Raw genomic sequence first — 57671 nt, forward strand, 5'->3', positions numbered from 1 at the left:
GGTCCGCATCGCGACGTGGGTGGCCCGGCAGGTCATGCCCCACGAAGCGGACGTGCGCGCCTGGCTCCTGCGGTCGCGGGCGACGCCCGACGATGTCGATGAGTTGATCCAGGAGGCCTATTGCCGGCTCGCGATGCTCGACAGCGTCGAGCATATCGGCCGTCCGGACGCCTATTTCTTCTCGATCGTGCGCAACCTCTATGTGCGCCGCCTCAAACGCGCCCGGGTGGTCCCGTTCGAGACGATCGCTGCGATCGAGAGCCATCCGGCGGACGAGGCGCCGTCGCCCGAGCGTGAAGCCGGTGGCCGGCTCGAGGTGGAGCGCGTCCTCGCGCTGATCGCGCGGCTGCCTGAACGGTGCCGGCAGATCGTGCAGATGCGGCGGATCGAGGGGCTGTCGCAAAAGGAGATCGCGTCGCGCCTCGGCGTGACCGAGAAGGTGGTGGAAAAGCAGGTCTGGCAGGGCATCCGGGCGGTGCAGGCATTATGGCAGGCGGCCGATGCGGAGGCGGAAGCCCGTATCGACGCGGCCGAGAAGACGAGGGTTTCGAAGTGGCGCAAATGACGCGCGACATGGCCGATGAAGCGGCGCGCTGGACGGCGCGCATGGACGCGGGCGGCTGGTCGGAAAGCGACGAGGCCGAGCTTCAGCTATGGCTCGCTGCGCATCCGATGCACAGCGGCGCGCTGTTGCGGGCGCAGGCCGCGTGGATCTCGACCGATCCTGCGATCGCGGAGGGGGGCGAGGAGCGCGTACCCGCGAACCGTTTCTCGCGCCGCCGGGCCATTGCAGGGGGCGCGGGCCTGCTCGCCGCGTCGCTTGTCGGCGGGCTGATCTGGTCGACCCGCTCGATGCACTATGCGACGGGGGTGGGGGAGATCCGCCGCGTGCCGCTGGCCGATGGATCGGTCGCCGCGATCAACACCGCGAGCAGGATCGCGGTACGCGTCGGAGACAAGCGCCGGAGCGTCGACCTCGACGCTGGCGAGGCGTGGTTCCAGGTCGCGAAGGACGCGCAGCGGCCGTTCGTGGTGAATGCCGGGCGCGTGCGGGTGCAGGCGGTGGGAACCGCCTTTGCGGTCCGGCTGCGCGGCGACGGCGCGCAGGTGTTCGTGACCGAAGGCGTGGTCGAAGCCTGGGTCGAGGGTGCGGAGGGCCATCGCGTCCGCATCTCCGCGGGCGGAAGCGCCTTCGTCTCCAACGATGCCGCGATCGATGTCGCCGCCGCCGAACCCTCGGCGGTCGACCGCTCGCTCGCCTGGCGTGCGGGGAAGATCGATCTCGACGGCAGTCGCCTCGATGCCGCCGTCGGCGAGTTCAACCGCTACAATCAGCGCAAGCTGATCATCGTGGATCCGGCGCTCGCGGGGGAGGAGTTTGACGGCATCTTCCGCGTCGACGACCCGGCGGGTTTTGCGCTCGCAGTGCGCGACAGTCTCGATGTCCCGGTCGATACCGGGCAACCGGATGGTATCCATATCGGCAGACGGCCGAACTAAAAAATCAGGAAATGAAGCACTGGCGAAGGATTCTTCCCGGCCGGGTCTCTTGGGAGAGGTGAGCGGGTAAGAGCCCGACGCCAGGGGGAGAAAGACAGATGGGGGGAATTGCGCGCAACGCCTTTATGGCGGGAACCGCAGTCATTTGCGCGATGGCGACGCCCGCGCAGGCACAGGAAAAGCGTTTCGACGTTCCCGCGCAGGCGGCACGTTCGGCGATCGTGGCGCTTGCCCGCCAGGCCGATGTCCAGATCATCGCGTCGCGCGGCGATACCCGCGGCAAGCAGGCGAATGCCGTCAAGGGCAGCATGTCCGTCGAACAGGCGCTGGCGCGCATGCTTCAGGGAACCGGCCTCGTCGCACGCCGGTCGAGCGGGCAGACCTTCGTGGTCACCCGCGAACGCGCCCAGCCGGCGCCGGCTTCCACGCCGGCGGCTGCTCCGCGCACGGCTCCCGAGCCGGTTTCGCAGGCCACGCCCGAAGCCGCGCCGGCGGTTGAATCGGGCGAAGTGATCGTGACCGGCTCGCGCATCCGCCGCGAGTCCTTCGATACCGCCTCGCCCGTCACTGCACTTGGCGGCGACGAGATCGCCGAATCCGGCCGGACCGAACTCAGCGAAGTCATCGCCGAACTGCCTTCGGTCAGTTCGACGCTGAACGATCGCCGGAACAGCGGCGACGTCCAGAATGACGGCGTGAGCTCGGTCCAGCTGCGCAGCCTCAGCGACAATCGCACGCTGGTGCTCGTCGACGGCCGCCGCACCGTTTCGAACAGCGCCAACGCAAACCGGGTCAGCCTGAGCTCGATTCCGAGCGGGTTTGTGAGCCGCGTCGACATCATCACCGGCGGCACCTCGTCGGTCTACGGATCGGACGCCATCGCCGGCGTGGTCAACATCATCACTGAATCGAAGAAGACCGGTCTTCGCCTTGGCGCGCGCACCGAGTTCACCGATGCAGGCGGCGGCCGCGAACATGAGTTCGATGCCAGCTTCGGCACCAGATTCGCCGATGACCGCGGCTATTTCCTGATCAGTGGTTCCTACGACCGGCAGGACCCGATCCGCGCAAACCAGCGCGCGTTCGCGCTCACCCAATGGGAGTATGACTGGGATCCTGCGCTCGGCGGGATCAACGAATATGAGACGCTGTACACCGATGCGGCGGGTATCCCGACCAGCGGCGACCAGCCGATCGGCACTTTTCCGCCCAACAAGCCGGCCGATCTCTCCAGCTCGATCCCCGGCGGCGTCTTCTACGGATCGAGCAGCGCGCGCGACCGCTTCTACCGCGGCGGTACGCTGGTCCCGCTCGGCCCCGACGTTCAGACCGGCGCGGTCGTCAATGTCGGCACCAGCGATGCCGGCAACACCGGCTATTTCCTCCCCAACCGCGACGGGTTCAGTACCCGAAATGTGCGCTGGATCAGCGGCGAGCGCGAACGCTATCTCGGCGCCGCCAAGTTCGATTTTGAGGTGTCGGACAAGACCAGCATCTTCGCTCAGGTCCAGTATTCGAAGGTCAAGACGCTCAACTTTCGCGAGCCGAGCGCGATCACGGCGGACGACACCTTCCCGGTGATCGATCGCGTCACGGGCGTGGGCAGCGAAGTGACGCTCGGCCGCATCCCATGCCAGCGTGCGACGGGAACCGGCTCGGGTCCGTGCAATCCCTTCGTTCCTGCCGAAATCCGGGCCGACGTCACCACCGGATCGACCAACCGGGGTGTCTATTTCACCCGCCGTCTGGTCGAGCTCGGGCCGCAGGCGACCTATAACGACCGTGAAACCGTGCGCAGCTGGTTCGGCGCGCGCGGCGACGCCTGGGGCAATTGGAAATGGGAAGCGAGCTTCGCCTATGGCCAGTTCGTCCAGGATCAGGTGCGCGCGGGCGAGATCAACGGCCTGCGGCTCAAACAGGCGCTCGATGCGACAACGGTGAACGGCCAGATCGTCTGCCGCGACACGTCCAACGGCTGCGTCCCGATCAATATCTTCGGCGAAGGTTCGATCACGCCCGAAGCGGCTGCCTTCATCAAGGCCGATCTGCATCAGCGCGCGACGCTCAAACAGCACAGCTTCAGCGGCTTTCTGACCGGCGACCTGTTCGCCCTGCCGGCCGGCCCGGTGGGCGCCGCGTTCGGCATCGAATACCGCAAGGACAGCCAGAAGATCGAGGGCGACGATTATTCGCGCTTCGGCGGCACATCCGGCCCGCCGGTGCCCAATTTCGGCGGATCGATCTCGGTGTTCGAAGGCTATGCCGAGGTCAACGCGCCGCTGGTGAAGGACAAGCCCGGCATCGAACTGCTCAGCGTCGACGCGTCGGCGCGTGTCGGCACCTATGACATCAAGAATGTCGGGACGGTGTTCAGTTTCCGCGGCGGCATCCAGTACGCACCGGTCAAGGATATCCGGTTCCGCGCAAGCTTTGCGCGGGCGCAGCGTGCGCCCGACCTCACCGAGCTCTTCTCGCCGCCGCGCGGCGACTTCGACGACGTCAGCGACATCTGCGACGGCGTGACCCCGGCGACGGCGGGACGGATCGCGACGAACTGCCGGGCCAATCCCGGTATCCAGGCGCTGTTCGCGTCGCAGCTTGCGAACGGACAGCCGCAGCTGTTCGATCAGTCGGGCACGTCGATTTACAGCCCCAATGCCGGCAATCTGACGCTCAAGGAGGAAACCGCCGACACCTTCACTCTTGGCGGGGTGTTCACGCCCAGCTTCCTGAAGCGGTTCACGCTGTCGGTGGATTACTATGATATCCGGATCAAGGACGCGATCACCGCTTATGGCAATCAGGACATCCTGTCTCAATGCTATGACAGCGATCTGGCGACTTCGGCCAACCCGTTCTGCGGCGATGTCACCCGCAATCCGAACAACGGGCAGCTTTCCGGGATCATCCAGCGCGAGTTCAACCTTGCCGGGTTCAACACCTCCGGCATCGACGTGGCGGCCGAGTACCGGTTCGATTTCGACGGCATCGGCATCCCGGGAAAGTGGAGCGTGCGCTATGACGCGACCCACCTGCTGAAGTATGAGACCAAGTTCCAGGGGCTCACCGGTCTCGTCACGACCGACGAGCGGGGCGAGCTGGTCTCGGGGACGTTCAAATATCGTGCGCGCGGATCGCTGTCCTGGCGGCACGAGGGGCTGAGCCTGCGCTGGACTGCGATCTATTACGGCAAGATCTATGACAGCCTGACGCGTCTCAAGGAATATCAGACCTTCAAGGCGAGCAACCCCAATGCCGAATATCCGCTGTTCCTGAACATACCGGCGGTGTGGCAGCACAACGTCTATGCGAGCTATAATTTCAAGGTCCGTGATGCGAAATTCCGGCTCTACGGGGGTGTCACGAACCTGTTCGACAAGACCAGTCCGCTGTTGCCGGCGGGCGATGTGCTGAGCGGGAGCACGAACAACTACAACCCGACCTATGATGTTGCCGGACGCCGCTTCTATCTGGGCGTTTCGATGGACTTCTAGGACAGGGAGGGGGCCGCCGCCCCAGCCCCCGCGGCGGCCCCAAGAAGACGGGAAGACAGGTTGATGACCGCAAAAACTCTTTGGCTGACCTTCTGCGCCATGCTCGCGGCGGCGCCCGCAGCCGGCCAGACCCGGCCGGTGGCGCCGCAGCCGATGACCGCGACCGATCTGGTTGCGCTGGCGCGTGCGGCCAGCCCGCTCCCGTCCCCCGACGGCAGCGAGATCATCTACAAGGTTCGCGGTGCGAACTGGGCGCGAAACGCATCCACGACGCGCACCTGGCGGATCACCGCCTCCGGCATCCCCGAGCGCCTGCTCGAGCTGAAGGGAGAGATTGTCTGGTCCCCGGACGGGAAGTCGCTGGCCTTCGCGACCAAGCCCAAGGGGGGCAGATACGCCCAGATTCATCTCTACGTGCCGGGCAAGAAGGTGCGTCAGCTCACCCAGCTGCGCAGTTCGGCCTCCGATCTTGCCTGGTCGGGGGACGGGGCGCGGATCTATTTCCTGGCGGACAGGCCGGACGATCCCGCGACGGCCGCGCGGATCAAGGCGAAGGACGACATGTTCGTGTTCGAGGCGCCGCGCAGGCGCGCGACGCTGAACTATCTCGACCTCGCTTCGGGTCAGGTCGTTACCGTCGTGAGCGGCGATCTGGATGTACGCGGCTTCAGCATCGCGCGCGACGCCGGCACTATCCTGCTGAGGCTGGCGCCCTCGCGCCTGCTCGACGATCAGCCGCGATCGGAGCTCTGGCTCCTCGATCCCGCGACCGGAGTCCGGCGCCGGATCACGACCAACGACTATCGCGAAGACGATGCCCGGCTCGCGCCCGACGGCAAGTCCGCGCTGTTCATCGCCAATGCTGCCGGCGGCAAGTACGCCACGGTCAATGCACGGCTCTTCGTCATCGACATGGACAAGGGCGCGATCCGCCAGTTTGGCGAAGGGCGGCCCTGGGCGGTCAGGGATGCCTTGTGGTCGGCCGACGGGACGGAAATCTACTTCACCGCACAGGATGGCGTCCGCACCAATCTGCACGCCGTGGCCGTCGCAACCGGGGCAATCCGGCCGCTGGAGCAATGCGATTGCGTGATTTCGTCGCCCGCCTTGTCGCGCGACGGACGGAGCCTGGCCTATCTGCGCGCATCGGCCACCCAGCCGGCAGAGGTCGTACGCATCGACCCGGCGGGCTCGAATGCGCCGGTGCAGGTCACGGCGGTCAACAACGACATCGGCAGGCGCTTCCAGCTTCCGCGGCAGGAGGCGATCCGCTGGGCCGGACCGGAAGGGCAGGCGCTCGAGGGGCTGATCACCTATCCGCTCGGCTACACGCCCGGCCAGCGCTACCCGCTGATCGTCCAGAGCCATGGCGGCCCGCGCTCGGCCGATCAGTTCAACATCTTTTCCTATGGCCGCTTCCTGCCGCTGCTGGCCTCGCACGGCTTCGTCACGCTGAGCGTCAACTATCGCGGCGGCACCGGCTATGGCGACGCCTTTCTCCAGGGCATGAACGGCGACTATTTCCGGGTCGCTGATCGCGACGTCCTGTCCGGAGTCGATGAGCTGGTGAAGCGGGGGATCGCCGATCCCGCGAAGACCGGCGCGATGGGTTGGAGCGCGGGCGGGCACATGACCGCGCGCCTCATCACCGTGACCGATCGCTTCAAGGCCGCGATCGTCGGCGCGGGCGCGGTCGACTGGACGTCGATGTATCTCGGCTCCGACACGCGCTGGCAGCGCAAGGAATGGTTCCTCACCCCGCCTTATGGCAGCCAGGCGCGCCGCGACCTCTATCTGCGCAACTCGCCGCTGGCTTCGATCGACGCGGCAAAGACGCCGACGCTGATCCTGGCAGGCGCCGAGGACCGCCGCGTTCCCCCCGCGCAGTCGGTCATGCTGTTCCGTGCGCTCAAGGATCTCGGGGTTCCGACCGAACTCTATCTCGCGCCGCGCGAGCCGCACAATTTCAAGGAGCTGCGCCACCAGCTCTTCCAGGTGAACACCAGCATGCGCTGGCTCACAACCTATGTGACCGGGAGCAGCTATGTGCCGGCAATCGCTCCCGATACTGCCGCGGATCCGGCGGATGACGATGACGGCGCGGAGGATCCCGCAGAGCCCGAAGACGCACTGGAATTCGGGCCGGAGCAGGGGTGAACGGCAGAAGAGATCGAGCCGGTCCGGCGGACTAGCGCATCAACCTCAGCTCGACCAGCAAGCCGCCTTCAGGATGATTGCGCAGGGTAAGGTAGCCGCCGGTTGCGCGTGCCTGCGCCTGCGCGATCGTCAGGCCAATCCCGGTACCGGGCGTGGTATCGTGGCTTCCGCCCCGAACGAATGGCTCGAACGCGCGCGCGATCAGCTCTTCGGGCATGCCGGGACCATGATCGCGAACGCTGACGATCACGGCGCCGGCGTCGCGGCGGCAGGTCACCTCTGCGCCGCCGGCATAGCGGATCGCATTGTCGACGACATTGCCGAGGCATCGGGACAGTGCATCGGGCTTGACCCGCACGCGCGCGCCGCAGCCTCCGGTGAACCGGACCGCATGACCGAACTCGGCGGCATCCTCGACCATCGCGGCGAGCATCGAATCAAGGTCGATCACCGACCATTGCTCCGCGCTTTCGCTGCTCCGCGCGAGGTCCAGCCCGCGCCGGACCATCGCCAGCGTCGCCGACAGGTCGGTGACCAGCCGCTCGCGCAGCGCGGCATCCTCGACCTGCTCGAGCCGCAGCCGGAGCCGGGTGAGCGGCGTCTGCAGGTCATGGCTGATCGCCGCAAGCAGGCGGGTGCGCTCGCGCAGCCCCTCGCGCACCCGCTCCTGCATCGCGTTGAAGGTCGCCAGCGCCTGCCGGACGTCCTCCGGCCCGCGCTCGGGCACGGGTTCGGCGTCGATAGACCGGGCAAAGGCGCGCGACGCGGCGGCGAGGCGGCGGATCGGCGCGGTGGCGATACTGGCGACCAGGATCGACAACAGGGTACTCGCAGCGATGATCAGGACCAGGAAGAGCGGCTGGGTGATCGGGCTCGGCGGCGAGGCCAGGCGCGGCATGTCGACGCTGATGCGCACCGTCTCGCCGCCCGAGGTCACGGTCAGCAGCCAGCATTCGGGCGAGATCGGGAATTTGAACCCGGCCACGCGCGGCTGCTTCCAGAAGGGCTCGTTCGAGATGCAGACCGACGGCGCGACCTTGAACAGGGCGAGCGCCATGCCCGCCGGCGCGCGCCCCCGCGCCATGTCGGTATGGGCCTGATCCAGCGTCCCGGGAAAGTCGACCTGGGGCGGGATCAGCCTGACGCCGATAAGCCCGCGATTGCGCAGCTGATCGAGCGTGCCCTGGCGATTACGCTCCAGACGGCCGGCCACGTCGATCGCGCTCAGCACGACCTGTTCGCCGCGCCAGCGCTGATAGTCGGCCTGCCGCACCTGATCGGCGACGAACAGCGCGGCGATCGCAGCGCACGAGATGCCGACCGCCAGGATCAGCGCGATCCGTCCGGCCAGCGACAGGACGAAATGCCGCAGCCCGCGCCAGGCCGCGATCATTCGAACGCCACGTTTGCGGCGAGCAGATAGCCCTGGTTGCGCACGGTCAGGATCAGCTCGTCGCTGCCGCCCACCCGCGCGAGCTTGTGGCGCAACCGGCTGATCTGGTTGTCGATCGTGCGGTCGAACTCGGCGGTGGCGCCGCGGCTGGGGAACAGCGCGGAGCGGGACAGCGGCTGGTGCGGCGCTTCGATCAACCGGTTCAGAATGGCGAATTCGGTCGAGGACAGCATCACCAGGCTGTCGTCAGGCGCGATCAGCCGCCGCTTGACCAGATCGAGCCGCCAGGGGCCGAACCGCGCAACCTGCGCGCCGCCGGGCCTAGCCTCGACCCGGGGCCGCCGCCGCAACAGGTTGCGCACGCGGGCGCTCAGCTCGCGCGGCTCGAACGGTTTGGTAAGATAGTCGTCGGCACCGAGCTCAAGCCCCAGCACCCGGTCGATCGCACTGTCGCGCGCGGTGACCATGATGATCGCGCCTTCATGCCCTTCGGCACGAAGCTGACGGCACAGGGTCAGGCCGTCGCCATCGGGCAAATTGAGGTCGAGGACGATCAGATCGACCGGCTCGCGCGCGAGCGTGGCGCGGACCTGGGCAACGTCCCCGGCAGCGTGCAGCGCATAACCCTCGCGGGCGAGTTGCTGGATCACCAGCTCGCGGATGTCCGGATCGTCATCGACGACCAGCAGCCGCGGCACATGCCCGAAATCGTCAGCCAACCCATCCTCCAGCATCGGCTATAGCGCCTCCGCCGATGCTGCCAAAGGGTGCGTCACAGGCTGTCGTCCGAACCGATCGCCTGGTACAGCGTGATGCGGTTGGCGATGTCGGTGAGCGTCAGGCTGATCTCGCTCTGCTGCGCCGCATAGAGCGTGCGTTGCGCGACCAGCGCGGTGAGGAAGCTGTCGATGCCCTGCCGGTAGCGCGCGTCGGCGACCGTCCAGCTCTTGTTCGCCGCGGCGACGAGATCGGCCTGAGCCTCGCGCTGCCGCACGATCGTGCCGCGCCGGGCTAGCCCGTCGGAAACTTCCTTGTACGCCGTCTGCGCCGCCTTGCGGTAGGTGGCGAGCGAATATTCCGCCTGCGCCTTGGCGTAATCGAGGTTGCCGCGATTGGCGCCGCCGAAGATCGGCAGGCTGACCGACGGGTTGGCCGACCAAATGCTGGTCGGTCCGGAGAAGAGGCTGGTCAGCGCATTGCTGGCCACCCCGATCACGCTGGTGAGCGAGATGGTCGGGAAGAACGCCGCCCGCGCCGCGCCGATATTGGCGTTGGCGCCCTTCAGCTGATGCTCCGCCTCGACCACGTCGGGCCGATCGAGCAGCACGGTCGAGGACAGCCCCGCAGGGACGTTGGCAACGCCGGTATCGAGCGCGGCGAGGCCGGCGGGCAGCAGCGCATCGTCGATCTTTCCGCCCGCCAGCAACTCCAGCGCGTTGCGGTCCTGCGCGACGCGGGTGGTGTAGGCTTCGACGTCCGCCTTGCCCTGGGCGAGGATCGTCTGGGCATTGGCGACGTCGCTGCCGCTGACCAGCCCGACGTCGTGGAGCTTGCGGGTGAGCCGCACGGTCTCCTCGCCGCTCTTCACCTGCTGCTGTGCCACCGCGAGCAGATCCTGATCGGCGGCAAGCGTCGCATAGGCGGCCGCCGTCTCGGCGACGATGGCGAAGCGGGTCGATCGCGCGCCCGATTCACTCGCCAGATACTGCTCGAACGCTTGGCGCGAGAGATTCTTGAGGCGGCCGAACAGGTCGATCTCGAACCCGCTGATCCCGACATTGCCGGAGAATTGCGTCGTATCCCCGCCGCCTGCAGGCTCCGGTCCGCCGAGCGTGCGCTGGACCGACGCACTCGCGCCTGCCGCCACCGTCGGCGCCTCGCGCGAACGCTGGGAACGATATTGCGCGCGCGCCATCTGGACGTTGGCGACCGCGGCGGCGAGATCCTGGTTCCGCGACAGCGCCTGCTCGATCACCTGGCGCAGCTTCTCGTCGCCGGCCAGCGTGCGCCATGGCATCCCCGCGGCGCCTTCCTGGTTCGGAGCGTAGGCGGCGCCCTGCGGCCATTCGGGCGGCACATAGTCCGAGACTGCGCGGACATAGTTGGGCGCCATGTTGCAGGCGGTCAGCGAAGCGGCACCGGCGAGCAGCACCAGAGTACGGAGGGCATTCACGACTGGGTCTCCTGCGCCTTGGGCGCGCGGCTGTGGAACAGCTTGGCGATGACCACGAAGAACATCGGCACATAGAAGATCGCGAGCACGGTCGCGGTCAGCATGCCGCCGATCACCGCCGTGCCGATCGCGATCCGGCTGTTGGCGCCTGCACCCGTGGCGATCGCCAGCGGCAGCACGCCGAAGATGAAGGCAAGGCTGGTCATCAGGATCGGGCGCAGGCGCAGCCGGGCCGCCTCCAGCGCCGCCTCGACCAGATCCTTGCCGCGTCTGCGCGCATCCTCGGCGAACTCGACGATCAGGATCGCGTTCTTCGCCGCCAGGCCGATCGTGGTGATCAGGCCGACCTGGAAATAGATGTCGTTGTTGAGCCCGCGCATCGTCACCGCCAGCACCGCGCCGATGATCCCGAGCGGCAGCACCAGCAGCACCGCGATCGGCACCGACCAGCTTTCATAGAGCGCAGCAAGGCAGAGGAAGACGATCAGGATCGACGCGCCGTAGAGGAGAGGGGCCTGCCCGCTCGACTGGCTCTCCTGGAAGGAGAGGCCGGCCCAGGCATAGCTGGTGCCCGGCGCCAGCTCCTGCTGGAGCTCGACCATCCGCTGCATCGCCTCGCCCGAGCTGGTACCGGCTGCGGCCGAACCCTGGATCTCGTAGGAGGGGAGGCCGTTGAAGCGTGCGACGCTGTTCGGACCCTTTTCCCAGGACAGGGTGGCGAAGGCCGAGAAGGGCACCATCTCGCCCGTGGCCGGATTGCGCACCTGCCACTGGTTGATGTCCTCGGGCAGCATGCGGAACGGCGCATCACCCTGCATGTAGACGCGCTTGACCCGGCCGCGATCGACGAAGTCGTTGATATAGGTGCCGCCCCAGGCGGAGCTCAGCGCGCTGGTCACATCGTCGACGCTGAGGCCCAGCACGGCGAGCTTCGCCTCGTCGAGCTTGATGTCGAGCTGCGGCGTGTCGGGCAGAGCGGAGGCGCGTACGGCCATGAGGGCGGGATCCTTCGCCGCAGCCGCGATCAGCTTGTCGCGCAAGGCGACGAACTGCGCCTGCGACATGCCGCTCGAATTGAGCAGCTCGAAGGTGAAGCCGTTCGACTGGCCAAGGCCCGAGATCGGCGGCGGCGTCATCGCGAAGACCTGCGCGTCGCGGATCTTCGAGAAGGCGGCCATGGCCTTGCCATTGACCGCGCCCGCCGAATGCGCGGCGCCCGGCCGTTCGTCGAACGGCTTCAGGCTGGCAAAGCCCATGCCGGCATTCTGGCCCGACCCGCCGAAGCTGAAGCCGGAGACGGTGAAGGCGTTCGCGATGTCCTTCTCATTGCCGTAGAAATGCTGGATCTCGGCGCGGACCTGCTCGGTCCGCTCGGCGGTGGCGCCGGCGGGCAGCGTGTACATCACCATCGCCGTTCCCTGATCCTCTTCGGGCAGGAAGCTGGTCGGGAGGCGGGCGAACAACAGGCCGAGCACGACCGTGATCGCGAGGAACACGCCGAGGTGCATCAGCCGCCGGCGGATCACCGAATGCGCGCCATCCTGGTAGCGGCCGGTGATCCGGGCGAACCAGCGGTTGAACCGGCCGGCGAGCCCCTTGCGCTCGAGCGGGTCATGATGTCCCGGCTTGAGCAGGGTGGCGGTGAGCGCCGGGCTCAGCACCAGTGCGACGACGACCGACAGCACCATCGCCGAGACGATCGTCACCGAGAATTGCCGGTAGATCACGCCCGCCGATCCACCGAAGAACGCCATCGGCAGGAACACCGCGGACAGCACCAGCGCGATGCCGACCAGCGCCGATCCGATCTCGCTCATCGACTTGATCGTCGCGTCGCGCGGGCTGAGTCCTTCCTCCGCCATCACGCGCTCGACATTCTCGACCACGACGATCGCGTCGTCGACGAGCAGGCCGATCGCCAGCACCATGGCGAACAGGGTGAGCGTGTTGACCGAATAGCCTGCGACGGCGAGCACCCCGAAGGTACCGAGCAGCACGACCGGCACGGCGATCGCCGGGATCAGCGTGGCGCGCCAGCTCTGCAGGAAGACGAACATCACGACGACGACCAGCACGATGGCCTCGATCAGCGTCTTGATCACTTCCTTGATCGACAGCTTCACGAAGTCGGTCGTGTCGCGCGGATAGGTGATCGCGTAGCCGGCCGGCAGTTCCTTCGAAAGCTCGGTGACCCGTTCCTTGACCGCCGCCGCCGTCTTGAGTGCGTCCGCGCCCGTCGCCAGCTGGATGGCGATGCCCGATGCCGGGTGGCCGTTGAGCTTCGCCGAGGTGCCGTAGCTTTCCTGGCCGAGTTCGACCCGTGCGACATCGGCGAGGCGGACGACCGAACCGTCGCTCTCGGTCTTGACCACGATGTCGTTGAACTGGTCGACCGAGGTCAGGCGCGACTTGCCGCGCACCACGGCGTTGAGCATCTGGCCCTTCACCGCCGGCAGACCGCCGATCTGGCCTGCTGAGACATCCGCGTTCTGCGCCCGCACCGCCGCGGAGACGTCCGACGGCATCAGCTTGCGCGCGGCGAGCTTGTTCGGGTCGAGCCAGATGCGCATCGCATATTGCGCGCCGAACACCTGGGTCTGGCCGACGCCTTCGACGCGGCCGAGCGAATCCTGGAAATTGGTGACGAGATAGTCGGCGACGTCGCTCGCGGTGCTCTTGTCGCTCGCGTCGTAGAGCGCGACGATCATCAGAAAGTCGTTATTCGCCTTGGTGACGGTAACCCCCTGCGAGGTAACCGCCGACGGCAAGCGCGAAGTCGCCTGCTGAACCTTGTTCTGCACCTGCACCTGCGCGGTATCGGGATCAGTGCCCTTGGCGAAGGTCGCGGTGATCGAGGCGCTGCCGGAACTGTCCGACGACGACTGGAAATAGAGCAGCCCGTCGATGCCGGTCAGCTGCTGCTCGATGACCTGGGTGACGCTGGTTTCGAGCGTCTGTGCCGAGGCGCCGGGATAGCTGGCGCTGACCCGGATCGTCGGCGGAGCCACGTCCGGATATTGCGCGACCGGCAGGCTGGCCAGCCCGACCAGCCCTGCCAGCATGATGACGATCGAGATCACCCAGGCAAAGATCGGGCGATCGATGAAGAAGCGGCTGATACCCATGTTACTTGCTTCCCGCCGCGACAGCCTTGACCTGCGCGCCCGGGCGCGCCTTGTCGGTACCCTCGACGATCAGGCGTTCACCCGCCTTGAGGCCGCCGGTGACCAGCCATTTGTCGCCGATCGCCTGCGCGACGTTCACCGCGCGCTGCTCGACCTTGCCGTCCTTGCCGACCACCAAAGCGGTGGCATTGCCCTTGGCGTCTCGGGTAATGCCCTGCTGCGGCGCGAGGATGCCGTTCTGCACAACCGCCTGCGGCGCCTTCACGCGCACGAACATGCCGGGCAACAGCACGTTGTTAGGATTGGGGAAGCGCGCGCGCAGCGTCACCATGCCGCTGTTTGGATCGACCGTGACTTCGCCGAACTCGACCGTGCCCGTCTGGGGATAGATGCGGCCATTGCCGAGCACGAGCTGAACGGTCGTGCTCGCCGGCAGCACGTCGCCCTTTGCCAGACTCTCGCGCAGCGCGAGCAGCGCGTCGCTCGACTGCTGGATATCGACATAGATCGGGTCGAGCTGCTGGATCGTCGCCAGCGCCGTCGCCTGACCGGTCCCGACCAGCGCGCCCTGAGTCACGTTCGAGCGGCCGATTCGGCCCGAGATCGGTGCATAGACGCGGGTGAAGCCGAGATTGACCTTCGCGCTGTCCAGTGTCGCGGCATATTGGCGCACGCTCGCCTCGCCGGCGCGCGCCGTGGCAACGGCATCGTCGATTTCCTGCTTGCTGACCGCGTCCGCGCTGCCGAGCTGGCGGTAGCGCGCGACCTTGGCATTGGCGGTGATCACCGACGCCTGCGCGCTCGCCAGCTGTGCCGCCGCCTGATTGCGCGAGGCGACATAGAGTCGCGGGTCGATCTGGTAGAGCGGCTGGCCGGCGCGGACATAGGAGCCTTCCGTGAACAGCCGCGCCTTGATGATCCCGTCGACCTGAGGCCGGATTTCCGCGATCGCCGTCGCCGTGGTTCGCCCGGTGAGTTCGGACGTCATCGTCACGGGTTCGGTGCGTAACGTAACGACCCCGACTTCGGCCGGTCCTTGCGGCGGCATCTGCTTCGCACCGCCGCATCCGGCGAGGAGCAAGGCCGCGGTGACGGCGATCGGGGTTCGTAACGGCATGATCGGGACCCTTTGTCGAGGAAGCGTCCCGCCTAGCGATGCTGCACCGCGCAAAATACCGGCGCTTGGTAAGCAATTGTAACGGTACGTAACCGTCTGCGGGCGGCCGGAGGCGGCCCGCGCAGACCGTCCCGGCCTTGACCGCGGGGCCTTGGCCCGCCGCCGCTATAGCCGCCGCAGCGCCTGCGCGGGCCGTGCCGAGAGCACGGGCAGGGATCCGAGCAGTCCGATGCCGAGCGTCAACAGCGCGCCGATACCAAGTGTCGCCAGTACGACGCCCCAGTCCGGAGCCCAGCGAAACTCGAACACGCCGGTGATCACGTACCAGGCTGCAGCGCCGCCCAGGCCTAGCGCCAGCGTCGCCAGAATCAGGGCCAGCAGCGCATATTCAAGCCCCTGCGCGGTCAGGATCTGCCACCGGGTTGCACCCAGCGTCTTCAGAATGACGCTGTCATAGGTGCGCGCCTGTCGTGATGCGGCGATCGCGCCGATCAGCACCGCGATCCCGGCCAGGATCGCGACGGACGCCGACAACAGGATCGCGGTCGCCATCTGATCGAGGATCGTGCGCACCTGACCCAGCACTTCGCTCACGGCGATGATCGAGGCGGAGGGGAAGGCGGCGAGCAGTGCCTGCGACACCGCGCCCTCATGCTTCGCATCCATGTCGATCGTCGACGTCAGGCTGTGGGGCGCGCCCGCCAGCGTATTGGGCGAGAAGACCAGCACATAGTTGAACCCCATCGTGTCCCAGTTGACCTGACGGAGCGAGGCGATTCGGGCCTCGATTTCGCGGCCGAGGACGCTCACCGTCAGCGTATCGCCGACACGCAGGTTCAGGATGCGCGCGGCTTCGCGGTCGAGCGAGACGAGGGGCGGACCGGCATAGTTGCGCGGCCACCATTGGCCGGCGACCAGCTCACTGCCCTGCGGCAGCGTCTCGGCATAGGTGACGCCGCGCTCGCCGCGCAGGAACCACGCGCCCTCGGGCAAGGTCTTGAGATCGGCGACGCGCTGCTTGCCGTAGGCGGTGATCGTTCCGCGCAGCGACGGGACGATGTTGAGCTTCGCCTCCGGCGCTTGCTGCCTGACCAGCGCGGCGAAGCGGTCGCGCGATTCCGACGGGATATCGAGCACGAACTGGCTCGGTGCACGTGCGGGCACGGCGCGGTCGATCTCCGCGTCGAGGCTGGTCTGGATCGCGGCAAGGGTGACGAACAAGGTCAGCGCTAGCCCGAGCGCGATCACCAGCGCCACCGTCTGCGCGCCGGGACGGTGGAGATTGGCGAATGCGAGCCGCAGCAGCGGGCGGCGCGGGCGCGGCATGCGGGCGGACAGGCGGCGGATCGCCTCGCCGATGCCGAGCAGTACGAGCAGCACTGCCGCCACCGCACCCAGCACCGCAGCGGCGAAGAGCGGTTCGCGCGCCGTGGCGAGCGCCAGCGCGACGACCAGCGATCCTGCCACGGCGACCAGTACGACGCTGCGCCAGTTGATCCGGCGCGATTGCTCGACTCCGCTGCGCAGCTGCGCGGCGGCGGGGTGGGTGCGTGCCCGCGCAAGCGGGGGCAGCGCAAAGGCGAAGGCGATCAGCAAGCCGTAGGCGGCGCTGGTCGCGAGCGGGAGCGGATACACGCCGAAGCCGGGCGCCACGGGCAGCAGATCGCCGGCCAGCGCGACGAAAACCAGCGGCAGCAACGCGCCGACCACCAGCCCTGCACCCACTGCCAGCGCGGCGGCAGCACCGATCTGAAGCAGATAGATGCGGCTGATATCGGCGGATGTGGCACCGAGGATCTTGAATGTCGCGATGCCGCCGCGCTTCTGCGCGAGATAGGAAGCGACGCCGTTGCTGACGCCGATCCCGGCGATCACCAGCGCGGCCAGCCCGATCAGCGACAGGAATTGCCCCATCCGCTCGAAGAAGCGCACAGCGCCGGGTGCCGCGCGGTCTCGATCCTTATACTCCCAGCCCGCCGTTGGAAACTGCGCCTTGAGGCGATCGATCGCTTCGTTCGGGGCGATGCCGGGGGACAGGCGGATGCGGTATTTGGTCTCGTAGAGCGCGCCCGGCTGGAGCAGCCCGGTCCGTGCCATCCCATCAAGCGAGACGATCGCCACCGGTCCGAGCGTGAAGCCCTCTCCGACACGATCGGGCTCGTCGGCGATGATCCCCGCCACGCGGAACTCCGCTTCGCCATAGCGGACGCGATCGCCGGACTTGAGCAGCAGCCGCTCGGCGAGCGGCCGGCCGATCAGCACCGCGCCGGGCTCGAGCGGCTTGTAGCCGCCGGTAACCAGCGTGAGGCCGCCGTAGAGCGGATAGCGCGGATCGACGCCCTTGAGTTCGGTCAGCACCGCATCGGGCGCGCCCGATGCGGGTACTCCGCGCTGCGCCATCGCGCGGGTGCGGATGGTGTCGCTCACGGTTCCAAGGCTGGCCAGTGCCGCGCGTTCGGGCGCGGAGGCCTGACGCTGGGTCATCGCCACCTCGACATCGCCGCCCAGCAGGACGCGTCCGCGCGCCGACAATTCGCCCGTGATCGATGCGGTCAGGCTGCCGATCGTCGCGAGTGTGGCGACACCGAGGAACAGGCAGACCAACAACAGCCGCAGCCCGCGGAACCCCGCATGGAGGTCGCGCCGCGCGATCCGCCAGCTCGCGCGCCAGTCAAGGGCGCGCGCCGCGCCGCCGTCCGCGCTCAAGCGGCACTGTCCGCGATAATCAGACCGTCGCGCATCGTCAGCACGCGGTCGCACCGCTCGGCGAGCGCAGGGTCGTGCGTGATGATGAGCAGGGTCGCGCCCGCGGCACGCTGACGCTCGAACAGCAGATCGATGATCACGCCGCTGGTGGCGCCATCCAGATTACCGGTCGGCTCGTCGGCGAAGATGATCTCAGGCCGCCCCGCGACCGCACGCGCAATTGCGACGCGCTGCTGCTCGCCGCCCGAAAGCTGCACAGGATAGTGGGCGAGGCGGTGACCGAGCCCGACCGCCTCGAGCTCGGCGGCGGCGCGCGCGAAGGCGTCGGCTGCTCCGGCAAGCTCAAGCGGCACGGCGACATTCTCGTGCGCGGTCATCGTCGGGAGAAGATGGAATGCCTGAAGCACGATGCCGACGCGCCCGCGGCGCGCGCGTGCCAGCCCGTCTTCGTCGAGGTCGCCATAGGGGACCCCCGCGACGGTCACCTCACCGCCGCTGGCGCGTTCCAGCCCGGACAGGATGGCCATCAGCGACGACTTGCCCGAGCCCGACGGGCCGAGGATTGCCACGCTGCTGCCGCTGACGATGCCAAGGTCGATGCCCTTGAGAATTTCTGTCGGCGCTTCGCGCGTGCCGAGGGTGAGGGTGACATTGCGTGCGCGGATTGCGATATCCGCCGCCGGATCGATCGACATGCTTGGAGATGAAACCCTTGCCCAACAGACTTGCCCCATATGCGGGCGCACTGCTGCTGCTCCAAGGGCTGGCGGCATGTTCGAGCGAGAATAATTCCGCAAACCAAACGATCGCAGAGACGCCGGCGGCGCACGCGAACGCCGCGGCCTCGGCGGAAGCCGCGGACGCGCGGCTGGTCGTGGCGTTCGGCGACAGCCTCTATGCGGGCTATGGCGTGCTGCCGCAGGAGAGTTTCCCGGCCCAGCTTCAGAAGGCGCTGGCCGCACGTGGCGTCGCAGCGACGGTGCGCAATGCGGGCGTCTCGGGCGACACCAGCTCGGCCGGGTTGCGGCGACTGGCGTTCACGCTCGACGGGCTCGATCGCAAGCCGGACCTTGTGATGGTCAATCTGGGCGGCAACGACATGCTGCGCGGAATCGATCCCAAAGAGACCCGCGCGAACCTGACCGCGATCTGCGAGGAACTGAAGCGTCGCGGCATCCCGATCCTGCTCACCGGGATGGTCGCTGCGCCGAACATGGGCCGCGATTATGCGGATCGTTTCAACCCGATCTACGCCGATCTGGCGAAGCGCTACGACGCGATCCTCTATCCCTTCTTCCTCGACGGCGTGGTGACCGACCAGCGGCTGATGCTGCCCGATCGCATTCACCCCAATCCGGCGGGCCTCGAATCGATCGTGACGAAGGTCGCGCCGCTGGTAGCAGGCGCAATCGGACAAAAGTGAGGTCGGCATCGCCAGCGCCCTCAATGGTCGAGAGGGCGGTGGTGCCGGTTGCAGGAATCGAACCCGCGACCTTCGGTTTACAAAACCGCTGCTCTACCAGCTGAGCTAAACCGGCAATGGCACGAAACCCGCAGAAATCTACGGGCTAAGCGCCCTTGGCCCGATCGATTGATCCGGTCAAGGGCGTTTTGGGACGTATCGCCGGGCGCATGGTGGCGACCGGCGCTCAAGCTTGCTCGAGTGCGATCCCCTGGCCATCGACCGGCAGCAGTAGTGTGAGGACGGTTCCGCCCGGCCCCGAGCTGAGTTCGATCCTTCCGCCGATCACTTCGGCTCTGCGCGCCTGATTGCCGAGCCCGCGCCCCTTGGCAGCGATCGCGACGTCGAAGCCCCGGCCATTGTCGATGACGCCCACCCGTACGAAGCCGTTGCGGGTTTCGGTGGTGACGCGGATCTCGCTTGCGCCGGCGTGCTTGATGACGTTGGTGAAGGCTTCCTGCAGGATGCGCAGGATATGCAGCGAGTGGCGCTGGTCGAGCCAGGCAAGCGGCGGCACATCGCCGACCTCCCAGCGCAACTTGATGCCCGTCGCCTCCAGCCGCGGCTGGAGACGGAAGCGCAATGTGCCGAGCAGCAGCAGCAGGTCGGTCTCGACGGGCTCCATCGAATCGATCGTGAGCTTGAGATCGTCGATGCAGCCCTTGAGCAGATCGGCGATCTCCGACTCGTCGATGCGGCCATGCTCGACCACGCGCAATGCACTGACCAGCGACGAACCCAGGCCGTCATGCATGTCTTGCATCAGCCGCTGGCGCTCCTGAAGCAGCACCTCGCGCCGCTCGATCTCGCGGAGCTTCTCGTGGCTGGCGTTGAGCTCCGCCTCGCGTTCCGCCAGCCGTTCGGCGAGGACGGTGTTGGCGCGCTCGACCTCGCTCATTGCGCGCGTGTAGCGGCTCAGCATGATCTGGCAGAAGGCGACGATCAGGCCGATTGCAGCGTAGATGTTGAGGAACAGGCCTTCGATATCGACCAGATTGTTCTGGAGCAGGATGTCGTAGCCGCCGAGCAGAACGCTGAGCAGACCCCATCCGGCGAGGACCACGCCTTCGCGCGATTGTGCTTGCCAGCTGCGGTACAGGCCCAAGCTGAAGACGATGATGCCGAGGCTCGCCACGGCGATATAGATGACCGGAGCGATCACCGTGGCATCGAAGGTGCCGGCAAAGACGGGTAGCGTGACCAGGCTGCTCACCAGCGATAGCATCGCGAGCGCGGCGGTGAGCACCGGCTGGCGGTGATGGTGCAGCCGGAGCAGGAACAACTGAACGATCAGGATCATCCACGCGATCGAATTGACCGTGAACCAGCCGAACCAGGCATCGGAGACCGGCAGGCGGTCCATGCCCATATAGCTGTGCATGACGCGGAGAAAGACGACGACGGTCATTGCAGCGAACAGCAGATAGGGCGTCTCGCGCCGCCGCCTGAGCCAGACGAAGAAGGCGAAGACCCCCGTCGCGAGGAACATCGCGGAGCCGATATAGGGGAGCTCGGTCTGGAAGAAATTGCGGACCAGATACGCTGCACCGAGCTGCGAATAGTCGCCGATCCACAGGGTCGAGAGCGCGCCGCCCATGCCGCGGACATGGCGGATCCGGATCAGGATCTCCCGGGGCGGCGTGGTTTCGGCGGTGTCCTCGAGCGGGATCCACAGGGGGCGGTTCGAGCCGTTCCACTGGAGATTGGCGTGCGACTGATAGAAGAGCCGTCCGTCGAGATAGATCGCAATCTCGCCGTCCGTCTTCCAGCGCGGAACGTAGAGATAGGAATCGGGCGGTGCCGGCTGCGCGGGGTCGAGCTGAAAGTGGTACCAGCTCGTCCGCGTCGGCAGCAGGCCCGCATCGCCCGGCCGGGTCGGGACACCGGGGCGCGGGGCGTGCGGCATGGCGACCGTGCGCCATTGGCCGGGAATGTTCCGCCAGTCGATCTGGCGCGGTGGCGGCGCGTAACCCTCCGTATCCTGGGTCAGCAACTCCGCTTGGGTCAGGTGAATTCCGTGCGGCCGGCCGGCAAGCCAGGCACCGCCGAGGATCAGCAGCAGGATGCCGGCATAGAACAGCACGGTGCGCAGATAGCTAGAGAATCCCATGATTCCTGGCTTCGTAGATCGCTTCGGCCTTCGAGTGGACTTCGAGCTTCTGGTAGATTCGCCGGACGAAGGTCATCACCGTGTTGCGCGAGACCTGCATCAGATCGGCGATCTCGTCATAGCTGAACCCCTTGGTGATCAGCTCGAGCGCCTCGCGCTCGCGCGGGGAAAGCGGTGAGGGGAGCGTTTCAGGCTCGACCTGTTCCGGCGGCTGCGGCTCGGGTTCAGGCGCGCGAAAACGAAGTAGGATCTGGCGTGCGATGCGCGGGCTGATCGGGCTGCCGCCGGCGTGGAGCGCGCGGATTTCGTCGGCGATCTTCTTGGCGGAGCTGTCCTTGAGCAGATAGCCGGCCGCGCCCGCTTCGATCGAGGCGATGACGTGCTTCTCGTCGGCGAAGGTGGTGCTCACCATGATGCCGCAGGCGGGCCATGCGGCGTGCGCGGCCCGGATCACATCGATTCCGGATCCGTCGGGCAGGCCGAGATCGACCACCAGCACGTCGAGCGGGTCGCCGTCGAGCAGCACCCGGGCCTGCGCGACATTGTGCGCCATACCGGCAAGTTCGATGTCACCGGTTTCCGCCAGGGCGGCGGCAAAGCTGTTCTGGAAGGTGATGTCGTCCTCGACCAGCGCGACCCTCAGCAGCGGTGGAACAGAATCGGCCATCGAAACATCCTGAAGCGATCCGCGCACCTCAGCGCGGCCGGAGCGATTGCGGGGCAGGCGGTGCGCGATGCCCGGGTTACGGTCTTGTACCATCGATCCCGCCGGCTTCTGTCGCTAGTAATAGTGACATACACACGATTTCGGCCGCGTTACAATTTGTTCCGGCGCGCTGTCCGCGCTAGTCAGCGCCAGCCTGTCCGCTTTCGCTTGAGGCCGAGAATGAGACGCGCCATCCCAGGTCCGGAACCCCTCACGCCTATGCTGGTGGCAGAGCTGGTGGGCGGGATCTACGAAGCCGCGCTTGATCCGCATCTGTGGCACGACTTCGTCGACCGGATCGAGGCGATCTACCCGGATCTGACCGTCATGCTCTTCAGCCATGAGACTATGGGCGCCGGCGCGGATCTCAGTATCGTCGTCAACTATCCCGAAGCGGCGCTCCGCGACTATGCGGCCCATTATTTCTCGAACAGTCCCTATGTGGATTTCGTGCCCGGGAACGCGGTCGGGCTGCCGACGCGCTCGGAAACGATCATCAGCGAGTACGAGCTGTTCCGGACCGAACATTACAATGACTTCATGCTTCCGCACCGGCTGGGGCACCATGGCACCGGCATGGTGCTGGAGCGCGAGCCCGAAGGCTGGGCGTCCTTGTCCTTCGGCGACCGGCACGACGACCCGGTCCGGCGCGATCACCAGATGCAATTGCTGGGCCTGCTGGCGCCGCATCTGTGTCGCGCATTCAATCTGCGGCGGACATTGATGCAAGCGGGAGCGGCGGTGCTCGCGCCGCAGGCGATGTTCGAACAATGGAGCCACGCGGCCTTCGTGCTTGATCGCGACGGGCGGGTGCGGACAATGAACCGGCAGGGCGAAGCGCTGGTCGCGGCGGGCGCGGGAGTCACGCTCAATCGCCTCGGACGACTGCGCAGCTTCGATGACAGGTGCAGCCGTGCCCTCGACGACGCCGTCGTGGCGTGTCGCCTGTCGCTGGATGGTGTCTCGCAGGGAAGCGCGGCACCGCCGGGTACCATGTTGCCGCGGCCGGATGGCGGTTCGCCGCTTCAGGCGATGCTCTGGCCGATCGCCTCGGCGGCAAGCTTCGGGTTGCCGGTGGCATCGGGCCAGATGCTGCTCGTCATTTCCGATCCTGACGCGACGCCGCCCGACGCAATGGCCTGGATCGCACGCCGTTTCGGTCTGTCTCCGGCCGAGGAACGGCTGGCCAGCGCGGTGATCGCGGGCGTGCCGCTGAATGAGGCTGCGGAACGGCTGGGGATCCGGCTTTCCACCGCGCGGACACGGCTGAAGACCATCCAGACCAAGACGGGTTGTCATCGCCAGCTCGACCTTGTTCGGCTGGCGATGTCGGTACCCGGGTTCGAACCGGGCTGACCGTTTCCGGCCGGTCGCGGCAGGCCGGCACCCACTCCCATATGGGAACTGTTTCCCGCGTCTGTCCCCGCCTAGCCATCCCGCTCCATGCCGTGCGGAGGCCCCCGCGCGGCCGGGGGGATGGGGTCGATGGAAGTACAAAACACCCGGTCGAACACCGATGCACCGCCCCCGGTGACACGTGTGAAAACGGGAGAAAACCGTGCTTTCCGTAACGGAATTCCGTTTCTGTCACTATTAGTAGCGACAGACGCCCCACCTCACCTGCGGTACGAAGCGCCCCGCAGCGTCGCCGGCCCCCGTCGTGGGCCATCTGGCTTTGCCGCCTGTCTGTCCCCTTCGAACGAAAGCTGTCTGATGACGATTGCCGGTCATGTCGTACGTGGGCGTGTGTCCGCGGCCCTGGCGTTGCTCATGGCGGGAACAGCGCTGCCCGCACAGGCGCAACAGACCCTGCCTTCGAGGCAGGAGCTGAATCCGGCGCAGCAGTCGGCGCTTCCCGCGGCGCCGCGCGGCGAGCTGTTCCGCAATATCGAGGCGGGACCGTGCGCCTTCGCGGGAAGCGAGCTCAAATTCACGCTGAACGGCGTCGAGTTTCGCGGCAACAACGGCAAGCTCGCGCTCGACGGTGAGCGGCTGGCGCTCGCCTGGCGCGATCTGGCCGGGCAGGAGCTTCCGGTCAGCGCGATCTGCACGATCCGCGACCGGGTGGCTTCGCTCTATCTGCGCCGTGGCGTGCTCGCTGCGGTGAACATCCCCGAGCAGCGCATCGCCGACGGACGGATCGTCCTCGAGGTGACCGAAGCCCATGTCGCATCGGTCAATTATCGCGGCAATGTCGGCCCCGCGCAGCGGCAGGTCGCGCGCTATCTCGACAAGCTCAAGGGACTGACGCCCTTCGACCTCAACACCGCGCAGCGCTATCTGCTGCTCGCTTCGGACATTCCGGGCGTTACCGTCCAGGCCTCGCTCCGCCAGTCTGCGGGCGGGAATGGCGCTGTCGATCTCGATATCGAAGTCGCGCGTTCGGCCATCGCCGCCAGCTTCAGCCTCAATGACTACGGCTCGATGTCGATCGGGCGCGAACTCGCGACTGCGCGCCTCGATCTCAACAGCTTCACATCGCTCGGCGAGCGCACCACGCTCGTCGGCTACGGCACGTTGGGCAGTTCCGAGCAGCGCGTCCTCCAGGCCACCGAAAGCCTGAAGATCGGCGGGGAGGGGCTTTCGCTCAACCTGTCGGGGTCGTTCGCGTGGACCAAACCGGGCGGCGCGGTCTCGGCGTTGGGTCTCGAGGGCAACAGTTTCGCTGGCAATGCGCGGCTGAGCTATCCGTTGATCCGTCACCGCCGTCACAACCTCACGCTTTCGGGCGGCCTCGACTGGATCGACCAGAAGGTCGAGTTCGGCAATGGCATCGCGACGCTGACCGAGGACAAGTTGCGCATCCTTTTTGCGCGGTTCGACGGGCATTGGGCGCCGGCAGAGCTCGCCAGCCACTCGGTGGCAGTGACCGGATCGATCGAACTGCGCAAGGGGCTGAATGTGCTCGGAGCCTCGCCCTATGGCAGCCGCGTCGCGTCACGCTTCGGCGGCCAGCCCGACGCGACGGTCGTTCGCGCGGAATGGGCAGTGGGCGGGCGGCTGTTCGGGCCGATCGTCGCCACCGTTTCGGGCAGCTGGCAATATAGCAGCGTGCCGTTGCTCTCCTATGAGGAGTTCTCGGCCGGCAATCTGTCGATCGGCCGCGGTTACGATCCGTCGGCGGCGTCGGGCGATCGTGCACTCGGGGCGACGTTCGAGCTGACTACCGTGCCGATTGCGATCGGGAAGCGGGCGGCATTCCGTCCCTATGGCTTCGTCGATGCCGTGCGCCTGACCAACATCGGCCCGGGCGCCGGTGAATCGCGGTTGCGGTCGGCCGGGCTTGGCATCCGCGCGCAGTTCTCGCCCTGGATCTCGATCGACGCCGCCTGGGCGCACCCCTTCGACCGGCTTGCGCCGGGCACGCCCAAGCCGTCCGACCGCTTCCTCATCAGCCTGTCCGCGTCGATCTCGTGAAGGAAACCATCATGTCCGCCCGCCGCAGCAGCCTGTTCACCACCTCGGCTTTGGGAGCGCTCGCGCTCGCTGCGGTCTGGGCCGCGCCCGCGCACGCGCAGCTCGTCCAGGGCGGCACCCCCGCGCAGAGCAATGGCGGCGCGCCGGTGATCGACCAGTCGACGCCCAACACCACCAATGTGACGCTGGGCGGATCGCGCACGGTGATCGACTGGGACCGGTTCGACATCAACAATGGCGATACCGCAAACTTCATCTTCGCCAACCGAAGCGACATCGTGCTCAACCGGGTGAGCGGCGCGGGCAGCACGATCAACGGCAACCTTAACGGCAAGATCGGGGCGGGCGGTCCGGCCGGCGGCAATATCTGGATCTACAACGCCAATGGCGTGGTGATTGGCGCGAATGCCCGGATCAATACGGGCGGCCTGCTCGTCACCACCGCCGCGCTGGACCGCGCCGACGACAGCAGCGCGGGCGGCTTTCTCGATGGAGCATCGACCAGCTTCAACTTCTCGAACGCGATGGACGGCGCGCGGATCGACGTGCGCACCGGCGCGCAGATCAACACGCGGGGCGGCGCGCTCGCGCTGGTCTCGCCGATCGTCAATACCGAAGCCGGATCGACCATGACCGCCAGCGACGGCGGCAATGTTCTCTATGGCTCGGCATCGGGCTACAAGGTGAGCTTCCGTCCGACCTCGACCAACGACCTCGACCTGCTGAGCTTCGAGGTATCGGCAGGCGCGGGCGGCTATGGCGGCACCGCCTATCTGCAGGGTGATACCAGCGGTAACCGGGTGTTCGTGAGCGTGGTGTCGCAGACCGGGCTGATGAGCCAGCTCGTCGCCCCGGGCGCGATCACTGCGACCACCGTTGCCACCGACGAGACCGGCGCGATCGTCCTCACCACCAACCGCAACATCGTGAACGGTGCCGTCGCGGCGAGCGCCGTGGCCGGTTCGGGCACCGGCAATCTGTCGGCCGGCGACCTCACCGCCAGCGCGATCGATCTGGTCTCGAGCGGCTATGTGCTGCTCAACGGAAGCCAGAATGCGGCGGGCGGGAGCATCCGGCTCATCGCCGAGACCGGCAATATCCATCAGAATGGCCCCAAGATCACCGCCAACACACTGTCGGCTTCCGCGGCCGGCAATGTGGAGCTTGGCGCGGGGGCCAGCGGCGCGCCGAATTCGGTCGCCAAGCTCACCAGCCTGACCAGCACCAGCGGCTATATCAGCTTCGCCGGCGACACTTACGAGATCGCCGGTCCGATCACCACGCCGGGCGCCGTCGGCCTGAGCAGCACCGGCCTGATCACCGGCGCGGGCCTGATCACCGCGGGCAGCCTTTCGTTCGACGCCGCGGGCACGCTCAACGTCGCGGGCAACGCCAACATCGATTATTCGAATGCCAGCGGCGACATGACGATCAACGCGAGCGGCGGCATCTCGATGACCGGCGGCATGCGGCTCAACAATCATGTGCTCAGGCTGAACGCCGCTACGGGCAACATCCTCCAGTCGGGCGACGCGATCTACTATGGCGGCACCGTCCGCGCGACGGCTGCCGGCAATATCGATTTCGGGGGTCAGACCAACCAGATCGATGGCTTCTACGGTACCTCCGTCAGCGGCAATATCAGCGTCAAGTCGGCGGGAAGCCTGACCTTCGGCTTCGATACGCTGGGCGCTGCGACGGTCGATGCGGGCGGCGCGGCGATTGCCGGTGCCTCGATCCATGCGGGCACGCTCGGAATCCGCGCGGGGAACTATATCGATCTCAACCAGAGCGTGCTCGAGGTCGGCAGCTACAGCTACCTGACCTCGACCGGCAGCGGCGTCAGCATCAACACCGATTCCACGATCAACATCGGCGGCAATATCAGCGTGGCGAGCAGCGCCGACGTGTCGCTGCGCTCGAACGCCGGCGCGATCAACCAGACCGCGGGCACGATCGCCGGCCGGCAGCTTTATCTCCAGGCGGCGGGCTCGATCACGCAGAACAGCGCCGCCCAGCTGGTGGGGACCGGCACCGGCGCGAACTCGGTTCGGGCGGGGGACGACCTGATCCTCGCGGGTTCCAACCGGATTGCGGGTTTTGAAACCGCGGTTCTCGCCTGGGGGGCGGGCAGCGACGTTACCTATCGCTCGGCCTATAACATGTTCTTCGACGGGAGCAGCGTGGCGATCGGCGCGCTCAACCTGATCGTCGACAGCGGCTCGATCCAGCAGGGCAGCATCGCCTTCACCGCCAATTCCTTCTCCGCCAGTGCGACCGGCGACATCGATATCGGCACGTCGGTCAACAACAGCATCGCGCGGCTTGGCAATATCGGCAGCAGCGCGGGCGAGGTGCGGCTGCGCGTGGGCGCGAACAACCCGCTCGCGATCGACGGCACGATCAGCTCGGCGAGCCGCGTGCTCTTCACCGCCGGCGGCGCGGTGTCGGGCAGCGGCAAATTCTCGACGCCACAGCTCTATCTCGGCCTGATCGGCGGCGGCACGGTCAACGTCGCGGGTAGCACCAACTTGCTCGAGCTCGGGGTGAGCAACGCCGACGCGACCGTTAGAGCCGACGACAGCCTGACGCTGAGCGGCGCGCTCGCGGCGAACGGCCGCAAACTGACGCTGGTCGCCGGTACCGGAAGCATCACCCAGACCGGCGGCAACTTCATCGGCATGGGAACGCTCAGCGCGACCGCGGCTGGCGACATCAGCCTGACGGCCGCCAACAGCTTCAGCGACGTGGAGGCCATTTCCACCGGCGGCGGGCGCCTGGCGCTCAATGCGACCGGAGCAGTCTCGGTCGCGCTCAACACCACGGGGAATGCGGTTGTTACCGCGGGCGGCGACCTTTCGTCGAACGGGATCACCGTCGACAGCCTGTCGGTTGAAGCCGGTCATATCAACCTGACCAACAGCGTCGATGTGAACAGCTTTACCCGGCTGGTGGCTGCCTATGGCGACGTCCTCGTCACCAACAATGGCGGTTTCACTGTTGCGGGCGACGTCATGACGAACAAGCCGGGCCTCCGCTCGATCGACCTGCGGGCGAATGGCGGCGGCATCTCTCAGACGGCGGGCGCCATCTCGGGCCATTATGTCAGCCTGCGCGGCTCAGGCGATCTGGTTCAGAGCGGCACTGGTCGCGTCGATTCCAACGCGGCCTATTTCAGCGGCGCCAACGTGCTGCTGGGCGGCGCCAACAATCTGGTCAGCAACGACACCCGTATCGTCGCGACCGGCGACCTCACGCTGCGCAATGCAGGTGCGATCGATTTGACCGTGATCGGCGGCTACACAAATGGCGGCGTCCTTTCGCTCACCTCGGACAATGGCTCGATCACCTCGACCGATGCGATCAACGCTTCGGCACTGACCGCCTACGCCGCGAACGGCGGCGTCACGTTCAACCACGCCAACAACCTCATCTCCGAGATTCGCGGGCTGAGCGCGGGTCCCAACGCCACGGTCCGGGCGAGCGGCGGCTACACGCTGACCGGCGATATCGATGTCGGCGGAACGCTGGCGCTCTATGCCCGCACCGGGATCAACCAGACCGGCGGCCGGATCAAGGCGACCACGCTCGACGCCCAGCTCTACCAGACGATGACCACCGGATCGGTCCTGCTCGGCGGCGCGAACGATGTCGACAATCTCTACGTCCTTGCCGCGTCCGGCAGCGGCGACGTGCTGTTCCGCGACACCGACGGCTTCCGCGTCACCTATGCGGTGATCGGCAACCGCGTGACGCTGGCCAGCGATGCCGGCGCGATCACCCAGGCGAGCGGCTTCATCGACGGCGTTCAGGCGAACCAGCTCACCGTCTCGGCGGTCGACGGCATCTCGCTCAACAATGACTGGAACGGCATCCGCACGATCCTGGGGCTCAGCAACAGCGGCACGGGCGGGATCGATATCGCCAGCCGCGGCGTCAACATGGTCCTCGCCGGCAACGTCACCGCCGCCGGACAGACCGTGAACCTTGCGGTTCAGAACGCCAGCCTCAGCCAGACCGGCGGGGCGATTGTTGCGCGGCGGCTTGATGCCGCTGCCCGCACGGGCATTACGCTGACCCAGGCGGGCAACAATATCTCGCAGCTCGGAACACTCAGCAACAGCGCGTCGGGCGGCATCGCCTATACGGATTCGAACGGGTACAGCATCGTCGGCAATATCACCGCCGCTGGCCAGTCGCTGACGCTCGGCTCGCTGGACTCGACCGTCGATATCTACCAGGCGAATACCGGCAGCACCATCACGGCGGGTACGCTCAACATCAACGGCGGCCGCTACTATTCCCTGCGCGGCGTCAACGGCACCGGGAACGCGATCGACGCGATCGGCAACATCAACGTTCAGCTCGGGCTGAGCACGATCGGCGCCGTCGATTTCCGGGGCGACGTAATCACCAACTATATCGATCTGCTGGCGGGCGGGGACATCACCCAGAGCAGCGGCCGCATCGAGAACCAGGGCGGCCAGCTCGCATTCTGGGGCACCAACATCTCGCTGACCAGCGCGACCAACCGGCTGGGCAACATCCTGCAGCTGCGGACCTGGGACAATGGCCCCACCGGCTGGTTCAACGTCGGCACCGGCAACATCACGCTGGTTTCGGCCGGGGATGTCGCGGTCGGCTATGTCAGCGCCGTCAATGCCTCGCTGACGAGCGGGGGCAATATCGGCACCATCTCTTCCGGCCTCGCCGGGAACGTCAACGTCGAACGCCTCAGCATCTCGTCGGGCGGAACGATCTCGCTTGCCGGCGCCATCAGGGCGCTCGGCAATGTCACCGCCACGGGCGAGACGTTCCTCAACAGCTTTACGGACCTTGCCCTCACCGGCACCGTCAACACCGGCACGGGCGCGCTCGCCCTCCAGTCGGGCGGCGCGATCAGCCAGACCGGCGGCTCGATCACCGCGGGCGTGATCGACGTCAGCGCCGCCACCGGGATCGATCTCGGCCGAACGAACAACATCGGCACGATCACCGGCCTGTCGACGACGAACGGCGATATCAGCTTCCGCAACTTGGGCAGTATCGCGGTGCCCGCGATCAATGCGCCCGGCACGCTGACGCTGATCTCCGACAGCGGATCGGTCACCCAGAATAGCGGCACCACCCTCCGCGCGAACCGGCTGAACGCCAGCGCCGGGACCCTGATCGAGCTGACGAATGCGAACCTGCTCGCCGGCCTGGGGACGCTCATCGCGGGCACCACGGTCAGCGTCACCAATCATGGCAGCCTCTCGCTCACCGGCGATATCCTGGCGAACTCGGTTACGCTCAGGTCCACCTTCGGCGCGATCAGCCAGACGGGTGGCGTGATCAGCGCATTGGATCTGACCGCCAGCGCGCAGAATGGCCTCAACTTTGGCAGCGCCAACACCGTCGGCGCGCTGCATGGGCTGAGCACGACCTTCGGCGACATCGCCTTCCGCAATCAGGGCAATATCGTTCTTTCGGACGTCTCTGCGCTGACCGGGGCGGTGACGGTGACTTCGGACAGCGGATCGATCACGCAGAGTGCGCTCACCACGATCACGGCGGAGCGGCTCAACGCCAGCGCCGCGACCGGGATCACGCTCGACCAGAACAATAGCTTCGTCCGGACCGGTACGCTGAGTAACAGCGGCACCGGCGGGATCCGGGTCAAGACGACCGGCAACCTCGACATCGCCGATACCGTCACCGCGACAGGACAGGCGGTCCGCTTCGACGTCGGTGGGGCACTGACGCAAAGCGCGGCGCTCGGCGCCTATTCGACCCTGACGGTCAACGCTGGCACCGGCCTCTATCTCGACCAGGCGAATAATTTCGGCGCGACGACCTTCTCGTTCTCCAACGGGGCCGGCGACATCACGGTGCGCAATGTCGGGAACCTGACGCTGCCCGCGATCACGACAAGCGGCACGATCCGCCTGATTTCCGATACCGGCACGATCGGCCAGACCGGGATACTCACCGCGAACACGCTGTTCGCCGAGGCGCGCAGGGAAATCTCCCTCGGCCGGAACAATGTGATCACCAATGTCGGGGGACTCGCCAACACGTCCGGCACGATCACCTTCAGGGACATCGACGGCTTCAACATCACCGGCGACATTCGCGGGTCGATCATCACGGGTGAACGACTCATCCTCTCCGCGGGGGGCACGGGCGATATCGTTCAGACCGGCGGCAGGATCGTCGCGGACAAGCTTCGGGTGACCACGGGCGGCAACCTGACCCTCGATGGCAGTGCGAACACGTTCATCAACGTCGAGGTGCTGAGCGTGGGCGGCGACGTCAGGCTGCGCGCGCAGGATGCGTTCGTGGTCGGGCACACGCTCGAAGCGGGCGGCACGATGACGCTGACATCGACCAACGGCTCTATCGGGACTGAGCTCGGTTCGATCGGCCACGTCCGCGCGGACGCGCTCTACGTCAACGCGGCGACCGGCATCGACATCAACCTGCCCGGCAACATCACGCCCAAGGTCAGCCTGATCTCCGCGGCAGGGAACATCCGTTACACCAGTCAGGGCGCGATGGAGCTGCTCGCGCTGCGAACCCCCGACCGTGCGATCGTCAGCGCCAACGCGCTGACCCAGAGCGGAGCAATCGAGATCGGCACACTCGACGCGCTGGCGGAGAGTATCCGCTTCGACATGGCGACGAACCGGATCAGCAACCTCGGTAACCTCACCGCCACCAACGGCAACCTCACCATCCGCAACTCCGGCGGGATCAATACCGTCGGAGATCTTCTAACCGTCGGCAATATCTCGATCGTAGCGGATGGCGGGATCGACATCGGCGGCACTATTTCCACCACCGGCGGCACGCTGACCCTGACCGCGAACGGCAGCGGATCGATCACGCAGTCGGGCGGGGTCATCCACCAGACCTCTAGTACATTTCTGACCGCGGGCGGCGATATCACGCTCGACCGCACCAATTCGATCGACACCTATAACGCCCAGGCGGGGGCCGGCCGCACGATCACGCTGCGCAACTCGGGCAATCTGCTGGTTCGGGCGATCACGGCGCAGAACGGGATCGTCAACCTCACCTCGGACACCGGTTCGGTGAGCCAGACTGTTCTTCCCTCGATTTCGATCTGGACCCGCAAGCTCAACGTCAGCGCGGCGACCAACATCAATCTAGCCGCGCAGAACTACACAGATCTGCTCGGCAATCTGACCGCCGGCGGATCGATCCGCTTCAACAGCGCCCAGACCCTTGGGCTGGACGGCGATATCCGCGCGGGCACCGGCGTGACGTTCGGCATCACGGGCTATCTCGGCCAATATTCGGGTACGGTCACCGCCAGCCATCTCGACGTCACTGCGACCGGGATCGCGCTGATCGGCGCGAACGATATCGGTTCGACCACCGCCAGCCGCTTCACGGCCAATGACGACATCACCTTCCGCTCGGTCAACTCGATCCTGCTCGGCGCGACCAGCACGCCGGGCCTGCTCTCGCTCACCTCGGACACTGGCGGCATTATCCAGACCGCGGCGTTCAGCGCCGGGCGGTTCGACGCGATCGCCGCGAGCGACATCATCCTTGAGCAGCTCAACACGCTCGACACGGTCTACGACGTCACCGCGGGCGGCGTGTTCAGCCTGCGCACCGCCGGCGCGCTCGAGCTCGACGGGCGCATCGCCGCCGACGATCGGGTGACGTTCAACACCGGCGGCGGCCTGACCCAGATCGGCAACACCGTCATCGTCACCGACCTGCTGGAGGCGACCGCCGGGACCGCGACCACGGGCGGAATCCGCCTGCTCAACCACAATCGCGTCGGCGCGGTCAGCCTCGACGCCAGCGGCAACGACATCCGCTTCCGCAACACCGGTAACATCGCGATCAACGCGATCAATTCGCCCACCGGCACGGTCGAGCTGATCTCGAACATCGGCAAGATCACGCAACAGTCCAGCGGCGGCCTCGTCGCCGGTTCGCTGATCCTCAATGCGTTCAATGGCGTCGAGCTGTACAATAACGACAACCAGATCGCGCGGCTCGATGTGGTGAGCCGCGGACTGGTGTCGATCCATACCGGTGGCAGCGGCTGGGGCGGGCTGCTGACGGTCGACCGGATCGATGCGGCCGGCCAGACCGTGTCGGTCAACAACTACACCTGGGGCATCAGCGGCGGCAACATCACTGCCGAGACGCTCACCGTCTTCTCGGTCGGGGACATGGATCTCAGCGCGACCAATAACGTCGCCGGAAATGTCAGCCTGTCGGGCCGGAACATCGCGTTCACCAATCTCGGCAATCTCGTCATCGACCGGGTGCTGTCGCCCAGTGGCAACGCCGTGCTGCGCAGCGAGGAAGGCGCGATCAGCCGGACCGGGGGTGCGCTCGTCGATATGGTCGGGCTCACCGCCTATGGGCGCGACGGCGTCACCCTCGCGGGCGCGATCAAGCGGATCGACGGACTGTCGGCGGGTCCCGGAGCGGACGTCGAGATCGTGACCGATCGGGCGCTTGAGCTGGCCGGCGACATTACCGCGCGCAACGTCCTGCTGCGTTCGAACGCATCGCCGAACGTGTTCACCCCGACCGGCGGCTCGATCACCCAGACCGGCGGGATCATCACCGCGGACCTGTTCCGCGGGAGCGCCTACGGCGCGATCGACCTTGGGCGAAGCAACCAGATTGCGGCGCTGGGCGAGGTCACGTCCTTCACCGATGGGATCGGTATCGTCAGCGCCCGTGCGCTCGAACTTACCGACGCAATCACTGCAGGCGGCGAGGTGCTTCTGGATGCAGCATCGATCAATCAGAGCTCCGGTCTGATCCAGGCCACCGGCCTGCGCGCGCTCGCTTCAGGTGCGCTCTCGCTTGACGCGGTGAACCGGATTGCGGCGACCGGGACGGTTGCGCTCGACGCGGGCGGGGACATTGCCTTCCGCAATAACGACAGCTTCGTTCTCGGCATGGTCGACACGCCGGGCGCAGCGACGCTCACCTCGCTTCAGGGGTCGATCGGCCAGGCGGTATCGACGCGGATCGGTGCGAGCCGGTTGTCGGTCAGCGCGGCGAATGGCGGGATCGCGCTTAACGAGGCGAACCTAGTCGATACGCTCGGCGGCCTGACCGGGGGCGGCGCGGTCGTCTTCCGCAACACCGGCGATCTGGCGCTGGACGGCGATATCGCCGCGACGGGGCAGGAGGTCACGTTGCGGTCGAACACGGGTTCGATCAGCCAGACCTCGGGCACGATCGCTGCGTTGGGGCTCACTGTGCAGGCGAACGGCGCGATCGCGCTGGACGGCGCCAACAGCGTGGCCAACCTGCGCGACATGGCTGCGGGCGGCAATCTGCTCTACCGCAATGCCGGCGCGCTGATGCTGTGGGGCGACGTCACCGGCGATACGGTGACGCTCAGCACCGACAGCGGCTCATTGCTCCAGATGCTGTTCACCGGCGGCGTCATCACCGCCAACCGGCTCAACGCCAGTGCGGGCGGCGCGCTCAACTTCAACCATGCGAACCGCGTGATCGAGCTGGGCGACTATGCCTCGGGGTCGGGGGTTGCCGGCTTCACCAATGACGGCGGTTTCGCGCTGGCCGGCAACGTGTCGGGCGACGAAATCGTTCTCCAGTCGCTGAACGGCGGGATAACCCAGAGCGCCGGCAGCATCGATGCCGGTTCGATCAATGCCAGCGCCGCCGGGTCGATCCTGTTGAACCGCGCCAACCAGATCGCGGCGGCCGGAACGGTCCGGCTCGTTTCCAATAGCGGCGACGTAACCTTCCGTGCGCTCGGCGATTTCACGCTCGACCTCGGCTTCGCGACCGGGACGTTCGACCTCACCTCCGACAATGGCAGCATCACGCAAAGCGGCGGGGTCACCGCGAACCGGCTCAACGCGCGTGCGGGCGGCAGCATCACGCTGACCATCGGCAACGCCGTCGCAAATCTCGGCGTACTCACCGCGACGGGCGACATTGCCTTTACCGGGCTGGGCGACCTGTTGCTCACCGACGCCATCGGCGCAGGCGGCACCGTCACGCTGGTCGCCCAAACCGGCGTGATCGAGCAGAATGGCGGAGCGATCACCGCAGCCGCGCTCGACGTTTCCGCAGCTGATCGCATCCTTCTGCAGCAGGCGAACGCCGTGAGCGCCTTTGCAGGGATGAGCGGCAACGGCGACATCGGGTTCCGCAATACGGGCAGTGTCAGCCTGGGCGCGATCACGACGCCGGGACGGTTGACCGTGACTTCGGATGCCGGTGCGGTGACGCAGACCGGCGATCTGACAACCGGCGGCCTGACGGTCATGGCGCGCGACGGGATCACGCTGACGCGCAGCGGCAATGTAGCCGGGGTGCAGTTGAGCCTGACCAACCTCGGTGCGGGTGGCATCGCCTATACCGACGGCGGCGCCATCGCGATCGCTTCGATCGTGGCGGCGGGGCAGACGGTGACGCTGAACGCGGGCGGCGCCATCAGCCAGACGGGCGGGGTCGAAGCGGCGCTGCTCAACCTGACGACGACCGGCAATGTCCTGCTCGCCAATGCCGTGGGCAACCGGATCGATGCGCTCGGTACGGTGGATGTCGGTCAGCTGACCCTGGCGACCGCGGGCGATCTCGATCTCGCGGGCACGATCGCGACGAGCAATGCTCTGGGGCTGACGGTGAATGGCCGGCTGACGCAGAGCGGCGGGACGATCACCGCACCCTCGCTTGCGATTGCGGCAAGCCACGGCATCGACCTTGGCAGCGTCAATCAGGTCGATGCACTCGCCGCAACCAATAGCGGCGGCTCCGGCGACGTGCGCTTCGTCAATGGCCGCTCGCTGTCGATCAACAGCCTTCGTTCGGATCATGGCGACCTGACGCTGCGCCTGACCGCTGGCGACCTGACGCTGAACGGCGTGACGTCCAGCTTCGGCAACATGGATTTCGATGTCGCGGGGAATGTCGGCGGCACCGGCGGTATCGACTCGCAAAAGGGCGTGCGGGTGACGAGCGGCGGCTCGATCGATCTGGCAACCGTCGTCGGCCGCGACGACATCCTGATCGATGCGGCGGGCGACGCGAAGGTGGCGGAACTCCTCCACCTCGCGGGCGGTACAGACGCTGCCGGAGACGGCTATAATGTCGATATCCTGGGCAACAACGCCACGCTCGGGGTGATCAGCCGGGCGAGCCTGACCGGCGCGAACCGGCTCTATGTCGAGACGGGTGCGACCGTGCGGCTGGGCGCGCGTGCGGGCAATGCGACGCTCAATCTCGCGACGATGAACCATGGCGTCTCGATCGCGGCGACTGGCGATGTCAGCGCCCATGGCTCTGACGGCCTGAACCTCGTCAACGTTTCGGGCACGAATGTCAGCCTGAGCGCGACCACAGGCGGCATCGGCGCGGATCGCGTCGATGTGGCGGGCGACTACACGCTCGACGGCCCGGCTTTCTACCGCAGCGTCCTGCTGCCGATCGGCACGCGTGCGGGCAGCTGGACGCTGACCAGCACGGGTGATGTCGATCTTCAGGGCCAGACGGCGGAGTTCGGCGGCGGCATCGACTTCACGGCCGATGGCACGGTGCGGAACGGCAGCGTCCGTTCGCTCGACGGAGCGGTCTCGATTTCCGCAGGGGTGCTCGATCTCTATGGGATTTCGGCGGCGACCGGGATCACCGTGAATAGCGTTGCGGCGCTCAACCTCTTCACCGCCGATGCCATGGCGGGCGGTCTCAGCCTCACCGGGAGCTCGGTCTTCGTTGCCGGGATACTCGATGCCGCAGGCGACATCACCGTCGATGCCGTGAATGGCGATGCTGTGATCGGCTATGCCATCGGCGCGCGCAACATCGCGGTCTCGGCTTCAGGCAATGCGACGCTGCGCCAGGCCAACCTCAACGGCGCGACCGGCGACCTGACGATCAGTGCGGGCGGCAATGCGACGCTGGGTGAGGACGATGCGATGTCGGGCATCGGCACCGACCGCTGGTTCGAGCGCGCCGCCGGTTCGACCGGCACGGCGACCGTCACCGGTGGCGCCGGGGTCGCGATCAATCTCCAGCGCTCGGCGAAGCTCGACAGCATCAGCGGTCGCCGGGTCGAAGTGAACATCGCGACCGGCGACCTCGCGATCGGCCAGCTTACCGCGCTGACCGAGAGTGGGCGGGTCAATGTCGAGGACGGTTCGCTCGTCATCGGCAATGCCCTGGCCACCGGCAGCAGGCTCGATCTCTATGCCTATGGTGACCTGACCGTGTTGAGCAGCGCGAGCGGGTTCGGGACCTATCTGACCGCCGGTGGTCTGCTCGATACGCGCACCGCCGGCGTCAATGGCGCCGACTATGTCGAATTGGCCGGAGGTGAGGTTCGCGCGGGCGCGATCACCTCGGGCGGCGATATCGACGTGCGCAGCACGGCTGGCGCGATCGAGGCCGGCAGCGTGCATTCGACCGGCGGCGATGCGATCTTCAACGCCCATACCAACCTCGATCTGCGCAGCGTCACCGCCAATGGCGGACAGCTTCAGGCGGGCGGCAACGCCACCGTGCGTGCGATCACCGCATCCGATGGCTTCGCGCTGGTCGCATTCGGCAACGTCACGCTGGGCGCCGATACGGTAGCGCTGATCGCCAGCGACAATCTGCTGCTGACCGGTGGCAGCCTCAGCGGCTGTGCCTGCGGGTCGGGCGGGGCGACGCTGATCTCGCTGAACGGCAGCGTGAACGTCAATCTCCAGTCGGCGACAGGGGTGTTCGACACCATCGCCGCCGCGATCAGCGGTGATGCCAATGTCCATGTCGCGACCGGCGATCTCGGCATCGGCAGTCTTGCGGCCCGCAATATCGCCGTGACGCTGCCCGGAGGGACGCTCACCCTGATGAACCCGATCAGCAGTGGTGGCGACTACATACTGACGGCGCGTGACTTCGCCGGCAATGCGTTGGCGCCTGTCTTCGGCGGCGGGGCCACCAAGCTCAACAATGTGATGATTACCGACACCGCAGGCGATCTTGCCGCGGGGGGAACGCTGGTCGCTGCGGGCGACATCCGGGTCAGCTCGGCCGGTAACGTCACCGGCGCCCTCGTATTGCGCGCCGATCGCGATGTCGATGTGAGCGCCCGCGCTATCCGGCTCGGCGATGTGACCGGCCGCGACGTCATGCTCAATGCCTCCGCGGGCGGGGTCGATATCGTCGGCGCAGTGACGATCGGGCGGAACTATACGCTTACCGGGACCGGTTTCCTCGGCAATGCGCTGGCCATGACCGGTACGCGCACGGGTAATTTGCTCGCGACCGACACGGCGGGCGACTTCGTCTATTCGACGCTCGATCTCGGCTTCGGCGGCAGCGCCACGCTTCGGGCGAACGGCGGCGCGATCCGCGGCGGGGACATTGCGACACTGGGTAACCTCAGCCTTTCGGCCGCCGGAGTCGAAGCCGGCATGCTCGGTTCGGATCAGGGGGGTGTCGATATCGACAGCAATGCCGGTGTCGCTCTTGCCGGCATCCGGGCGAACAATGCGATCGATGTGCGCGCCACGGGTAGCCTTGCGCTTGGCAGCGCGGAACTGAGCGGAACGGGCGTCAATTCCTTCGCCCTCAGTGCTGGCGGCGATCTGGTGTTCGGCGCGGCCGGCGCGGCTTCGATCGGCAGCAGCAATGCATTCACCAGTGCGGGCAGCGGGCTGACCGGTGGCGGCGTGCAGGCGGATGGCGCGATCACGATCAACCTCGATCGTTCGGCCGCGTTCACCGGCATCGACGGCGGTACGCTGGAGCTCACCGTTCGCAACGGCGATCTGACGATCGGCAACATCCGGACGGTCGGGATGCTCGCGGTCAGCGGGCCGACCGGTACGCTTTCGGTCGGCGATATCGAGACCAGCGCGGGTCACATCAACATCGCGGGGCAGGGTAACGTCTCGACCGGAGCCGTCAGCGGACGCTTCGTCGTCGGCATCGGCTCGAGCGGTGGCAGCCTGACCTTCCGCAGGATCGCCGGCGGCGACGTGACGCTCGCGGCGGCGGGCGGGATCACCGCCACCGGCGCCGATGCCGGCATCTTCGCCGACACGCTCGCGCTGACCGCGGGCGGCGATGTCGATCTGGCGACCGACGGCGGCGGATCGCGGATCGGCAGTCTCGGCGCGATCAGCGTCTCCAGCGGCGATTTCGTGCTCCACAATCTGCAGGATCTCGCGCTCTACGGTGCGGTCGATGTCAGCGACGGCACGCTCGACCTGCGAGTGACGGGTGCACTGAGCCAGAATGGCGGCACCGTCAGCGCTCAGCGCCTTGTCGGCGACATTGCGGGTCTTGCGCGGCTTGACGGGGATAATCGGATCGGATCGATCGGCGACTTCAGCGCCGCCGGGTTGCTGTTCAACAACGTGGCCGCACTCGGGATCGACGGACGGGTCGATGGCGGCGTGGGCGGCGTGACGATCCGGGCGCGCGGCGGCATGACCATCGGCGCAGCCGGCTCGGTGCGATCGGCATCGGCGGGTGATGCGATCACGCTGGCGTCGGACGGCCTGTTCCGCAACCTGGCGGGCGGGGGTGCGCTCACCGCGGTGAACGGCCGCTGGCTTGTCTATACGCAAGCGGCCGGTAATCCGGGTGCCTCGGATCCGGCAAACGCGTTCGGCGGACTGGCTGGCCGGAGCTATTATGGTGCAGCCTATGACTTCGCGACCGGAGCCTTCGCGATTGCGCCGGGCGCGGGCAACCGCTTCGTCTATGGCTATCGCCCGGTATTGACGGTGCTGCCGAACGGCTTGACGGTTACCTATAACGGCCAGGTACCGGTGCTCAGCGCCGGCATCACCGGACTGGTCAACGGCGACAGCGCCGCCGATGCCTGGTCGGGCAGCGCCGACCTGTCCGGCGCGAGCCGTAATGCAGGGACCTACACGATTGCCGCGAGCCTCGGCACGCTGGCCTCGGACATGAACTACGACTTCGCGTTCGGCACCGGTACGCTCCGGATCGATCCGCGCGCGATCACGGCGACGCTGATGGCGAACGGCAAGATCTATGACGGCGCGACGGCCGCGACGGGTACGCTCTCGCTGAACGGCGTGCTGGGGGGCGACCAGGTCGGTGTCGCGGGCAACCTCGCCTTTGCCGACAAGAACGCGGCAACGGGCAAGACGGTGACCGCCAGCGGCATCACCCTGTCGGGAACTGACGCGGGGAATTACACGGTCAATGCGAGTGCGACGGCGCTCGCCGACATCCTTGCGCGCGTGATCACCGCGACGCTGACGGCGAACGGCAAGACCTATGACGGCACGGCCGCTGCGACGGGTGCGCTGTCGCTCAATGGTGTACTTGAGGGCGACCGGGTCGGCGCGAGCGGTAGCTACGCTTTCGGTGACAAGAATGCCGGCACGGGCAAGACCGTTACGGCAAGCGGGATCACGCTGTCGGGAGCTGACGCTGGCAACTACACCGTCAATGCGAGCGCGACGGCGTTCGCCGACATCCTCGCGCGTGCGATCACGGCGACGCTGGCGGCGAATGGCAAGATCTATGACGGCACGACAGCCGCTACGGGTACGCTTTCGCTGAACGGGGTGCTGGCCGGCGATCAGGTCGGCGCTGCGGGCAGCCTTGCCTTTGCCGACAAGAACGCGGCTTCTGGCAAGGCCGTGACCGCCAGCGGCATCGCCCTGTCGGGAGCGGACGCGGGGAACTATACGGTCAATGCGACCGCGACGGCGTTTGCCGACATTCTTGCGCGCGCGATTACCGCGACGCTGTCGGCGAACGGCAAGACCTATGACGGCACGACCGCCGCGACGGGCGCGCTGTCGCTGAACGGTGTGATCGCGGGCGATGAAGTCGGTGCGAACGGCGGCTATGCCTTCAGCGACAAGAATGCGGGCCGCGGCAAGACGGTGACCGCCAGCGGCATCACGCTGTCGGGAGCGGATGCGGGCAATTACACGGTCAACACCACCGCGACCGGCCTTGCGGATATCCTTGCGCGTGCGATCACGGCGACGCTGGCAGCGAACGGCAGGATCTATGACGGCACGATAGCCGCCACCGGCACGTTGTCGCTGAACGGTGTAGTCGCGGGCGACCAGGTCGGGGTAGTCGGCAACCTCGCCTTTGCGAACAAGAATGCGGGTGCCGGCAAGACCGTGACTGCCAGCGGCATTGCCCTGTCGGGCACGGATGCAGGCAACTACACGGTCAATGCGACTGCGACGGCCTTCGCCGACATCCTGGCGCGTGCGATCACGGCCACAGCCGCAGCCGATAGCCGGCTATATGACGGCACCGTCTCCACCACGGGCCGGATCATGCTCAACGGCGTGCTTGCAGGCGACAATGTTTCGGCCTCGGCAAGCTATGCCTTCGCCGATCCCAATGCAGGGACGGGCCGGGTGGTAACGGTCAACGGGCTGGCGCTCGCGGGCACCGATGCCGGCAACTACGCGGTCGCGTTGAGCCCCAGCCCGGTTCTCGCCGATATCCTCCGCCGGTCTGTGACCGTTGCCGCCGACGACTTCGCCAAGCGCTATGGGCAGCGCGATCCTGCATTTACATGGCGCATCGTCAGCGGTTCGCTGGTCGGCGGCGATACGTTCACGGGCGCGTTGGAGCGGGTGCCGGGCGAGCAGGCCGGTACCTATCTGATCGGGCGGGGAAGTCTCGCACTCTCATCCAACTACACGCTGACCCTGGTTCCCGGGAGCCTGACGATCCGCTTCACCCAATCGGGCGCGGATTCGACCGATGCGCTCAAGCGGCGGAATGGGTCTTCCGGCTTCTCGCTCTACGAAGATCCGTCCGCCGGCCTCAGAGGCGACGCGGTGGACGATGAGTAGACCCAGCCCCCGGAACTTCAACGAAACGGTTTTTCGAGAGGTAGTTATGACGAATGTACCGCCCCCGCAGCTGCCCTTGTTCTACAAGGAACTGGTGCCCCTCAACAGCCACGAGCATGGCGGCTGGCGCAGCCGGACCACGGAGAAGGCGGCCTGGCTGGCGAACCAGCACGCGATTCCGCTGACCGTGGATGAGTTCGCGCAGGCGCAGCGGCATTTTCCGATCATCTTTGCGGCCGGCCCCAACCCGGTGCCGCTGGCGCTGATGGGGCTCAACGAAGGGGTCAATGTGTTTGTCGGCGACGACGGCGCGTTCCTGGATCAGGTCTATATTCCCGCCTATGTGCGGCGCTATCCGTTCCTGCTGGCGCGGTTGCCGGGAGAGAATGGCGATCTGTCGCTCTGTCTTGATCCGACGACCGACCTGGTGGGCGAGTTTGTCGACGGCATGCCGCTGTTCGAGGACGACGGCCCGAGCGAATCCTGCAAGGCGGCGCTCGAGTTCTGCGAGCAGTTCGAGATTTCCGGCCAGAAGACCGAACACTTCGTGGCGCAGCTTGAGGAGCGCGCGCTGCTGATCGAGGGTGAGGTCACGATCCATATCCCGGGGGAGACGAAGCCCTTTGTCTATCGGGGATTCCGGATGGTGGACGAAGCGCGGTTGCGTGAGCTCGATGCGACGGTGCTGCGCGCATGGACCGAGAGCGGCATACTCCCGCTGATCTATTTCCATCTCGCGTCGCTGCCGCTGATGCGCGACATCTTTGCGCGCCAGATCCAGTCCCGCAGCGCAGCGGCTCCGGCTGCCGCCGCCGGGAAGGGGGCGTCGAAGGCGCGGAACCCGACCGGCGTCACGCACTGAGCCGCTCCGCGTCTAGGCGATGCCGAAGGTCCATCCCTCGGCTCGCGCGATCGCAGGGGTGAGCGCGGGCGGGCGCCACAGATCGGCACGCTGCGCATTGGTGCGCAGCCATGCGGCGGTGAGGATCGCGTCGGTCGAATGATCATCATATCGGGCCAGCGTCGCATGCGGCCGCGAACCCAGTGCGGCGAGAGCCGCATCGAGCGCAGCGCCGTCGCGCAGCTTGGAGCGGCCCTTGGGCAGCCCGGCGGCGCGCGCGGCGATGGCGGTGTAGATTTCGACGACCGCTGCGCCTGCGGCGGGCACGGGGTCGAACGGCCAGATCGCGAGCTTGCCATCGAGCGCGTGGAGCAGGCGCATCCCCGCAAAGCTGGCCTTGGCGACCTGCGCCGCGCCGATCGCGTCGTAGACAGTGGTCACCTTGCCGCCGCCGCTGGCGTTGAAGTGCTGCTCGCAGCGGCGGAAGTGGATGAAGTCCGCCTTCGGACCGTCGGCGGCACCAAGGTAGAAATGGCGGCCGCGGCGGGCCTCCAGGAAAGAGGCGGCACCCAGATCCTCGTCGTCACTCTGCGCATCGACCCAGGACCAGAAGGTGCGGGCGTTGGTCGCGCTGCTTTCGCCGGGGAGATAGGCGCCGCGGTCGAGGATCGGCGCGCACAAGCTCATGTCGAAGCCGATCAGCAGCGGTTCCGCGGCGCGCGCCAGGATCCAGTCGCGGATCCTTTCGCGAGACCAGTAACGGCCGGGCGGCTGGACCAGTTCGGGCGCCGCGTCGCCCGCCTCGCACATTGCCAGCGCGATGCCGGGATGGCTGCGGCCCTTCGCGCCCGACCAGTCGATCGCGGCGAAGCGGATGAAATGCGCCCCGTCCATGGTCAGGGGCGGTCGCCGAACGCCTTGCGCTGGGCGGGCTTGGCGCGGTCCCACCAGGCGCGCTGGATGTAGAGCTCGATCCGGTCGCGTGCGCCGGTGCCGTAGCGGACCAGCAGCATCGGATAGTTGCGGTAATGATCGGTCTGCCAGAAGGTCTCCGGATCGGTCTCGAACAGGATTTCCTTCTCGGGCTGGGTCACGGCGAGCGCGAAGCTGCCCGGTTCGCGGCCGGGCGACATGAAGCCCTTGCCGTTGACCTTGGGGCAGGGGGTTCCCCACCAGGACGCCATCTCCACATCGGGGAGCGAGAGGGCGCAGGCACAGGCTTCTTCCCAGTCTTTCATGGCCAGCTGCTCACTCTACCGCCTTCAGCACCTCCGCGACGAAGCGGGGCGCATCGAAGGCGTTGCCTGCCTGATCCTCGCCGCGGCGGACCACGACCAGCCGTGCCGAGGGGATGACGAAGATCGTTTGTCCGCGATTGCCCTGCGCGGCGTAGCTGCCTTCGGGCAGCCCCTGTTTCGGGCCGAACAGCCACAAGGTTGCACCATAGCCGGGGCCGGTGGCGGGCTGGGGCCCGCTCGGCGTGGTCATGTACTTGATCCAGCCTTCGGGCAGGATGCGCTTGCCCTGCCAGACGCCGTCATTGCGCCAGAACTCGCCGAGCCGCGCGAAATCGCGCGCGGTGGACCAGACCTGCGATGAGAGGACGAAATTATTCTGCCAGTCGATGCCCGCGGTCGTGTGGTTCATGCCGAGCGGGCGGAACAGCCGGTCGCCGGGGAAATGAAGATAGGCATTGTCGTCCGCCAGCGTCGCTCGCAGTGCGCGGATGGCGATCATCGTATCGTTGTTGGCATAGCGGAAACTGGTACCCGGCGGCGCCACCAACGGCCACGCCACCGCCTGTTCGGTCACGCTGGTGCCGCCGAAATAGATCGCGTCGGTGCGGTTGCCCGCGGTGTCGCTGCCCAGGCCGGAGGCCATGCGCAGCAGCTGATCGAGCGTGACCGCAGCGCGCGGATCGCCATATTGGCGCCATTCTGGGATCGTCGCGGGCTTCGCGGGATCGAGCTTGCCGTCGGCGACGGCGATGCCGATCAGCGTTCCGGCGATGCTCTTGGCGACCGACCAGGTGCGGTTGGGCACCAGCGGCCCGAAGCCGTCGGCATAGCGCTCGGCGATGACCTTGCCGTCACGTAGCACGACGACGCCCGTGGTGCGGCCTTTCGAGACCGCCGGATCGAAGGCGGCGACAACCGCCGCGTCCAGCGCTTTCGACGGCTTGGGGGCAATGCCGCCATCGCCCGCCGGCCAGGGGCGGGGATCGGCGGGGAGGGGGATCGAAGGATGGGCATGATGTGCCGGGGGCAGCACGCGCTTGCCGCCGATCGGCGCAAGCACGCATCCGAAATTCGGAACGCGATAGGCCAGCCGGGGCGGCATGTCGGGCGCGAAGGGCACGCTGACGCTGCGGGCCTGCGCGTTGCTGGTGGCGGGAAGCTCGGCAACCAGGGCTTCATATTCGGGATAGATGCCGGTCAGCTCAAGCGCTGCGACCTGTTCGGGCGTGCGGCCGCCGCCGAACTGGCCCTCGCACAGGGTCAGTGCCTTGTAGCCCGCGGCGATGGCGCGCTGATGCGGGGTGAGTTCGCGTGGCGCTTGCTGCTGGGCAACGGCGGGCATCGCCATTGCGAGCACCGCAAGCAGGCAAGCTGACAAAGTTGACTCACAAACTTGACGGAAACGGCGTGCTTTCACGCGCGACATGTCAAGCTTGGGCGAGGGAGCGAACGGGGCGGCGGGGCTGGGTCCTGTCATTCTCGGATGAGAGCAGATGAACTCCAACATTTAAAGGGTCGATGGGAAAGAGGGACGTGCTTGACAATTAATCTACCTATATAGATTTAATGGCGCATGGTTCGACAACGCGCACTTTCGTCCGCCGCTCGCGACGTCCTCGCGATCCTTGCCTCATGCGGAGATGGCTGGTCCCATGGCTATGAGCTCTGCCGGCAGGCGGGGGTCAAATCGGGGACGCTGTATCCGCTGCTGATCCGCCTGGAGGCGCAAGGCTATCTGGAGGCGGAGTGGAAGGTCGTTGCGGAGCCGGGACGCCCGCCGCGCCACATGTACCGCCTGACCGCGACCGGCCAGCGTCTGGCGCAGGACAATCCGCCCGTGGCCGCGTCGGCGCGCGGTCCCGCATTCACGGCGAAGCCCGCATGATCCCTTCGCAACACGATATTGCACGGGTGCTGGTTCGCGTGGCCGCAGTGATCCTGCCTTCGCGGATGAGCCAATGGGGGCAGGCGATGCGACACGAACTGGAGGCGATCGATACCGGTGACTCGCCGGTCCGCTACGCGCTCGGCTGCGTGTTTGGCGCACTCCACGCGGCCGCCAGCTTTCACGTCGCACAACTGAAAACCGGACAAGGAGAGATGGACATGGAGGAAGTGGGGATGGACCCCGGGGGGCGCTTTCCCCGGCGGCCACATGTTATTGGCGGTATCTGCGCCGCAATCGCGACCGGGCTGGGGATCGTCTACATGACGCTGGCGGATGCGCCCGCGCGCTACCTGATCATGAATCTGGCGGCGCTGGCGGTGGGGTTCGCCTGTGTCGGCGTATCGGCCACGCTTGCGCGCCGCTACCGGGTCCCGGATGCCGTCATCGTCCTTGTCGCCGCTGTCGCCATCCTCGCTACCGCAATGCTGGGCAAGAGCGCCGATGGCACGACGCGCTGGGTCTCGCTGGCCGGGGTCTCCATTCAGCCGTCGCTGATCCTCGTCCCCCTGCTGGCGATGTGCTTCGCCCGCACGCGCAGCATCGCGGCGACGCTGGGCATCGTCTTCGCCGCGACCGCGCTGGCACTACAGCCGGATCGCGCAATGACCGGCGCGCTGGCGCTGGCGATGGTGGCGCTGCTCGCGTTTCGCAGAGAGCGTAACGCCGTTATCGCCGCCTTTGTCGCGACGGGCGCGTTCGGCGCGGCCATGCTTCGGCCTGACCGCCAGCCGGCGGTGCCGCATGTCGATCAGATCCTCTATACGGCGTTCGACGCGCATGCACTGGCCGGGGCCGCGGTGGTCATGGGCGCCTGTGTGATGCTTGTGCCGGCGATGGCCGGCTGGGCGGGGGATCGCGCCAACCGGGCGAGCCACGCCGTTTTCGGTGCAATGTGGCTGGCGATCATCGCTGCCGCCGCGCTGGGCAACTATCCCACGCCGCTGGTCGGCTATGGTGGCAGCGCGATCATCGGCTATGTCCTGTGCATGCTCGGCTGGCCGGCGTGCGCGAGCATGGCCCTGGGTTCGGGCGATACCGCGGATCAGCCGCGTTCGCGCCGCCGTTCGTCCCACCATGCCATGCGCTCGGCGATGCGTTTCTCCACGCCGCGATCGGTGGGGGTGTAGAAGGTCTGGGGCGCCATTTCCTCGGGCCAGTAATTGTCGCCGGAGAAGCCGCCCTCGGCATCATGGTCGTAGGTATAGCCCTTGCCGTAGCCGATCTCCTTCATCAGCTTCGTCGGGGCATTGAGGATGTTCTGAGGCGGCATCAGCGAGCCGGTCTCCTTCGCCGCCCGCCAGGCCGCCTTCTGCGCGGTGTAGGCGGCATTCGATTTGGGGGCGGTGGCGACGTAGAGGCAGGCTTGGGCGATCGCGAGTTCGCCCTCCGGCGAACCGAGGAATTCGTAGGTGTCCTTGGCGGCAAGGCACTGGGTGATCGCATTGGGATCCGCGAGGCCGATATCCTCGACTGCCATGCGGATGAGGCGACGGATTACATAAAGCGGTTCCTCGCCCGCGGTCAGCATGCGGGCGAGATAATAGAGCGCGGCCTGCGGGTCGCTGCCGCGCACCGATTTGTGAAGCGCGGAGATGAGGTTGTAGTGCCCCTCGCGGTCCTTGTCGTAGACCGCGACGCGGCGCTGGAGGAAGTCGCCGAGCGCCGACGGATCGAGCGGCGCCTCGAAGCTGACCGAGAACAGGGTCTCGGCCTGGTTGAGCAGGAAGCGGCCGTCGCCGTCGGCGCTGGCGACGAGCGCGTCGCGCGCCTCGGGGGTCAAGGGGAGGGGGCGTTCCTCCATCGCCTCGGCCCGGTCGAGCAGCAGGGTAAGTGCGGCGTGGTCGAGGCGGCGCAGGATCAGCACCTGCGCGCGGCTGAGCAATGCGGCGTTGAGCTCGAAGCTGGGATTCTCGGTGGTCGCGCCCACCAGCGTGACGGTGCCGTCCTCGACGAAGGGGAGGAAGCCATCCTGCTGCGAGCGGTTGAAGCGGTGGATCTCGTCCACGAACAACAAAGTGCGTTTGCCGAGCCGGGCATGGTCCTTCGCCTCGGCGAACACCTTCTTCAAATCGGCGACACCGGAGAAGACCGCGCTGATCGAGACGAAGCGCAGGCCGACCGCATCGGCGAGCAGGCGCGCGGTGGTGGTCTTGCCGGTGCCGGGCGGGCCCCAGAGGATGATCGACGACAGCTTGCCCGCCGCGACCATGCGGCCGATCGCCCCTTCGGGGCCGGTCAGATGATCCTGCCCGACGACATCCTCCAGCCGCTGCGGGCGCAGCCGGTCGGCAAGCGGGCCGCCGGTGGCGGTATCGTCAGGGGAGGTGGCGGACTGAAGACCGCCGAACAGATCGGCCATCGGGAGTAGATAGGCGCCTGGCGCTACGGCCTCAATCCTCCCCGGTACGGGGAGGGGGACCATGCGGAGCATGGTGGAGGGGCCGCCGGGCGAAGCTCGGCGGTTGGCCGGGTGAGTAAAGCGCCACCGCCGCGTTCCGCGGCGGCCCCTCCGTCATCGCTGCGCGATGCCACCTCCCCGTGCCGGGGAGGAATTTGTTCCAGAAGAGATCTTGCGTGGATCATTCTAAGATATATCTTAATCGCATCGCGACTCGAATTTGAAAGGTTCAACAATGTTTCGAGGAAATCATCATCGCGGCTGCGGGCCGCGTGGAGAAATGCGCTTCGGCGGCGGCTTCGGTCCGCGCGGGCGGCGCCAATGGGGTCCGTTCACTGTGGAATGGGATGTCAGCGGTGAGGGCCATGGCGGCGGGCGCGGGCGGCGGCGCATGTTCCAGGGCGACGAGCTGCGGCTCGTGCTGCTCAAGCTGATCGAGGAAGCGCCGCGTCACGGCTATGATCTGATCCGCGAGATCGAGGAGCGTACCGGCGGTGCCTATGCGCCGAGCCCCGGCGTCGTCTATCCGACGCTGACCATGCTCGCCGACATGGAGCTGATCGCCGAGCAGGCGAGCGACGACGCCAAGAAGGTGTTCGCGATCACCACGGCCGGTCAGGCGTACCTGACCGAGCGCGAGGAAGAGGTCGAGGCGCTGATGGAGCGGCTCACCCAGATCGGCACGATGCGCTCACGCAGCCATGGCAGCCCGGTGCGGCGCGCGATGGGCAACCTTCGCCAGGTTCTCCAGCACCGGCTGGGCGATGGCGAGGTGAGCCAGGAGACCCTACATGCGGTCGCCGACCTGATCGACGAGGCGGCGCGCAAGATCGAGAGGCTGTAAATGAGCGTAACCGCGAACGGATTTGCGAAGACGGAGAAGGCGAGCCGCTATCTCCAGCAGCTGTGCAAGCATTGGGAGCATAATCTGAAGGTCGAATTCTCGGCCGATCACGGCACGATCGTGTTCCCGAAGGATGCGCGTGGTGCGGACTGGCCCGGCGACGGGCTGGTCACGCTCGATGCGAAGCCCGATGGCCTGGCGATCCGCGTCGATGCCAGCGCCGAAGGGCAGCTTGAGGGGCTGAAAGGCGCGGTCGAGCGGCATGTTGACCGGTTCGCGTTCCGCGAGGCGCCGCTGGGGTATGTTTGGTCATAATTCCTCCCCCGAGGGGGAGGTGGCATCGCGAAGCGATGACGGAGGGGCTGCCGCGTAGACGGCAGCGCTTGCGGTAAGGTTCCCCGCCCTCTGCGGGGCGGCCCCTCCACCGCCTTCGGCGGTCCCCCTCCCCGTGCCGGAGAGGAATTAGCGGTTTTCCATCACGTCGAGATACGCGTCCAGCACCGCCTGGTTGATGCGGTCCCAGACATAGGCCTGCATCTTGGCATGGCCAGCATCGCCGAAACTGCGCCGCATCGCCGCATCGCGGGCAAGCCGCTCGATCGCGTCGGCATAGGCGTTGACGTCGCGCGGCGGGACGAGGAAGCCGGTGACGCCCTCATCCACCAGATCCATCGCGCCGGTAGCCTTCGCGGCGACCACGGGCACGCGGCACGCCATCGCTTCGGCGGTGACGTTGCCGAAGGTCTCGGTCACCGACGGGTTGAAGAACACGTCCATCCCCGCGACCGCGCGGCCGAGATCGTCGCCCGACTGGAAGCCGGTGAAGATCGCGTCGGGCACGCGCTCGGCGAACCAGTCGCGCGCCGGGCCCTCGCCGATGACGAGGATGCGGTGCGGCACCTCGCGGCGCTTCAGCTCGCGCGCGACCTCGGCGAAGATGTCGAGCCCCTTTTCGAGCACGAGGCGGCCGAGAAAGCCGATCGCGGGCACGTCATCGGGGATGCCGAGGCCGCGGCGCCATTCGTCGTCGCGGCGCTGCGGATTGAAGCGGGCATGGTCGACTCCGCGCGACCAGATGCCGATCGGGCTGCGGACGCCCCAGCCCTTGATGAGGTCGGCGATCGAATTGCCTGGCACCAGCACGCGGTCGAACTTGTTGTAGAAGCGCGTCAGGCGGCGGATCAGCCATGGCTCGAGAAAGCCGATGCCATAGTAGCGCGGATAGGTCTCGAACCGCGTGTGGAGTGAAGCGACGTTGGCGATGCCGTTGTCGCGCGCCCAGGCGACGGCGGCGTGGCCGAGGAACTCGGGCGCCGACACATGGACGAGATTGGGCTGGAACGCTTCCAGATCGGTGCGCGGCGCCTTGGGCAGGCCGAACGCGACCTTATACTCGCCGCGCCCGCCGGGCATGGCGAAGGCCGGCACGCTGACCAGATCGCCTTGCGGCTGGAAGGCGGGCGTGTCGGTGGTGGGGGAATAAACGCGGACCTGCACGCCTGCATCAAGCAGATGGCGGACGAGCTTGTTCAGAGCCTGGTTGGCGCCGTCGCGGACATAGTTATAGTTGCCGCTGAAGAGGGCGACGCGGAGGTCGGAAGCTTTCATCGCCGCGCCCATAGCGCAGCGAATGTGGCATGACTATCTCGCCGCCTCAACGCAGGAGGCTCCTCGCATGTCCGATCTGTCGCAGTTCCCGATCACGAAGCGCTGGCCGGCGCAGCATCCCGACCGCATCCAGCTCTATTCGCTCAACACGCCGAACGGGGTGAAGATCGGGATCATGCTGGAGGAGACGGGGCTGCCCTATGAAGCGCATGTGATCAGTTTCGCGACCGACGACCAGAAGACGCCCGAATTCCTGAGTCTCAACCCCAATGGCAAGATCCCGGCGCTGATCGATCCGAACGGACCGGACGGCAAGCCGCTGCCGTTGTTCGAGAGCGGGGCGATCCTGATCTATCTCGCCGAGAAGACGGGCAAGTTCCTCGATCCGGCCCAGCGCTATGAGACGATCGCGTGGCTGATGTGGCAGATGAGTGGCCTCGGGCCGATGTTCGGGCAACTCGGCTTCTTCCACAAATTCGCCGGGCGGGAGATCGAGGACAAACGCCCGCTGGAGCGGTACGTCAACGAATCCAAGCGGCTGCTGGGCGTTCTGGACGGGCGGCTTGAAGGCCGCGACTGGATCATGGACGACTATTCGATCGCCGACATCGCCTCGCTCGGCTGGGTGCGCAACCTGATCGGCTTCTACGAGGCGCGCGATCTGGTCGGGTTCGATGATTTCGGGAATGTTGCTGCATGGCTCGAGCGCGGCCTTGCGCGCCCGACGGTGCAGCGCGGTTTGCAGGTGACCAAGGCGGGGTGAGCGAATGAGGATGACTGCATTTCACCAGGCCGGTGCCCTCACGCGGGCGCCCTTGCGGGGCAGCCCGGCGTGCATCGTGACCGCCATTTCCGCCGAGTTGAAGCTGTGACGATGCCGGACGAGACGAATGCGTTGATCCCGATCCTGACCGATGCGGCGCCGGTGCCGCAAGGGCATTACAGTCAGGCGATCGCGGTCAACGGGCTGATCTTCGTCGCCGCGCAGCTGCCGATTGCACCGGACGGATCGATTCCCGAGACGATCGAGGCGCAGTGCGACGTGGTGCTCGACAATGTCGCGGCAATCCTGGAGGCGGCGGGGAGCGGGCTCGACCGGCTGGTCAGCGTGAGCATCTATGTCACCGACATTGCCAACTGGCCGCGCGTGAATAGCGGCTATGCCGTGCGGCTGGGCGAGCACCGCCCGGCACGAGGGGTGTTCGTGTCGCCGCAATTGCACCTGGGCGCTGGGATCGCGATTCAGGCGATCGGGGCGGCAAGATAGCGTGCGGCGGCGGTTGGTTCGCCCGTCCACCCACGCCATCTCACCGCATCGCATCAATCCTCGAGGGTGGTGGCCCTATGCGGCGACGCGCTCCGCATCATTCTCGCACGCCCGCTGGTGCGCCGGGCGGTCCGCGATGCGGGCGAGCCAGGCGTCGATCGCGGCGCTCTCCGGAAAGGCGTGGCGCGCCCAGGCGATCGTCGCGCCGGCCATCACATCGACCGCGGTGAAGCGATCGCCCATCAGATAGGGGCCGTTGGCGAGCGCGGTTTCGAGGCGCTGGATCACCTGCTTGTAGTTGCGTTCGGTCCGCGGATTGCCGTCGCCACCGCCATAGAGACGGCCGAAGACCGACGGCTCCATCTCGGTTGCGAGCCACAGCAGCCAGGCGAGGAAGGGACCGCGCTCATCCGAGCCCTCGGGCGCGCCGAGGTTCGATGCGGGGGCGAGGTCGCTGACATAGATGGCGATGGCGTAGCTCTCGGAGATCACCACGCCGTCATGGACGATCGCGGGCACGCGGCCATCGGGATGGATGTTGGCGGGATCGATGGCGCCGCGGCCGTCCATATGCTCGATCGTGACATAGCGCGTCTCGAAGGGGAGACCGCTTTCCTCCATCAGCCACATGGTGCGCCCCGAGCGGGTTTCGGGCGAGTGGTAGAAGGTGATCATCGCGCTGTCCTTTCAGGTTCCGGCCGGCGGGTGTCGCCGTCGTTGAAACCCTGCTACTGCCACCCTGCTGCCAACATGCTGTCAGCAGTATGGCAGTAGGGTTGAAATTGAGGTTGCAGCGAAGCAGCCTGACTTATCCGTCACCCCGGCCTTGTGCCGGGGTCCACCGAGGCGGCACGCGAGGGGCAAGAGGCTCGATGTACATAGCGCGCGGCAAGGTGGACCCCGGCACAAGATCGGGGTGACGGCGGACCAGATGTAAGGATCGCCCCATGCGCCGCGCCGACCGTCTCTTTCAGATCATCCAGCTGCTGCGGCGCCACAGCCGTCCCGTCACCGCCGATGCGATCGCCGAGGAACTGGAGACGTCGAAGCGCACCATCTACCGCGATATCGCCACGCTGATGGCGCAGCGCGTGCCGATCCGGGGTGAGGCCGGGATCGGCTATGTCCTCGACAGCGGGTTCGATCTGCCGCCGCTGATGCTGACCACCGATGAGGTCGAGGCCGCGGTGCTGGGCGCGCAATGGGTCAAGGCGCAGGGTGATCGCGTGCTGGCGCGCGCCGCCGAGGATTTGCTCGCCAAGCTTGCCGCCACCGTGCCCGAGAATCTACGCGCGCTGATCCTGGAGCCGGTGGTCGCGACGCCGCCGCGCTGGGCAGAGGAGCAGCCCGAGCCGATCGACATGGCCCAGCTGCGCCTGTGGTGCCGACGCGGGTTCAAGCTCGACCTGGCCTATGGCGATGGCGAGGGGCGGCGGTCGCGGCGGACGATCTGGCCCTTCCTGATCGGCTATCGCGACGCGGTGCGGATGGTGTTCGCGTGGTGCGAACTGCGCAATGACTTTCGCAGCTTCCGCATCGACCGGATCGAAGGGGCGGAGTTTCGGGAGGAACGCTACCCGGACCGTCCGGGCGCGCTGAAGAGCCGATGGATCAAGATGCAGGAGGCGAATTATCGGGAGACGCGATAGGGGCGATTTCCAATCCTGCCTCTTGTGGTAAGCGTTTGCCCCGGACCACCCACAGCAAGCAGGTCGGCAGCATGTTTGAACGTTGGCTAGTTCCCGCCTTTGCCACGGTGCTGAGCTTCACCTTCTTTCTCGCGGGTCTCGCCTCGGTCGCGTGGCTGCTTCTTAGCACGGCGATTCCATGCGAACCGGTGAGCTGGTTTTACATCTTCACGCAGGTCTGCATCGTTGTCGCGTTTTTCACGAACGCAGTTTTCATGGGAAGACTGAAGCTTGCCCCGAAGACCGGAAAGTTTGTGATTGCTCTCGCCTTGCCGCTGTTATCGGTTGGGCTTCATGCAGTGGCCGCGCAATGGAATGCGGCTGAGCAGCGAAGCTGCATTGAACAGCGCGGCATCAGGTAATCACCAAGCCAGACGTCCACGACCCCCATCAGCTAATCCTGCGGATCGATACCGTTGAGTTCGGCCGGAAAGGATTCGTGCGGGAAACGAAACGCTGTTCCTAATTCGTTCCGCTGCTGCTAAGCGGGCCACATGGCCAAGCTTCAGAAGCGTTATGTCTGTCAGCAATGCGGATCGGTGTCGTCCAAATGGGCGGGGCAATGTGCCGATTGCGGGGATTGGAATACGCTGGTGGAGGATGCCGGCGCCGTCGTGACGCCGTTCCAGGCCAAGCATAATCTGCAGGGCGGCGGGCGGATGATCTCGATGTCCGGCCTCGATACCGATGTGCCGCTGCCCGACCGGATGCCGACCGGGATCGCCGAGCTGGATCGCGCGCTGGGTGGCGGTTTCGTCGAGGCGAGCGCCACGCTGATCGGCGGTGATCCCGGGATCGGTAAGTCGACCCTGTTGCTGCAAGCGGCTGCCAAGATGGCCTTGCAAGGCCTTGGTGTCGCCTATGTTTCGGGCGAGGAGGCGGCCGATCAGGTGCGGCTGCGCGCGCGGCGGCTGGGGTTGGGCAATGCGCCCGTCCAATTGGCGGCGGCGACATCGGTCCGCGATATCCTGACCACGCTGGGCGGAGCCGCGGCGCCGCGGCTGCTGATCATCGATTCGATCCAGACGATGCACAGCGACCTGATCGAGGGTGCGCCGGGAACGGTGAGCCAGGTACGCGCATCGGCGCAGGAGCTGATCCGCTTCGCCAAGGAGCGCGGGACGGCGGTGGTGCTGGTCGGCCATGTCACCAAGGACGGCAGCCTCGCCGGGCCGCGCGTGCTCGAGCATATGGTCGATACCGTGCTGGCGTTCGAGGGCGAGCGCAGCCACCAATATCGCATCCTGCGGGCGGTGAAGAACCGCTTCGGCGGCACCGACGAGATCGGCGTGTTCGCGATGCAGTCCGAAGGGCTGGCCGAGGTCGGCAACCCATCGTCGCTGTTCCTCACCAGCCGCGACGAGAGCGTAACCGGGACGGTGGTTTTCCCCGCGCTCGAAGGCACCCGGCCGGTGCTGGTCGAGATCCAAGCTTTGGTGGTGCGGCTCGCCTCAGGGGCGACCCCGCGGCGCGCGGTGGTCGGCTGGGATTCGGGGCGGCTGGCGATGATCCTGGCGGTGCTGGAGGCGCGGTGCGGGCTCAGTTTCTCGACCAGCGAAGTCTATCTCAACATCGCGGGCGGCTATCGCGTCCAGGATCCGGCGGCGGACCTTGCCGTGGCGGCGGCATTGGTGTCGGCGCTGTCCGAACGGCCGGTTGCGGCCGACGCAGTGGTGTTCGGCGAGATCGCGTTGTCGGGCGAGGTGCGCCCGGTCGCGCATGGCGCGCTGCGGCTCAAGGAAGCGGGCAAGCTCGGCTTCACCCGCGCGCTCGCCCCCGCCGCGCAAGGCAAGGAAGGGAGTGTTGCGCTGACCGGCTTCAAGAACCTGGGCGGGTTCGTCGAGCATATGCTGGGGCGGTGAACGCGCTGGCGGATTTCCCTTGCCGTTCTCAATGCTTGTCCTAGGCTCGCGTGATCGGTTCTTGGGGGGAATGGATATGCGGACTTGGGGATTATTCGCTGCCGTAGCGATCACTGCGGCGCCGGCCGTCGCGCAGACGACATGGCAGCGCTACAGCCAGCCGACGGGGCTGACTGCCGAGCTGCCCGGCACGCCCGAGCGGTTCGACGAATGGACCGATGTCGCCAAAGGCCGCGTGATCCAGCTCAACAGCACCATTCGCAAAGCCGACTTCGAAATGGAGGCCTTTTTCTTCCTGCAGGCGGTGATTGCCGACAAACCCTATGACGTCGATGCGAAGCTCAGGGAGTTCACGTCGACCGGAGGCGATGCGCTGAGCGGCGCGACGCTGATCAGCCAGCGTCCCTTGCGTCCAGAGGAGATGTTGCTGCCGGGCATGCGTGGCGTCGAGGTCGTGCGGACATATGATACCTTTGGCAACGATCGCACCCAGGTCGAAGTGTCGCGCAACATGATTGTCGGCAATAAATGGCTGTCCTATTCGGTCCGCCACTACAAGAACGACAAGAGGTGGCCGTCCGACCGCTTCTTCAAGTCGATCGGCTGGAAGTCCTGAACGCGATCATTCCCAGTCGAGCGCGCCCATCTTCCATTCGTAGATCAGCCCGCAGGTGAGCACGAAGAGGAAGATCATCATCCCGATCCAGGCTTCCCAGCCGACATCGAACACGCTGACCGCCCAAGGGAAGAGGAAGGCCGCTTCGAGGTCGAAGATGATGAACAGGATCGCGACGAGGTAGAAGCGGACGTCGAACCCCTTGCGTGGCGCCTCGAACGCGGGGAAGCCGCATTCATACTCGGTGAGCTTTTCCGGCGTCGGCTGGTGCGTGCCGGTGAAACGCGACGCGACGATCGGCGCGAGCACGAAACCCAGCGACAGCAATAGCGCGACGCCGAGGAACAACAGGATCGGCAGCCATTCGAGCAGCGCAGGGGGCATGGGCACTCCTTGGATGAAAGGGGTGCCGGGCCGTCCCGGTCTTGGACCTGCAATTGGGCAGGGGAGGGCGTGGCCTCCTTCTTTTTGGGAATCAGCTCTGCGACGAGAGCTTCATCAGCACCAGGCCGCCGACGATCAGCGCTGCGGCGACGATGCGCATCGGCGTCGCCTGTTCGCCGAGCACCGCGATGCCGACGACGAACGCGCCGACGGCGCCGATGCCGGTCCAGATGGTGTAGGCGGTGCCGAGCGGCAGCGACTTCATCGCCAGCGAGAGCAAGGCAAAGCTTGCGGCCATGGTGACCAGCGTGGCGATCGAGGGGCCGAGCTTGGTGAACCCGTCGGACTGTTTCATCAGAAACGCCCAGGCGATTTCGAGCAGGCCGGCAACGGTGAGATAAATCCAGGGCATGACAGCTTCCTTGACTAAAGCTGCCGGGCCGTCCCGGACTTGGAGCCTGCGCAATGCAGGGGAAGGACGTGGCCTTCGGGCGGTCACATAGGACCGCCCGATGCCGGGGTCAAGATTCGGGCCGGGGTCAAGATTCGGGTTCGTAGCGGAGCAGGTCACCGGGCTGGCAGTCCAGCACCCGGCACATCGCCTCCAGCGTCGTGAAGCGGATCGCCTTGGCCTTGCCGGTCTTGAGGATCGAGGCATTGGCGAGGGTCAGGTCGATCCGCTCGGCAAATTCGGTGAGGGTCATGCGGCGTTCGTGCAGCAGATCGTCGAGCATCACGTTGATCGCCATCACACCGTCCCCTCAAGATCGTCGCGCATCGCCGTGCCGTGGCGGAAG

The 57671-nt window shown here is 66.7% G+C and carries 38 protein-coding genes and 1 tRNA gene (1 of these 39 running past the window's edge); 19 read left to right on the forward strand and 20 right to left on the reverse strand.

Features of this window, described 5'->3' with window-relative positions; genetic code table 11:
* Window positions 1-19: 19 nt before the first annotated feature.
* The 4 genes from AC07TU_RS15690 (at window position 20) to AC07TU_RS15705 (ending at window position 7151) form a co-directional block, all read left to right on the forward strand.
* Window positions 20-565 carry an RNA polymerase sigma factor gene (locus tag AC07TU_RS15690; RefSeq protein ID WP_495188849.1) on the forward strand — a complete coding sequence of 182 codons (546 nt, stop codon included), beginning with the start codon at window positions 20-22 and terminating at the stop codon, window positions 563-565.
* Entirely contained in the window at window positions 562-1500 is a 939-nt protein-coding gene (locus tag AC07TU_RS15695; protein WP_495188850.1) for a FecR family protein, read from the forward strand. Before AC07TU_RS15690 ends, AC07TU_RS15695 begins: the two co-directional genes overlap by 4 nt.
* A gap of 152 nt (window positions 1501-1652) precedes the next feature.
* Window positions 1653-4994: a TonB-dependent receptor gene (locus AC07TU_RS15700; RefSeq protein ID WP_495188851.1), complete on the forward strand. Its 3342-nt coding sequence runs from the start codon at window positions 1653-1655 to the stop codon at window positions 4992-4994.
* 63 nt (window positions 4995-5057) lie between these two features.
* The gene (locus AC07TU_RS15705) at window positions 5058-7151 is read left to right on the forward strand and encodes an alpha/beta hydrolase family protein (protein WP_495188852.1); all 2094 of its coding nucleotides are present in this window, start codon (window positions 5058-5060) and stop codon (window positions 7149-7151) included.
* A 31-nt stretch (window positions 7152-7182) separates the two neighbouring features.
* On the opposite strand, the gene AC07TU_RS15710 is transcribed toward AC07TU_RS15705, so the two are convergent.
* The 7 genes from AC07TU_RS15710 to AC07TU_RS15740 all read right to left on the reverse strand — a co-directional run bounded on the left by AC07TU_RS15710 (window position 7183) and on the right by AC07TU_RS15740 (window position 18360).
* The gene (locus tag AC07TU_RS15710) at window positions 7183-8544 is read right to left on the reverse strand and encodes an ATP-binding protein (RefSeq protein ID WP_495188853.1); all 1362 of its coding nucleotides are present in this window, start codon (window positions 8542-8544) and stop codon (window positions 7183-7185) included.
* Window positions 8541-9263 carry a response regulator transcription factor gene (locus tag AC07TU_RS15715; protein ID WP_495188854.1) on the reverse strand — a complete coding sequence of 241 codons (723 nt, stop codon included), beginning with the start codon at window positions 9261-9263 and terminating at the stop codon, window positions 8541-8543. Before AC07TU_RS15715 ends, AC07TU_RS15710 begins: the two co-directional genes overlap by 4 nt.
* A 53-nt stretch (window positions 9264-9316) precedes the next feature.
* The gene (locus AC07TU_RS15720) at window positions 9317-10717 is read right to left on the reverse strand and encodes an efflux transporter outer membrane subunit (RefSeq protein ID WP_495188855.1); all 1401 of its coding nucleotides are present in this window, start codon (window positions 10715-10717) and stop codon (window positions 9317-9319) included.
* The gene (locus AC07TU_RS15725; protein WP_495188856.1) at window positions 10714-13842 is read right to left on the reverse strand and encodes an efflux RND transporter permease subunit; all 3129 of its coding nucleotides are present in this window, start codon (window positions 13840-13842) and stop codon (window positions 10714-10716) included. Before AC07TU_RS15725 ends, AC07TU_RS15720 begins: the two co-directional genes overlap by 4 nt.
* A 1-nt stretch (window position 13843) precedes the next feature.
* On the reverse strand, window positions 13844-14959 hold the full coding sequence (locus tag AC07TU_RS15730) for an efflux RND transporter periplasmic adaptor subunit (RefSeq protein ID WP_495188857.1): 1116 nt from the start codon (window positions 14957-14959) through the stop codon (window positions 13844-13846).
* Between the two features lie 165 nt (window positions 14960-15124).
* Complete coding sequence (locus AC07TU_RS15735; RefSeq protein ID WP_495188858.1) at window positions 15125-17665, reverse strand: ABC transporter permease; 2541 nt, start codon at window positions 17663-17665, stop codon at window positions 15125-15127.
* Entirely contained in the window at window positions 17662-18360 is a 699-nt protein-coding gene (locus tag AC07TU_RS15740) for an ABC transporter ATP-binding protein (protein ID WP_495188859.1), read from the reverse strand. The genes AC07TU_RS15735 and AC07TU_RS15740 overlap by 4 nt, the downstream gene beginning before the upstream one ends.
* Window positions 18361-18368: 8 nt before the next feature.
* On the opposite strand from AC07TU_RS15740, the gene AC07TU_RS15745 reads away from it, so the two are divergent.
* A complete protein-coding gene (locus AC07TU_RS15745; RefSeq protein WP_495188860.1) occupies window positions 18369-19088 on the forward strand; it encodes an arylesterase in 720 nt (239 codons plus the stop codon).
* Between the two features lie 39 nt (window positions 19089-19127).
* Here the strand turns inward: AC07TU_RS15745 and AC07TU_RS15750 are convergent.
* The 3 genes from AC07TU_RS15750 to AC07TU_RS15760 form a co-directional block, all read right to left on the reverse strand.
* Window positions 19128-19203: transfer RNA gene (locus AC07TU_RS15750), tRNA-Thr, on the reverse strand.
* Window positions 19204-19314: 111 nt separating this feature from the next.
* Window positions 19315-21237 carry a sensor histidine kinase gene (locus AC07TU_RS15755; protein ID WP_495188861.1) on the reverse strand — a complete coding sequence of 641 codons (1923 nt, stop codon included), beginning with the start codon at window positions 21235-21237 and terminating at the stop codon, window positions 19315-19317.
* On the reverse strand, window positions 21224-21904 hold the full coding sequence (locus AC07TU_RS15760; protein WP_495188862.1) for a LuxR C-terminal-related transcriptional regulator: 681 nt from the start codon (window positions 21902-21904) through the stop codon (window positions 21224-21226). Before AC07TU_RS15760 ends, AC07TU_RS15755 begins: the two co-directional genes overlap by 14 nt.
* Before the next feature lie 258 nt (window positions 21905-22162).
* Between AC07TU_RS15760 and AC07TU_RS15765 the strand changes: the two genes are divergently transcribed.
* From AC07TU_RS15765 to AC07TU_RS15780, 4 genes are all read left to right on the forward strand, one after another.
* Entirely contained in the window at window positions 22163-23299 is a 1137-nt protein-coding gene (locus AC07TU_RS15765) for a helix-turn-helix transcriptional regulator (protein ID WP_495188863.1), read from the forward strand.
* 357 nt (window positions 23300-23656) lie between these two features.
* The gene (locus AC07TU_RS15770; RefSeq protein ID WP_495188864.1) at window positions 23657-25360 is read left to right on the forward strand and encodes a ShlB/FhaC/HecB family hemolysin secretion/activation protein; all 1704 of its coding nucleotides are present in this window, start codon (window positions 23657-23659) and stop codon (window positions 25358-25360) included.
* An 11-nt stretch (window positions 25361-25371) separates the two neighbouring features.
* Entirely contained in the window at window positions 25372-42180 is a 16809-nt protein-coding gene (locus tag AC07TU_RS15775) for a YDG domain-containing protein (RefSeq protein WP_495188865.1), read from the forward strand.
* 46 nt (window positions 42181-42226) lie between these two features.
* A complete protein-coding gene (locus tag AC07TU_RS15780) occupies window positions 42227-43042 on the forward strand; it encodes a SapC family protein (protein ID WP_495188866.1) in 816 nt (271 codons plus the stop codon).
* 12 nt (window positions 43043-43054) lie between these two features.
* Here AC07TU_RS15780 and AC07TU_RS15785 read toward each other — a convergent pair whose 3' ends face one another.
* Genes AC07TU_RS15785 through AC07TU_RS15795 form a run of 3 tightly spaced genes read right to left on the reverse strand, consistent with a single transcriptional unit; the run spans window position 43055 to window position 45607 of the window.
* Window positions 43055-43915, reverse strand: coding sequence for a hypothetical protein (locus AC07TU_RS15785; RefSeq protein WP_495188867.1), 861 nt, complete (start codon window positions 43913-43915; stop codon window positions 43055-43057).
* Window positions 43916-43917: 2 nt separating this feature from the next.
* Window positions 43918-44259: an MmcQ/YjbR family DNA-binding protein gene (locus AC07TU_RS15790; protein ID WP_495188868.1), complete on the reverse strand. Its 342-nt coding sequence runs from the start codon at window positions 44257-44259 to the stop codon at window positions 43918-43920.
* A gap of 10 nt (window positions 44260-44269) precedes the next feature.
* Window positions 44270-45607, reverse strand: a complete 1338-nt coding sequence (locus AC07TU_RS15795; RefSeq protein ID WP_495188869.1) for a serine hydrolase domain-containing protein — start codon at window positions 45605-45607, stop codon at window positions 44270-44272.
* 225 nt (window positions 45608-45832) lie between these two features.
* Between AC07TU_RS15795 and AC07TU_RS15800 the strand changes: the two genes are divergently transcribed.
* Complete coding sequence (locus AC07TU_RS15800) at window positions 45833-46144, forward strand: PadR family transcriptional regulator (protein WP_495188870.1); 312 nt, start codon at window positions 45833-45835, stop codon at window positions 46142-46144.
* Window positions 46141-47334, forward strand: a complete 1194-nt coding sequence (locus AC07TU_RS15805) for an FtsW/RodA/SpoVE family cell cycle protein (protein ID WP_495188871.1) — start codon at window positions 46141-46143, stop codon at window positions 47332-47334. Before AC07TU_RS15800 ends, AC07TU_RS15805 begins: the two co-directional genes overlap by 4 nt.
* Here the strand turns inward: AC07TU_RS15805 and AC07TU_RS15810 are convergent.
* The gene (locus tag AC07TU_RS15810; RefSeq protein WP_495188872.1) at window positions 47250-48566 is read right to left on the reverse strand and encodes a replication-associated recombination protein A; all 1317 of its coding nucleotides are present in this window, start codon (window positions 48564-48566) and stop codon (window positions 47250-47252) included. The two genes, AC07TU_RS15805 and AC07TU_RS15810, sit on opposite strands and share 85 nt — an antisense overlap.
* A gap of 319 nt (window positions 48567-48885) precedes the next feature.
* Here AC07TU_RS15810 and AC07TU_RS15815 point away from each other — a divergent pair, with 319 nt between their 5' ends.
* Window positions 48886-49449, forward strand: a complete 564-nt coding sequence (locus AC07TU_RS15815) for a PadR family transcriptional regulator (protein ID WP_495188873.1) — start codon at window positions 48886-48888, stop codon at window positions 49447-49449.
* Window positions 49450-49764, forward strand: a complete 315-nt coding sequence (locus AC07TU_RS15820; RefSeq protein ID WP_495188874.1) for a DUF2218 domain-containing protein — start codon at window positions 49450-49452, stop codon at window positions 49762-49764.
* A 147-nt stretch (window positions 49765-49911) separates the two neighbouring features.
* Here the strand turns inward: AC07TU_RS15820 and AC07TU_RS15825 are convergent, their stop codons facing one another.
* Complete coding sequence (locus AC07TU_RS15825; protein WP_495188875.1) at window positions 49912-51057, reverse strand: glycosyltransferase family 4 protein; 1146 nt, start codon at window positions 51055-51057, stop codon at window positions 49912-49914.
* A gap of 67 nt (window positions 51058-51124) precedes the next feature.
* Between AC07TU_RS15825 and AC07TU_RS15830 the strand changes: the two genes are divergently transcribed.
* Together AC07TU_RS15830 and AC07TU_RS15835 are read left to right on the forward strand one after the other, a co-directional pair.
* Complete coding sequence (locus AC07TU_RS15830; protein ID WP_495188876.1) at window positions 51125-51820, forward strand: glutathione S-transferase N-terminal domain-containing protein; 696 nt, start codon at window positions 51125-51127, stop codon at window positions 51818-51820.
* A gap of 111 nt (window positions 51821-51931) precedes the next feature.
* Complete coding sequence (locus AC07TU_RS15835; RefSeq protein WP_495188877.1) at window positions 51932-52324, forward strand: RidA family protein; 393 nt, start codon at window positions 51932-51934, stop codon at window positions 52322-52324.
* 75 nt (window positions 52325-52399) lie between these two features.
* On the opposite strand, the gene AC07TU_RS15840 is transcribed toward AC07TU_RS15835, so the two are convergent.
* Window positions 52400-52999 carry a glutathione S-transferase family protein gene (locus AC07TU_RS15840; protein WP_495188878.1) on the reverse strand — a complete coding sequence of 200 codons (600 nt, stop codon included), beginning with the start codon at window positions 52997-52999 and terminating at the stop codon, window positions 52400-52402.
* A 272-nt stretch (window positions 53000-53271) separates the two neighbouring features.
* Between AC07TU_RS15840 and AC07TU_RS15845 the strand changes: the two genes are divergently transcribed.
* The 4 genes from AC07TU_RS15845 (at window position 53272) to AC07TU_RS15860 (ending at window position 56490) form a co-directional block, all read left to right on the forward strand.
* Window positions 53272-53973, forward strand: coding sequence for a helix-turn-helix transcriptional regulator (locus tag AC07TU_RS15845; protein WP_495188879.1), 702 nt, complete (start codon window positions 53272-53274; stop codon window positions 53971-53973).
* Window positions 53974-54044: 71 nt separating this feature from the next.
* Window positions 54045-54374: a hypothetical protein gene (locus tag AC07TU_RS15850; protein WP_495188880.1), complete on the forward strand. Its 330-nt coding sequence runs from the start codon at window positions 54045-54047 to the stop codon at window positions 54372-54374.
* Window positions 54375-54506: 132 nt separating this feature from the next.
* Window positions 54507-55874: a DNA repair protein RadA gene (gene radA, locus AC07TU_RS15855; protein ID WP_495188881.1), complete on the forward strand. Its 1368-nt coding sequence runs from the start codon at window positions 54507-54509 to the stop codon at window positions 55872-55874.
* A gap of 76 nt (window positions 55875-55950) precedes the next feature.
* Window positions 55951-56490, forward strand: coding sequence for a hypothetical protein (locus AC07TU_RS15860; protein WP_495188882.1), 540 nt, complete (start codon window positions 55951-55953; stop codon window positions 56488-56490).
* 6 nt (window positions 56491-56496) lie between these two features.
* On the opposite strand, the gene ndhC is transcribed toward AC07TU_RS15860, so the two are convergent.
* The 4 genes from ndhC to AC07TU_RS15880 form a co-directional block, all read right to left on the reverse strand.
* The gene (gene ndhC / locus AC07TU_RS15865) at window positions 56497-56874 is read right to left on the reverse strand and encodes an NADH-quinone oxidoreductase subunit A (RefSeq protein ID WP_495161942.1); all 378 of its coding nucleotides are present in this window, start codon (window positions 56872-56874) and stop codon (window positions 56497-56499) included.
* A gap of 91 nt (window positions 56875-56965) precedes the next feature.
* On the reverse strand, window positions 56966-57286 hold the full coding sequence (locus AC07TU_RS15870) for a DMT family transporter (RefSeq protein ID WP_066576127.1): 321 nt from the start codon (window positions 57284-57286) through the stop codon (window positions 56966-56968).
* Window positions 57287-57413: 127 nt separating this feature from the next.
* Entirely contained in the window at window positions 57414-57623 is a 210-nt protein-coding gene (locus AC07TU_RS15875; RefSeq protein ID WP_495188883.1) for a helix-turn-helix domain-containing protein, read from the reverse strand.
* Window positions 57623-57671: the 3' end of a DUF2975 domain-containing protein gene (locus tag AC07TU_RS15880; protein ID WP_495188884.1), read on the reverse strand. The gene runs 467 nt beyond the window's last position; only the last 49 of its 516 coding nucleotides appear in the window; the start codon falls outside the window, past its right edge; it ends in the stop codon at window positions 57623-57625. The genes AC07TU_RS15875 and AC07TU_RS15880 overlap by 1 nt, the downstream gene beginning before the upstream one ends.

It is taken from the genome of Sphingomonas sp. GW821-FHT03E12 (genome assembly GCF_059420685.1).

Excerpts from the sequence above, each read along its gene's own strand:
- AC07TU_RS15695 (WP_495188850.1), top strand. The coding sequence starts at position 562 with ATGACGCGCGACATGGCCGATGAAGCGGCGCGCTGGACGGCGCGCATG.
- AC07TU_RS15700 (WP_495188851.1), top strand. The coding sequence starts at position 1,653 with ATGGCGACGCCCGCGCAGGCACAGGAAAAGCGTTTCGACGTTCCCGCG.
- AC07TU_RS15705 (WP_495188852.1), top strand. The coding sequence starts at position 5,058 with ATGACCGCAAAAACTCTTTGGCTGACCTTCTGCGCCATGCTCGCGGCG.
- AC07TU_RS15710 (WP_495188853.1), bottom strand. The coding sequence starts at position 8,544 with ATGATCGCGGCCTGGCGCGGGCTGCGGCATTTCGTCCTGTCGCTGGCC.
- AC07TU_RS15725 (WP_495188856.1), bottom strand. The coding sequence starts at position 13,842 with ATGGGTATCAGCCGCTTCTTCATCGATCGCCCGATCTTTGCCTGGGTG.
- AC07TU_RS15730 (WP_495188857.1), bottom strand. The coding sequence starts at position 14,959 with ATGCCGTTACGAACCCCGATCGCCGTCACCGCGGCCTTGCTCCTCGCC.
- AC07TU_RS15740 (WP_495188859.1), bottom strand. The coding sequence starts at position 18,360 with ATGTCGATCGATCCGGCGGCGGATATCGCAATCCGCGCACGCAATGTC.
- AC07TU_RS15745 (WP_495188860.1), top strand. The coding sequence starts at position 18,369 with ATGAAACCCTTGCCCAACAGACTTGCCCCATATGCGGGCGCACTGCTG.
- AC07TU_RS15755 (WP_495188861.1), bottom strand. The coding sequence starts at position 21,237 with ATGGGATTCTCTAGCTATCTGCGCACCGTGCTGTTCTATGCCGGCATC.
- AC07TU_RS15760 (WP_495188862.1), bottom strand. The coding sequence starts at position 21,904 with ATGGCCGATTCTGTTCCACCGCTGCTGAGGGTCGCGCTGGTCGAGGAC.
- AC07TU_RS15765 (WP_495188863.1), top strand. The coding sequence starts at position 22,163 with ATGCTGGTGGCAGAGCTGGTGGGCGGGATCTACGAAGCCGCGCTTGAT.
- AC07TU_RS15770 (WP_495188864.1), top strand. The coding sequence starts at position 23,657 with ATGACGATTGCCGGTCATGTCGTACGTGGGCGTGTGTCCGCGGCCCTG.
- AC07TU_RS15775 (WP_495188865.1), top strand. The coding sequence starts at position 25,372 with ATGTCCGCCCGCCGCAGCAGCCTGTTCACCACCTCGGCTTTGGGAGCG.
- AC07TU_RS15780 (WP_495188866.1), top strand. The coding sequence starts at position 42,227 with ATGACGAATGTACCGCCCCCGCAGCTGCCCTTGTTCTACAAGGAACTG.
- AC07TU_RS15785 (WP_495188867.1), bottom strand. The coding sequence starts at position 43,915 with ATGGACGGGGCGCATTTCATCCGCTTCGCCGCGATCGACTGGTCGGGC.
- AC07TU_RS15790 (WP_495188868.1), bottom strand. The coding sequence starts at position 44,259 with ATGAAAGACTGGGAAGAAGCCTGTGCCTGCGCCCTCTCGCTCCCCGAT.
- AC07TU_RS15795 (WP_495188869.1), bottom strand. The coding sequence starts at position 45,607 with ATGGCGATGCCCGCCGTTGCCCAGCAGCAAGCGCCACGCGAACTCACC.
- AC07TU_RS15800 (WP_495188870.1), top strand. The coding sequence starts at position 45,833 with ATGGTTCGACAACGCGCACTTTCGTCCGCCGCTCGCGACGTCCTCGCG.
- AC07TU_RS15805 (WP_495188871.1), top strand. The coding sequence starts at position 46,141 with ATGATCCCTTCGCAACACGATATTGCACGGGTGCTGGTTCGCGTGGCC.
- AC07TU_RS15810 (WP_495188872.1), bottom strand. The coding sequence starts at position 48,566 with ATGGCCGATCTGTTCGGCGGTCTTCAGTCCGCCACCTCCCCTGACGAT.
- AC07TU_RS15815 (WP_495188873.1), top strand. The coding sequence starts at position 48,886 with ATGCGCTTCGGCGGCGGCTTCGGTCCGCGCGGGCGGCGCCAATGGGGT.
- AC07TU_RS15820 (WP_495188874.1), top strand. The coding sequence starts at position 49,450 with ATGAGCGTAACCGCGAACGGATTTGCGAAGACGGAGAAGGCGAGCCGC.
- AC07TU_RS15825 (WP_495188875.1), bottom strand. The coding sequence starts at position 51,057 with ATGAAAGCTTCCGACCTCCGCGTCGCCCTCTTCAGCGGCAACTATAAC.
- AC07TU_RS15830 (WP_495188876.1), top strand. The coding sequence starts at position 51,125 with ATGTCCGATCTGTCGCAGTTCCCGATCACGAAGCGCTGGCCGGCGCAG.
- AC07TU_RS15835 (WP_495188877.1), top strand. The coding sequence starts at position 51,932 with ATGCCGGACGAGACGAATGCGTTGATCCCGATCCTGACCGATGCGGCG.
- AC07TU_RS15840 (WP_495188878.1), bottom strand. The coding sequence starts at position 52,999 with ATGATCACCTTCTACCACTCGCCCGAAACCCGCTCGGGGCGCACCATG.
- AC07TU_RS15845 (WP_495188879.1), top strand. The coding sequence starts at position 53,272 with ATGCGCCGCGCCGACCGTCTCTTTCAGATCATCCAGCTGCTGCGGCGC.
- AC07TU_RS15850 (WP_495188880.1), top strand. The coding sequence starts at position 54,045 with ATGTTTGAACGTTGGCTAGTTCCCGCCTTTGCCACGGTGCTGAGCTTC.
- radA (WP_495188881.1), top strand. The coding sequence starts at position 54,507 with ATGGCCAAGCTTCAGAAGCGTTATGTCTGTCAGCAATGCGGATCGGTG.
- AC07TU_RS15860 (WP_495188882.1), top strand. The coding sequence starts at position 55,951 with ATGCGGACTTGGGGATTATTCGCTGCCGTAGCGATCACTGCGGCGCCG.
- ndhC (WP_495161942.1), bottom strand. The coding sequence starts at position 56,874 with ATGCCCCCTGCGCTGCTCGAATGGCTGCCGATCCTGTTGTTCCTCGGC.
- AC07TU_RS15870 (WP_066576127.1), bottom strand. The coding sequence starts at position 57,286 with ATGCCCTGGATTTATCTCACCGTTGCCGGCCTGCTCGAAATCGCCTGG.
- AC07TU_RS15875 (WP_495188883.1), bottom strand. The coding sequence starts at position 57,623 with ATGGCGATCAACGTGATGCTCGACGATCTGCTGCACGAACGCCGCATG.